Consider the following 56,983-nt stretch of genomic DNA (forward strand, 5'->3'; position numbering starts at 1 on the left):
ACGACGACGAATCCCTTGATGAGGACGCCGACGTGCCCGAAATGCTGCTTGTGCGGATGCCGGTTGGCACAGCCCGCGCATTTGCCAAGCGCACACGTGAGGTTGTGGGCGCCGGGCGTCCCGCGTGCCCGCTCTGCGGTTACCCCGTAGACGCCGACGGGCACGTCTGCACTTTGCCCGAGGCCTGATGCCGGCGCCTGACCTGGTGACGGCCGAACTGATGCTCACCGGGCGCATTACGACGGCGTCGAATGCCACCTTCCTGGGCAGCATTGGCGGCACAGCGGTTGTCTACAAGCCGATTGCCGGGGAGAAACCGCTCTGGGATTTTCCCGACGGCGTCCTTGCCCACCGGGAGGTTGCCGCCTACCTGGTCTCGGAGGTCCTCGGCTGGAACGTGGTGCCTCGCACCTGGTTGCGCGATGGTCCCTTCGGCGAAGGGATGGTGCAGCTGTGGCAGGAGACAGACCCCGACCAGATCGCGGTGGACCTCGTTGAAGCGGGCGACGTTCCCGGGGCCGGTTGGAAACAGGTCCTCGAGGGTCAGGATGAGAACGGACGATTGGTCGCCCTCATCCATGAGGACTCTCCGGCGCTCAGGCGCATAGCGGTGTTCGACGTCGTCGTAAACAATGCCGACCGTAAGGGGGACCACATCCTGGCCATGACGGACGGACACCGGCACGGAGTGGACCACGGGCTTACCTTTCACCGTGACCACAAGCTGCGCACCGTGCTGTGGGGGTGGCTGGGAGACGCCCTGACCGTCGAGGAACTTGAGGGCATCGACCGCGTCAGCGATGGACTGGACGGTGAGCTGGGCCGAAACCTGGCAGACCTGCTCAGCGCCGAAGAAGTCGCCTCGCTCGCGGCCCGCTGTGCCCGGTTGCGCTCGGCGGGTCGGTTCCCGGCTCCGAGCGGTGAGATGTCTGCGGTGCCCTGGCCGCTGTTCTAAGGGAATCACCGCTACGGCACCGCAGCATGCCGACGTAAGATGTCAGACCCTCCTTCAATAATGGGTACATGGCAAGCGAAGCGGTGGAAAAGGCTTTTGCGGCGATAGACGACGCAATTGCGATAATCCGCGCCGAGGTCGCTCTGCCCCATTGCGCGTCGGCGTCGGACACTGACCCTCTGGCGGCCGTTGCTGACGGATGCTTGGAGATCCTCGCCAAGAGCGCACGGGCCGAGGCCAAAATCGCGGCATTGAAGGCGGAGGCAGCCGCCACGTATGCGGACTCGGCGCGGTCGGCGGCGCCTCTGGACATGCCGGCCCAGGCCCAGGAAATGGCAATAGCGGCCGAGGTGGGCTGCGTACTGGCCATCGCCGACCGGGCCGCAGGCATGCTGCTGGAACAATCCCATGCGTTGGCCACGTCCCTACCTGCGACCCTGTCAGCCCTGCAGGCGGGAACTCTTTCGTGGCAACACGCCAAGGTGATGGTGGACGAAACCGCCACCCTCGACCGCGACGCAGCGGGGGCACTCGAAGCCCACTTCCTCGGGGATGATGCGGCCTCTCCTGCCCGCGGCTGTCCGGTCGGCGAGATGCCCGCCTTCAGGTTCCGGCGGAAGGCCAGGACCTGGCGCGAACGGCACCACCCGGAAAGCATCGAAAAGCGCCATGCCAAGGGCGTGCAGGACAGATGCCTGGAATACACCCCTGAGCAGGACGGGATGGCGCGGGTGTCTGCCTACCTGCCCGCGGACCAGGGGGCTGCGATCTGGAACCGCATTACCGCCATCGCCCGGGGCCTGCAGGGGCCCAACGAGACCCGGACGCTCACCCAGTTACGGGCAGACGTATTCGCGAGGGCAGCCCTGAGAAGCGCCACCGGCTGCATCCACTGCGGCAGCAGCGGCGGGGCTGAGGCGGGGGCAGCAGGTCTTGCCAATGTCCCCACACCCCGGGCTGAGGTCCTGGTCACCGTTCCTGTCTTCTCCCTGCTCGGTATGACTGAAGAGCCGGCGATGCTCGACGGGTTCGGACCCATCCCTGCCTCCATGGCACGGGATTTGGTGGCCAATGGAGCTGACTCGTTCCACAGGGTGCTCGTGGATCCACGGGATGGGGCGCCCTTGGAAATCGGCCGCACGAGTTACCGGATCACGAAGGCCATGCGGAACTGGCTCCGGATGCGTGACGGCAAGTGCCCGTTCCCCGGGTGCAGCAACCATTCGCTGGACAACGAGGCCGACCACCTCCTGGCCTGGCATCACGGCGGAACCACCGGGATCAGCAACCTGGGACAGCCCTGTCCACGGCACCACAGACTCAAACACGCCAGCGGCTGGAACCCGACACCAGCCACAAAGAATGAACCGCCCGGCTGGCTCTCCCCTTCGGGGCGGAAATACAAAAGCGAACACCAGGACTGGGAACCGCCACACTGGCCGCGTTCGCTCACGCCGGTAGCCGGAGAATTGCAACGACAACTGCCGTACCCGCCTATGCCCACCGCTCTGGGCGGCACCGTGGACTACCTTAAGGACCCGCGCTCTGCCGCAGAAGAATGCCTGCGCGCGTATCTCGATGCGAGATAGGCTGCCAAACGGAGCTGTCGTCCCCAGGGCCGCTCTCCGCCGCGCCGCTTCGGAATGGCCCTTGCAGGGTGCTGGGAACCACGCGACTTGTCCCAATGCACAAGGGACCCCGCACAAGCGTGCGGGGTCCCTTGTGTCAGGTCCGAAAGGTATTGCGGCGGGAACTAGAAGTCCCAGTCCTCGTCTTCAGTGTTCACGGCCTTGCCGATCACGTACGAAGAACCGGACCCGCTAAAGAAGTCGTGGTTTTCGTCCGCGTTCGGGGACAGGGCGGAGAGGATGGCCGGGTTCACGTCGGTGACGGACGCCGGGAACATCGCCTCGTAGCCCAGGTTCATGAGCGCCTTGTTGGCGTTGTAGTGCAGGAACTTCTTGACGTCCTCAGCCAGGCCCACGCCGTCGTACAGGTCGTGCGTGTACTGGACTTCGTTCTCGTACAGCTCGAACAGCAGCTCGAACGTGTAGTCCTTGATTTCCTGGCGCTTCTCCTCGGAAACCCTCTCCAGGCCCTTCTGGAACTTGTAGCCGATGTAGTAGCCGTGCACTGCCTCATCGCGGATGATCAGGCGGATCAGGTCGGCCGTGTTCGTGAGCTTGGCGCGTGAAGACCAGTACATGGGGAGGTAGAAGCCCGAGTAGAACAGGAAGCTCTCCAGCAGCGTGGAGGCCACCTTGCGCTTCAGGGGGTCATCGCCCTGGTAGTAGTCCATGACGATCTGCGCCTTCTTCTGAAGGTTCTCGTTCTCGGTGGACCAGCGGAACGCCTCGTCGATCTCCTTGGTGGAGGCCAGCGTGGAGAAGATGGAGGAGTAGCTCTTGGCGTGCACGGACTCCATGAACGCGATGTTCGTGTAGACGGCCTCCTCGTGGGGAGTCAGCGCATCCGGGATCAGGGAAACTGCGCCAACAGTTCCCTGGATGGTGTCCAGCAGGGTCAGGCCGGTAAACACCCGCATGGTGAGCTGCTGCTCGGCCGGCGTCAGGGTGTTCCAGGACTGGACGTCATTGGACAGCGGCACCTTCTCCGGCAGCCAGAAGTTGTTGACCAGTCGGTTCCAGACGTCCACGTCCTTGTCGTCCTGGATACGGTTCCAGTTGATGGCCTCGACGTGGCTAAGCAGCTTGACCTTCTCGGTCATGTCATCCCCTATGCGTTGGGTGGTTTTCTCTAAGTTAAAGCGTACGACGGCGGGCGGGCGCCCGCCGTCGTACCAGGAGTCAGCTGAAGCTACAGCATGCAGCTGACGCAGCCCTCAACCTCAGTCCCTTCCAGCGCGAGCTGGCGGAGACGGATGTAGTAGATGGTCTTGATGCCCTTCTTCCAGGCATAGATCTGGGCCTTGTTGATGTCGCGCGTGGTGGCCGTGTCCTTGAAGAACAGCGTCAGGGACAGGCCCTGGTCCACGTGCTGGGTGGCAGCGGCGTAGGTGTCGATGACCTTCTCATAGCCGATCTCGTACGCATCCTGGTAGTACTCCAGGTTGTCGTTCGTCAGGTACGGCGCCGGGTAGTACACGCGGCCCAGCTTGCCTTCCTTGCGGATCTCAATCTTGGACGCCACCGGGTGGATCGAGGAGGTGGAGTTGTTGATGTAGGAAATCGAGCCCGTCGGCGGAACAGCCTGCAGGTTTTGGTTGTAGATGCCGTGCTCCATGACCGAAGCCTTCAGCGCCAGCCAGTCAGCCTGCGTGGGGATGTGCACGTCCTTGAAGAGCTCTCGGACCTTCTCGGTCTGCGGCACCCACTCCTGCTCCGTGTACTTGTCGAAGAACTCGCCGGACGCGTACTTGGACTTCTCGAAGCCGCCGAAGGTCTGGCCGGTCTCGATGGCCAGCAGGTTGGAGGCACGGATGGCGTGGTACACCACCGAGTAGAAGTAGATGTTGGTGAAGTCCAGGCCCTCCTCGGAACCGTAGTGGACCCGCTCCCGCGCCAGGTAGCCGTGCAGGTTCATCTGGCCCAGGCCGATGGCGTGGCTCTGGTCGTTGCCCTTGGCGATGGACGGCACCGAAGTGATGTTGGACATGTCGGACACTGCCGAGAGCGAGCGGATGGCCGTCTCGATGGTCAGGCCGAAGTCCGGCGAGTCCATGGTCTTGGCGATGTTCAGCGAGCCCAGGTTGCAGGAAATGTCCTTGCCGGTGTCCGCATAGGAAAGGTCGTCGTTGTACGTGGTGGGCTGGGAAACCTGGAGGATCTCCGAGCACAGGTTGGACATGATGATCTTGCCGTCGATCGGGTTTTCCCGGTTCACGGTGTCCTCGAACATGATGTACGGGTAGCCGGACTCGAACTGGATCTCGGCGAGGGTCTGGAAGAACTCGCGGGCCTTGATCTTGGTCTTCTTGATCCGGGAGTCGTCCACCATCTCGTAGTACTTCTCGGTGACCGAGACGTCGGAGAACGGCATGCCGTAGACGCGCTCGACGTCGTACGGGGAGAACAGGTACATGTCCTCGTCCCGCTTGGCCAGCTCGAACGTGATGTCCGGGATGACCACACCGAGGGAGAGGGTCTTGATGCGGATCTTCTCGTCCGCGTTCTCGCGCTTGGTGTCCAGGAAGCGGTAGATGTCCGGGTGGTGCGCGTGCAGGTACACGGCGCCGGCACCCTGGCGGGCGCCGAGCTGGTTTGCGTAGGAGAAGCTGTCTTCGAGGAGCTTCATCACGGGGATGACGCCGGAGGACTGGTTCTCGATCTGCTTGATGGGCGCGCCCACTTCGCGGATGTTGGTCAGCGCGAACGCCACGCCGCCGCCGCGCTTGGACAGCTGCAGGGCGGAGTTGATGGACCGGCCGATCGATTCCATGTTGTCTTCGATGCGGAGCAGGAAGCAGGACACCAGCTCGCCGCGCTGCTTCTTGCCGGCGTTCAGGAACGTGGGGGTAGCCGGCTGGAAGCGGCCCTCGATGATCTCGTCCACCATCTGCAGGGCAAGCTGCTCGTTGCCGCGGGCCAGGTGCAGGGCAACCATGCAGACGCGGTCCTCGTAGCGTTCCAGGAAGCGCTTGCCGTCGAATGTCTTCAGCGTGTAGGACGTGTAGAACTTGAAGGCGCCCAGGAACGTCTCGAAGCGGAACTTCTTCTTGTACGCACGGTTGAACAGCTCACGGATGAAGTTCATCGTGTACTGGTCCAGCGTCTCGCGCTCGTAGTACTGGTTCTTCACCAGGTAGTCGAGCTTCTCCTCCAGGTCATGGAAGAACACCGTGTTGTTGTTAACGTGCTGCAGGAAGTACTGGTGGGCGGCCTCGCGGTCCGCCTCGAACTGGATCTCGCCGCTGGGACCGTACAGGTTCAGCATGGCGTTCAGCTCGTGGTAGCCCAGGCCCTTGTAGGCGGCGGGCATCTCGGGCTTCTGGGCCCTGGTTACTTCTGTGTCTGCGACAGTCGTGTCCAAAACGTATCCAATCCTTGGTTGACCCGGGTGACGTCTTCCGGCGTTCCCATAAGTTCGAATCTATAGAGGTGGGGTACCTTGCATTTGGCGGCGATGATATCCCCCGCCATGCAGTAGTTGTCCCCGAAGTTTGTGTTGCCGGCACCGATGACCCCGCGCAGGAGCTGCCTGTTCTGCGTGTTGTTCAGGAACCGGATTACCTGCTTGGGAACGGAGCCTTCTCCCCCGGTGCCGCCGTAGGTGGGCACCACCAGCACATACGGCTGGGTGGCGAGCAGGGGTGCGTCCTTGGCCAGGAGCGGAATACGGGCCGCATCGCGGCCCAGCTTCGAGACGAAGCGGCTGGTGTTCTCGGATGCCGACGAGAAGTAGATGAGCTGGCTCTCCGTAACAACGGACGGGACCGGCCCGGAGGATTCCACGCGCTGAGCCACGTGGAAATCCTGGACTGCTGGTGCTGCCGTGAGAGTCACCTCGGCTGGTTGTTGATTGCCGGCAGGGAAGGCCCTTAGGCCACGGAGGAAACGGCAGAGAGGGCCAGTTCCTCGATCTTGTCCGGGCGGAAGCCTGACCAGTGGTCCTGGTCCGTGACCACAACGGGGGCCTGCATGTAGCCCAGTGCCTTCAGGCGCTCGAGGGCTTCGGCGTCCTGGGAGATGTCAACGCTCTGGTACGTGATGCCCTTTTTGTCGAGAGCCCGGTAGGTGGCGTTGCACTGAACACAAGCAGGCTTGGTGTAAACCGTAACGGTCATGATTCCTGTCCCCTTTTCTGGAAAAACTTGCTCGTCCGGTGTTCCCGCCCAAGCTGTATGTAGATACTACATCTAGTGCAGACGCCTCTTCGGAACCCCAAGATGATGTATTACAAGTATGTCATTTAATGCACCGTTAATCCACAGGCAAGGCCCGTCAAAATGTCCGGAATCCCGCTGATTTTGCGGACGGAATCCACATGCTGTGGAGTACTTAGCCACATTTAACGCCCAGCGTGTCGTGGAAAAGACGGCGTGTCGCGCCTGGTGCGGGAGGGGTGCCAAGGGGGTCCGGAACACCGGAAAGGGGCCCCGAAGTGACCTTCGGAACCCCTTCTGGTGATGAAACGCACGACGACGGCCGCGCGCCGCCGTCGTGATCCCTCCTCCCTGCCGGGCAGTCGCTACAGCTGCGCCTCCCGGCGGTCCAGCACGATCTGCTGCACGTCCAGGTAGCCGGACTGGAATCCCGCCCGCGAGTAGCAGAGGTAGAACAGCCACATCCGCTGGAACACAGCGTCGAAGCCCAGCTCCCCCACCTCGCGGGACCGCTCCAGGAACCGTTCCTCCCACAACCGCAGGGTAGCGGCGTAGTGGTCCCCCATGCCCATCCGCTCCCGCACCCGCAGGGACGTGTGCTGCTGCGTCACGCCCTCGATGGCGCGGACGGACGGCAGGAACCCGCCCGGGAAGATGTACTTGTGCACCCACGTGTACGCGTTCCGGGTTGCCAGCATGCGCCCGTGCGGCATGGTGATCGCCTGGATGGCCACCTTGCCGCCGGGGGCCAGCACCCGGTCGATGGTCTGGAAGTAGATGGGCCAGTACTCGTAGCCCACCGCCTCGATCATTTCGACAGATACGACGGCGTCGTACTCGCCCTCCACCGCGCGGTAGTCCTGGAGGGCCACGGTCACGCTGTCCGCGTAGCCGGCCGCCGCGATGCGCTCCTGGGCGAGGGCCTGCTGTTCGCTGGACAGGGTGACGCTGTAGACGGTGGCGCCGCGGGCCGCTGCCCGGAGCGCCAGTTCACCCCAGCCGGTGCCGATCTCCAGGAGCCGGGTCCCGGCACCGACGCCAGCCTTATCCAGCAGCCTGTCGATCTTGGCCTGCTGCGCCCCGGCCAACTCCTCCCACCCCACCGAAACCAGCGGCCCCGCCGTGGGCGGAAACAGCGCCGACGAGTAGCTCATCGTGGAGTCGAGGAAGTTGGAGAACAGGTCATTGGACAGGTCGTAGTGCCGCGAGATGTTGCTGCGGGTATTCTGCTCGGCGTTCCTTTCCTGCCGCGGCGTGCGCGGCAGGTACAGCGAGCGCAGTTTCTGCAGCGGAGTGGGAATGAGGGTGTCCACCGACGCCGCGAAGACCTCGAGGACGCCGGCCAGGTCACTGGCTTCCCAGTCGCCGGCCATAAAGGATTCGCCCAGCCCGATCAGTCCGTTGTCGCCGATCCTCGCCTCGAATGCCTCCGGCCGCACCATGGTCATGACCGGCGCGTCCGGACCGCCCGTGCCCAGCACCGTGCCGTCGGGGTATTCAACGCGCAGCGGCAGCCTCTTGACGGCTCCCTTGAACAGGAGGCCTGCGGCCTTGCCGGCCACAACAGCCTTGGCGCCCGACGGCGGCCGGGCAACTTCCGGCCACACGTCCGGGTCGATGCTGGCGGGCGACGCCGGCACGCCGTTCGCGGTCCAGGCTTCGGCGTAGTGGGCTGGGACGTAGTGGGCTGGGGCTTTGCCACCGGCTGTGTCCCTGGCGGCAGTTGTTTCGTTGTCGTCCGTCATTGTCATTGAACTGCCTCCTGTGAGGGGTGGTGTGGTCGGGCGACGACGGGCAGGCGTCTTGCCCAGAGTGTAATGCCCTGCACCCGGATGAGTGCGGAAACGAGCAGCGGCGCGGCCGGCACCGCAGCCGCCGCGGCAAGGATGTTCCCGAGCGTGGCGGGCCGGCGGGTGCCGTCCATGCTGGCCACGAAGGGCCGGTGGCCCTCCCGCTCCAGCACAATGGACACCGCCAGCCGCTCCCCCGGGGCGGGCAGCTTCATCCGGTACTGCCCGCTGACGTCATTGAAAGGCGAAACATAGAACGCCTTGGGCACGGCGGCCCGGCCGGCCGCATCCGTCCGCAGCAGGTAGCAGTGGCGTTCCCCATAGGTGTTGTGGACCTCGGCCACCACGCACTCAAGCTCACCGCTGGTCCGGTAGCACCAGAACAGCGTCAGCGGGTTGAAAACGTAACCGAAAACCCTGGCGCTGGTCAGCATGTGGATGGCACCGCCGTCGGGCTCGATGCCCTGGGTGCGCAGGTATCGCTCCACGTTGCTGCGGATGCTGGCGGCCGGATCCCCAAGGTGGTCGCCGGCCTTGAACACGGCAAGCGGCCGGAGCAGGAACGGCAGCCGCGGGAGTTGGTCCACATCCACGAACCAGCTGTAATTGCGGTAGGTGAACGCGTTCTTCAGCGGTGTGCGCCGCACATGCGAGATGGATGTGCGGTAAATGGCTGGGACTGCGCTCATGCGGGCTCCGCCGCGGGCAGCAGTTTCCGTTCGCCGCCGTCCCGGGAGTCGAGCACATCGGCAGCCCGGGCAACGGGCCAGGAGCGGCCCAGGGCTTCGGCTGCCCGCACGCCGGAAAGCGCCCCGTCCTCGTGGAAGCCCCAGCCCAGGTAGGCGCCGGCGTAGGCGATCCGGTTGTCACTGAGGCCGGCGATTGCCTGCTGTGCCTGCAGCGATTCGGGCGTGTACTGAGGGTGCTCGTACACCATCCGCTCCAGGACCCGGTCATCCGCAATCAGCTCCGACTCCCCCAGGCTCACCAGGTAGGGCCTGCCGTCGGCAGGGCTGAGCCGCTGGAGGCGGGTGAGGTCGTAGCTGACCAGGACCTTGTCCGGCCGGGCTTCGCAGGAGGGCAGCCGGTAGTTCCAGGACGCCTTCGCGTTGCCGGCAGCCGGCAGGACGGCCGGATCCCGGTGGAACACTGTATGGTTCACCGAGTACGGCATCCCGCCCAGCGCCTCCTTCTCGGCGGGCGAGGCATCAGCCAGGAACCCGAGAGCCTGGGCTGGATGGGTGGCGATGACAAGGGCCTCGAAGTCCTCTACGCCGTGTTCCGTCATCACCTCGATACCCAGGGCGTGGCGCCGGACGGCAGTCACCGGGGTGTTGAGCCGGACATCGGGCAGTGTGGCGGCGAGTTTTTCGACATAACGGGCCGAGCCGCCGGTGACCGTCCGCCACTGCGGCGAGCCTTTGACGCCCAGCATGCCGTGGTGGCCCAGGAACGTGAAGAGGTATCGCGCGGGGTAGGCCAGCGCGGTGGTGGGGTCGCAGGACCATACTGCGCTGACCACCGGGGTCATGAAGTGGGAGATGAAGTATGGACTGAAGTTTTCGCGTTCCAGGAACTCGCCCAGGGTCGGCTCGGCTCCGGCAAGGTCGGGGCTGACAGCGGAAACGGGGGCCGTGCGCAGGAGTGCCCGGGCCTTCCGGTAGAAGCGGGTGACCTCGAGCAGCATCAGCAGGTACCGGCCGCGCAGGAGGCTGGAGGGACGGGCAATGATGCCGCGGCCGCCGTCGCGGGCTCCTGCATACTCCAACCCGCAGCCGTCGCACCGGACGGACATGCTCATTTCGGAGTCCTGCGTTTCCACGCCCAGTTCGGCGAACAGCCGCAGCAATGTGGGGTACGTCCGTTCATTGTGCACAATGAAGCCGGTATCGACGCCGAGGGAGGACCCGTCCGGCTGCGCCAGGTCATGCGTGTGCGCGTGCCCTCCCAGCCGTGAATCCGCTTCGAACAGCGTGACGTCGTCCTGCCGGTTGAGGACGTAGGCGGCAGTCAGGCCGGCGACGCCGCTGCCGATGACGGCCACCCGCCGTCGTCCGCCTCCGCTTACTGCTGGGTTAGGTGACAATGTATGCTCCTCTGCTGAACATTTGCCGCTTGGCTGGGTATGCAGAGGGCAATTCGGCACGATGTGCCCTGCGGATGGGTGTGATGGACGGCAGTTTTTTCGGCGCCTGCCGGCGGAGTACTGTGGGCGGGTGGTAAACCCGGTACACCTGAAGACCCTCCTGGAGGTCACCCGGCTCGGTTCATTCGCAGCCGCAGCGGCAACACTGGGCTACACGGCCTCGGCCGTTTCCCAGCAGATGTCCGCGCTGGAACGCGACACCGGCGTGGTCCTGTTCCAGCGCTCGGCGCGCAGGGTGGTCCCTACGGAAGCCGCCGTCGTCATGACCCGGCACGCCGCCAAGGTGCTGACCGACATTGAAGCCCTGATGGCTGCTGCCTCCAGGACGCAGGATTCGGCAAGCCAGGAACTGAGGCTGGGGATCTTTCCCAGCCTGGCCACGTACGTGCTGCCGCGGATTTTGAAGAACCCTTCATGGAAGAACCTGGGCATCGACTTGAAGGTGTCCGTGGCTGAACCCGGGCAGACCATCCAGGGGCTGCGCACCGGCGGAGAACTGGACCTCGCCGTGGTTTTCCAGGTGGGCCAAACGGGCTTCGCGTGGCCGAACACCATCAACCGGCAATGGATCGGCGACGACGACTTCCGGGTGGTGCTGCCCGCCGGATGGGGCTTCCGCTCCGACGCCAAGGTGGCCGCTGACCACCTCTCGGACATGCCGTGGATCATGCACCACCCGGGTACCAGCGACGCCATGGTGATTGAGCGGCTGTTCGCCGGGTGCAACCTGCATCCGCGGGTCGTGGCGCACAGTGACGATTTCCACGCGAGCCTGGAGATGGCGGCCGCCGGGCTGGGCGCGGCTTTGGTGCCGGAACTCGCCCTGCGGAACAAGCCGGCCGGCGTGGTGGTGCTGGACGTTCCTGAGATCCGGCTCGCCAGGAATGTTTTTGCGCTCCTGATCAACGAGCGGAAAACTGCCCGGGTCCAGCTGTTCGTGGACCTGCTGGCCGAGACGCTCGCCGGGATGCGCACTGCCGTGAATTAGGCCTGAACGCTGGAATGCTCCGCTGTTCGGGTCTATGTTGAAACTATGAGCAAGGTAGCGAGCCGGCACTTTGGAGAGATTGAGCTCAACCACGGCAGGGATCACTTCATCGCCGCGAAGCATGAACTGCGCGGCCATCCGCTGGAACTCGACCTGAACGTCACCGCCCACGACCACTTCGATGAGGCCGCCCTGCACAAGGTCGACTACCGCCTGCGGTTCCTGCCGGAGCTCGTGGACGAGGTCCGGGACATGATCGCGGAAGAACTGGAGCAGGAAGGCACCAGCCCGCAGGAGTACCTGCACTTCCACTGCAATGCCCTCAAGGACGAGCACCTGCAGAAGGTCTTTGGCATATCGGACCGCAGCCAGCTCACCAACGAGGTGTTTCTGAAGGCCCTGAAACTCGGCCATGTGGGCATCTACCCCGGCCAGCCTGAACGCTACTTCGTCCTGGACTTCACCCTGGGCGAGCATTTCACCGACGAGGTCCTGGTGGCCTCCGCCGACGAAGACGGCGTGGTGGACGACGAAATCGTGTGGGAGTCCTGAATCGAGTGCTCCGTACCTGCCGTTTTGAGCGTCCATAACGGCAGGTACGGAGCGCTCGATGTGGCCTTTGACCCTAGTGGCACCGCCTGCCCGGGCACAATATGGGAGCCATGCATGATGTCGGATCCGGAACGTGGCGCCTTGCTTCCTCACTGCTCCTCTCCGGGGTTGTGGTTTCGCTCCTGGCCGGCCTCCTTCATGCGGAGTCCCATGACGCGAATGACCATGTAGCCTCGTTCACCGCCTACGCGAACAGTGATATCTGGACCGCCGTCCACTTGGGCCAGTTTGCCGGGATGGCCTTGGTGTGCGCCGGGCTGGTGGCTTTGTGGTCCGCCATCGACCTTCGGCGGGGCGCATTGGGCTGGACCGCCCGCTTTGGGGCTCTTTCCGCCGCCCTCGCTGCGGCGCTTTATGCCGCGTTGCAGGCCGTGGATGGCGTAGCACTCAAACAGGCGGTGGACGCGTGGGCGGTCTCTGCGGAACCGGACAAGGCGGTGCGTTTCGCCACCGCCGAAGGGATCCGCTGGCTTGAATGGGGAATGCGCAGCTACCAGAGCTTCCTGCTGGGGGCTGCGCTGCTTCTGCTGGGCACCGTTGTTGCATCCCTGCGGCCGGTTTCGCGGTTCATCGGCTATTTGATGGTTCTGTCCGGGCTGGCGTACGTGGCGCAGGGCTGGATCATCGGCGAATTGGGCTTTGCAGCCACAAATTCGCAGCCCACGTTAACCGGGATCATCGCGGTCCTGGCCTGGTCAGTGTGGTTAGCCGTCAGCGCCTGGCGGATGAAGGAAACCGCTAAGGCAGGCTGAGCCCCGTTCGCTCGCAGGCTAAGGGTTGGCGCGGCAGGCCGCGCCAACCCCTAAATCTCTGCGGGCTCCTACGAAGCGGCTACTTGGCCGCTTCAAGCAGCTCCGCGCGGACCGCCTGGGTTGCCTTGACCAGGTTGCGCAGGGACTCTTCGGTCTCCGCGTAGCCGCGGGTCTTCAGGCCGCAGTCCGGGTTGACCCAGAGCTGGCGGGACGGAACGTGCTTGACCGCGGTGGCCAGCAGTTCGGTGACTTCGCCCTCGCCCGGTACGCGCGGCGAGTGGATGTCGTACACGCCCGGGCCCACGCCGCGGCCGAATCCGTGGGACTCGAGGTCGTGGACAACCTCCATGCGTGAGCGGGCAGCCTCGATGGACGTCACGTCCGCGTCGAGGCCGTCGATCGCGTCGATGATCACGCCGAACTCCGAGTAGCAGAGGTGGGTGTGGATCTGGGTGGCGTCTGCGGCGCCAGCGGTGGCGAGGCGGAAGGAGTCCACGGACCACTTCAAGTAGTCCGCGTGGTCCGCCTTGCGGAGCGGGAGGAGTTCGCGCAGTGCGGGTTCGTCCACCTGGATGACCTTGATGCCGGCAGCTTCGAGGTCGGCGATTTCGTCGCGCAGGGCAAGGCCAACCTGGTTTGCGGTCTCGCCCAGCGGCTGGTCTTCACGGACGAAGGACCAGGCCAGGATGGTGACCGGACCGGTGAGCATGCCCTTCATCGGCTTGCTGGTCAGCGACTGGGCGTACTTGGCCCACTCAACCGTGATGGGGGCGCTGCGGGTGACGTCGCCCCACAGGATGGAGGGACGGGTGCAGCGTGAGCCGTAGGACTGCACCCAGCCGTGGACGGTGACGTCGAAGCCCTCGAGGTTCTCGGCGAAGTACTGCACCATGTCGTTGCGCTCGGGCTCGCCGTGCACCAGGACGTCGTAGCCGAGCTCTTCCTGCAGCTCCACAACGCGCTTGATCTCGTCCTTCATGAGCTGCTCGTACTGCTCGTCCGTGAGGTCGCCCTTGTTGTTGCGGGCCCGGGCGGAGCGGATTTCGGAGGTCTGGGGGAAGGAGCCGATGGTGGTGGTCGGCAGCGGCGGCAGGTGCAGCGCCTCTTCCTGGGCTGCTTCGCGGACCGAGTACTCGGAGCGGGTGAAGTCGGCAGCGGTGAGGGCCCCGGTGCGGGCGCGGACGTCGGCGCGGCGGACGCCTTCGGCGGTGGCGCGGGAAGCGATGACGGCTGTTGCGTCGTCAATGGCGGCCTTGGCGGAGGCGGGCTCGGCCAGGTAGGACGCGAGGGTTTTGACCTCAACCGCCTTCTGGTCGGAGAACGCCAGCCAGCTGCGGAGCTGTTCGGAGAGCTGCGTCTCCTCGGCGACGTCATGCGGGACGTGCTGCGTGGAGGTGGAGGTGGAGACGGTGACCCTGCCTGCAGCTGCCTTCAGTGCGTCCAGCTTGGCGGCTGAAGCGGCGAGGTCATTGCGCCAGATGTTGTGGCCGTCAACGACGCCGGCAACCAGGGTCTTGTTGCCCAGGCCGGCGAGTGCCGCGGCAGAGGGGACGGCGCCCTTGAAGACGTCGATGTGCAGGGCATCGATGGTGGTGGCGGCGAGGGTGCCGAGCTGGCCGTCGAGCGGGCCGTACGGGGTGGAGACGAGGATTTGCGGGCGGTTGGCCGCGGCGGTGAGGACTTCGTAGGCGCGGGCAACGGCCGCTGCGATCTCGGCGGCAGGGGTGTCCTGGTCAACAACCAGCGCGGGCTCGTCGAGCTGGACCCAGCTGGCTCCGGCGGCGGCGAGCTTATCGAGCAGCTGGACGTAGACGGGCAGGATGTCCTCGAGGCGGGACAGCGGCGCGAAACCTGCCGGGGCGCCGTCGGACGCCTTGGACAGGAGCAGGTACGTAACCGGGCCAACGATGTACGGGCGGGTTTCGATCCCGTTGACCAGGGCGAATGCGAACTCGTCAACCTTCGCGGTGGAGGCCAGGCTGAACTCGGTCTCCGGACCGATTTCCGGCACCAGGTAGTGGTAGTTGGTGTCGAACCACTTGGTCATTTCCAGCGGCTGCTGGTCCTTGGTGCCGCGGGCCAGGGTGAAGTAACCGTCGATGTCCAGCTGCCCCTCACTGTTGAGGAGTTTGCCGAAGCGGGCCGGCACGGCGCCCAGGTGGGCGGTGGTGTCCAGGACCTGGTCGTAGTAGGAGAACGTGCCCGGCACGGCTGCGGCCTCCGTCAGGCCGAGATCCTGCAGGCGCTTGGCGATGCTCAGCTGGATGTCCTTGGCGGCGGCGTCCAGCGCGGCGGCGTCGATCTTGCCGGCCCAGTAGGCCTCCACGGCCTTCTTGAGCTCGCGGCGGCGGCCGATGCGCGGGTAGCCGAGCAGGGAAGCAGCGGGAAAGGGCGTGGTGGCGTTATTGAGTGCAGTCATGGGATTCTCCTGGGGAGTTGGAATGTGTGCGGACACGCCGTTGGCAGGCGTCCACAAAGAGGTGTTCAGCTAAAAGGCGTTTGCTGGAAAGGGGGTTTTGCGCTTTTGGCGGGTTCAGCTGGCGAGCTGGCCGGCCACGGCTTCGCTGCGGCTGGAACGGGTGCGCCGCGGGAGGGCCAGCTTGTCCAGCACGTCCAGGGCGCTTTGGTGTTCATTGAAGGTGTAGAGGTGGATGCCCGGCGCTCCGGCTTCCAGTGCCGCGTTGGCAAGGTCAACGGTGGCACTGACGCCGATCCGCATGCGCTCCAGGTCGCTGTCCGCCGCGGCCATGCGTTCCAGCAGTTCGGGAGCCGGCTCCACGCCGGTCAGCTCGCCAAGCCGCTTCAGGCGCCGGAGGCTGGTGAGCGGCATGACACCCGGGATGATCGGGATGGTGACCCCGGCCCGGCGTGCCCGGGTGAGGAGGTCCGCGTACTGCTCCGTGTGGAAAAAGACCTGTGTGATGGCAAAATCCGCGCCGGACCGCTGCTTGGCAAGCAGCACCTCGACGTCGTGCGCTTCGCTTGGTGACTCCGGGTGCCGGGTGGGGTAGGCAGCGACGCCAACGGCGATCTTCCCTGCGCAGAGCAGGGCGGAGCGGCGCTGTTCAACCCGGCGGATGAGTTCGATCAGGTCCTGGGCATAGCGGAGCGATCCGGCGGCAGGTTCGCCGCCGTCCTTGGGCAGGTCACCGCGGAGGGCAAGAATGCCGCGCACGCCGGTGTCCAGTAGTTCGCCGATGATTCCCGCCAGTTCCTGGGGCGTGTTGCCTACGCAGGTGAGGTGGGCCAGCGGCCGGAGCGTGGTTTCCAGCAGGAGGCGGTTGATGAGATCGACGGCGGTGTCCCGGTTGGAGCCGCTGGCACCGTAGGTGACGGAAACGTAGTCCGGTGCAGTAGTTTCCAGTTCCCGGATGGTGGTCCAGAGGGTTTCCGCGGCTGCCGGCGAACGGGGCGGGAACAGCTCGTAGGAAAGCGCCACCGGAGCGGCGTCGGAGAGATTCGGGTGCGTTTCAATAAGGCTTGGTGGCGACATTTGCGTCCTTGGCTTTGGGCCACTGACGGCTGCTGTCCGCAAGAACGGCGGCAGACCGGCAGTGAATTGAGTTTGGGGAACACGGAAGGACTCCACGAGGACGCAGCCGCGGCTGGTACGCCTGAAATGAAGTTCTCCGTGAGCAAATGTCAGGCCCACATGGGGGCACCCACACCCTCCACAGGGAGGATCGCTGACACGTTACCGGGGTAACTTGTATAAGACTCTATGAGTTGCAGGGCTGTGCGTTCAAGTTGGCCGCCGAATTAAGACGCAGTTTTACGGCTTGTTGAGGTTCTCTACGGAATTTTGTTCGCTTGCCTTGCCGTTACCAGGGGCGCCCGGGGCCAGGCGCATATTCTGCGTCCTCCAGGTATTCCTCCCGTTCGCGGCCGCTGTTGCGTTCGCGCTGCGCCTGCCGGGCGCTGTCTTCCAACTGCTGCAGCTGGCTCTGCTGCGGTGAATCCGGGCCCGCCTTCCCTGGATCGTTCTCTGCAGGCCCTGCTTCCGGTGCCTGGTTAGCTCCGGCGTCCGCAAGTTTTGACCGCAGGCGTGCTTCAGCTGCGGCCAGCCGGTCCCCCGCCCCGCCCGGAGGTTTACCGGAAAAGCATCCCTGCGGCGCCGCCTCCGCCACATCCAGGGCTTCTGCGTACAGGCCGGCCGCCGGCGCCGGTTCTCCTGCCTGCAGCTTCCCGTCGCCGAGCCGCTCGATGGCCAGGACCAGGTTCACCCGGATGACGCAGGCTTCGGCGGACGCGGACAGGGCGGGCGGGACAAGGTTCAGCGCCTCCTCGAACCGGAGGCGGGCCGAGGTGAAATTGCCGTCCAGGACGTCGGCGCCCCCGGCAGCAAAGGGCGCTTTGTGCGGTTCGATGATGTTTGCCAGCTGAAGTCCTCCCGCGGCTCCCCGGACAGATGCTGCGTCGGCGGATTCAAAGGCACTGGCTGCCCGGCCACCCAGCAAACCAAGGCTCAGCAGTTTGGCGGCAATGCACAAAACCAGGAACACCGGGACGGCAGACCACACGAGGAGGCGCCGCCGTCGGGCTGCCATGCTGCCTGCGTCGCGCTCGAGGGAAGTCACGTGGCCTCCGCCTTTCCATCACCGGAACGGGGCCCGGCGGTGGCCTGGACTACTGGGCGCCCGGCAGCCGGGCCCGGCGCAGCTGAAGCCGGGGCAGCTGGAGCCGGGGCAACCGGGGGCCGGGCGGGCGGCCGCAGTTCACGCAGCTGCCGAATAATCACCCTCGCTTCCCCCAACCCCAGCGCGAAGGCACCGGCCGCGAGGACCCAGTACAGCTCTGTCCGCGCCGGCAAGGACCCGTCACCGCCCGCGTGATCAAGCTGGCCCCGGAATTCGGGCGCGGCAGGGCGGGCATCCTGCATCATCGGCGCAACAGGGTCACCGGCAGACCGGTGGACATACGGAACCCCCAGCTGCCCCGCAACCTGCCGCAGCCGGCCTTCATCAATCCTGGACAATGCATCCCCGGGCAGCGCCCCTCCCCCGGCACCGCCGCTGCTGTCCTGGACATACGGCGCTCCCTCGCCTGCCGCGGAACCTCCGCCGTAATCCTGTCCAGTGTTCTCGCGCATCCTTCCGCCGCCCGCCGTGCCGTAACCCAGCACCGCTCCCCCGGCCACCAGGCCATTCTCGAGGTCCATGGTTTCCGGTTCCTTCGCGCTGGTATGCTCGCCGTCGCCGAAGTAGTACACAAGCCGGGGCCGCTCGGGGTGGCTTTGCCGGGCAGCGGTCAGGCGTTCGGCCAGCACCTTCCGCGCAGCCGTGATGCTGCTCCCTTTGGCATAGGCCGTGACCTGCGGCTCAAGCACGGACGTTATGGTTTCCAGCGCCAGGGTATCGGTGGTCAGCGGCATCCGGACATGGGCTTTGGTGTCAAAGGTGATGACGGAAAAGCGGGCACCGGGCAGCTCTTCTGCGACCGCCGCGATGTCCCTCCGCACTCCCGCCATCCTGGGTTCCGCGTTGCCGTAGTCTTCCGCCACCATGCTGGTGGTGGTGTCCACGACGAAGAACACGTTGAGGTCGGCGGTGGCTGCCTGGGCCGTGCCGCCGGGCAGCCCGGGGCGCAGCGCGGCGCCGAGGAGGAGCAGTACCAGCACGGTTCGGCGCAGCCAGGGACGGATGCTGACTCGCGCACCGCGGTACCCGGCTGCCCGTGCAGCAGTCGACGCTCCCCGGTAAAGCCGCCAACCCAGGAAAGCCAAGGCCGCCACAGCGACGGGAAGCAGCAGCCACCAGGAAAGGACCGGTTGCAGGGTCATGGCCGCAACCGCCAACTGGCGAGCACCAGGACCAGGCCGGAGAGGAGGGCCGCGGAAAGAGGCAGGCTCGGCTCATCCCAGGCAACCGCCCGCGGTGCGCCCTGGAGGGCCGCCTTTTCCGTTTCCTCGACGCCCCGCACAACGCCCTGCACCGCCTCCGGGTTGTCCAGGGCGTAGTAGGCGCCGCCCGTGGATTCCGCGGCGGCCCGCAGCTGCGCCCCGGGCTGGTCCCGGCCCGTGCCGTAGTCCAGGTCACCCGGGTTCAGTGCATACACGCGTACTGCCCTGTCCTTGGCAAGCGCCGCCGCTTCCCCAAGGGTCATGATGGGGTCGCCGGAGAGGAAATTGTCCGTGGCCAGGACCAATGACCGCGAGCGCGATGGCGGGCCGGCGTCCGCGCCGGGATTCGGGTTGTTTCCGGACTGGTCCGTCCTGCGCGGGAAGCTGTTGAGGCAGGACGCCAGGCCGTCACCGATCAGGGATGAGCCCCTGCCGCTCCACGTCCCGTCCAGGAACCCGGAACTGCCGGGTTTCCCGTTGAAGGCGTCCCGGGCAAGCTTCAGCTGCTCCTGCGCGTAGCCGTAGTCGTCGGTCAGCGGAAAGACCTGGATGGCCGTGCTGTCGAAGATTGTCAGGCCGATGCGTTCGCCCTCGAATTCGGTGGCCAGGGCGGCGAATACGTCCACCACGGCGGCGTCGGCGCTGCTCATGGAACCGGACGCATCAAGGCACAGCATGATGTCGCGGTTGTGCTGTTCAGGCCGGATCGTGGTTACTTCCAGAGGCCGGGCGGCCGCCACCGCCGTGGAAACCAGCAGGGACGCGCAGGCCAGCGCGGCCACGGCCAGCCAGCGGCGGTGCCGCCGCAGCCCTGCCTGGTATTCCGGCAGCAGGGTGAGCCTGTCCGCATGGGCCACCGGCCGGCGTCGTGCGTTGGCGTTCCTGTCTGGCCGAAGGGCCGCCCACGCGGCGGCACCGGCCGCCACCGCCGCCAGCGGAAGCAGCCACCACCACATCAGTTCCATGCCTGCACCGCCCTGCGTGCCGCGGCCGCCGAACCTGCCACGGAGGGAAGCGGCCCGGGACCGAACTCGGCCGGGTAGAGCTGCCCGACGGCGGACGCGGCCGCGGGCAAGGGATGTTTCGCGAGGTCCGCGTGGGTCATGCGGAGGGCATCCACCCCGGTGGCATCGCGGACGAATTTCCTCAGCAGGAGGCTGATTTCCTGGTGGGAGTCCCGGATGCTCCGTTTTCCCGAGGCGGCGTCCCGTTCCACGTCATCGATCCGCTGCAGGTACGCCGCCTTGAGTTCCGCGAGATCCGTCAGCTGGGCAGGGCGCTGGCGGGCCTCCGCGCCGCGTGGCGTGCGGGTGGCGGCAAACACGACGGCGTACCACGCGGCCACGAGAACCAGCAGTCCCACGCCGGCCCATCCCCACACGGGGGCATACTGCAACGGTCCGTAAAACTCCGGTTCAGCCTGCACGGCGGTGCCTTTCGAGGAGGGCGAACAGGGCGGTCATCACGCCCCCGGTTCCAGCCACTTCGCCTTCCGTGATTCCAGCCTGGCGAAGCATGGCCCTGCGCCCGGCGTCCCGTTCAGCCACGGTGTTGGCGTAGGCTGCGGCAACTGCCGGGTCCTTGGCAAGGTGCGCAATGAGGGGGTAGGAGCCGGCGACGCTGTACGAATCAGGCAGGACCTGGTCCGGCCGGTGGAGGGGGTCCTCAGGGGCCAGCCCTGCGTCCCGGACCGTGAGCCAGAGGATCTCGTGCTGCGCCCGGAGCCGGCGCAGCAGTTGCCCGGCGGCCGGGCTGGCCGCCACTTCATCGGCGACGACGAACAGCAGGTCGCGCCCCTTCACGGTGCGCGCCACATGGTCCAGCTGGTCCTCGATCCTGCTGGGCGCAGCGTCCAGCCTTGCCGCCGAGTCGACCTGCCGCAGGAGGCGTTCCAGGTGGGCTTCTCCGGCTTTGGCAGGCAGCGACGTTGTGCCGGCGGAATCGCCGCACACCAGTCCCACCACGTCGCCATGCCGGTGGGCCAGGTACCCCATGACCCCCAGCGCCATCACGGCGATGTCCTTCTTCGTTTCCCCGCTGTAGGCTTCCGCTGCCATGTTGCGGCCGGTGTCGGTGACCAGGATGACGCTCTGCCGGCGGACCGCCACGTACCGCTTGATCAGCGGCGAGCCGTGGCGGGCCGATGCCTTCCAGTCGATGTCGCGTACCTCGTCGCCGGGAATGTAGGCGCGGAGGTCGTCAAAGTCCAGGCTGCGGCCGCGGAACACCGAGCCGTATTCGCCGTCGAGCAGGCCGCGGGCCTTGCGGTGCGCGAAGATGGCCATGGTTGACTTCACCCGCTGGAGGAGGCTGGTCACGCTGGCCTAGGGGGTCTGGACGGCAGCGACGACGGCGTCAATCACCGTTTCCACCTGCACTTGTTCCGCCACGGCGTCGAAGTTCAGGATCAGGCGGTGGCGGAGGACCCGGTGGGCCAGCGTCTTTACGTCCTCGGGGATGACGTGGTCCCTGCCGTTCAGCAGGGCAACGGCCCGCGCAGCCTGGCTGAAGGCGATGCTGGCACGGGGGCTGGCCCCGAATTCGATGTAGCCGGCCAGCCGCGGGTCGATGTACTGCCCGGCGTTGCGGGTGACGAAGACCAGCCCCACGATGTAGTTGATGACCGCCGGGTCCATGTAGACGCGGCGGACGAGTTCCTGGACCTCGGTGACGGCATCCAGCGAGGCTGCGGCCGGGGGCGCCTGTTCAGGGGTGTACACCCCTGCATCAATGCGGCGGATGATCTCCGCCTCCTCCGCCGGGGAGGGATAGTCCAGCACGTCCTTGAGCATGAAACGGTCCATCTGCGCTTCCGGCAACCGGTACGTGCCCTCCTGCTCGATGGGGTTCTGGGTGGCCAGGACAAGGAAGGGCGAGGGCAGCCGGTATTCCTGGCCGCCGATGGAGGTCTGGCGTTCCTGCATCGCCTCGAGCATGGCGCTCTGCGTTTTGGCACTGGAACGGTTGATCTCGTCCAGGAGCACTATGTTGGCGTGCACCGGTCCCAGCTGGGTGATGAAGGTTCCCTTGGCGGCGTCGTAGATCTGCGTGCCCACGATGTCGCTGGGCAACAGGTCCGGGGTGCACTGGATCCGGCGGAACTCTGCGCTGACTGCCTCCGCCACGGTCTGCGCGGCGGTGGTCTTGGCAAGCCCGGGGACGCTTTCCAGGAGGATGTGCCCGCCGGTCAGCAGGCCAACCAGCAGGGATTCCCGCAGCCTGGCCTGCCCCACCACCTTGGCCTCGAAGCTCCTGGCGATGTTCGCCACAACCTGCTGCGCCCTGGCCAGTTCCGCCGGTTCAATTCTTGCGGACGCGCTGGTTGAAAGCACTCGGACTCCCCCTGGTTGCTGAACTGGGCATGGCGGCCGGACCGGCTGCACTCCGCCGCCATCCTATCCAAGAACGCGGCCGTGCTCTTGGGCAAGGGGGACCCCTCCCCATCAGGGGAACCCAGGTCTATCCTTTTGACATGAGCGAGCTTCCAGCCAGTTACAAGGAGTTTCTCGCCGACAAAAGCGAGATGTTCATCAGCACCGTCAGGCCTGTCCTGCTGCAGTCCGCGGCGGACAAGCTGCATGGGGTCCGGGTCACGTACAACCCTGGATCCACCGGCCACCAGGCCCACCTGGATGAAAGCCTGCCGTACGGGGTGGTTTTCGAGGATATCGACTGACTCCGCCGTCGGCGGAAGATCGCGCCAGGAGCCGGCATGGCACGCCGCAGAGCTGCAGCCGTTGCCGGCCTGGCCTTCATTCTTGGCTGCCTGACCGTGGTGGCGGCCTGCCAGCCCGGAACGCCTCCGCCCGCCGTCGAACAGCCTTCTTCGGCACCTTCTGGACATCCTTCCGAGCACCCGGCAGCCACAGCGCCCGCCCGGCTGCGGGTCACCGCGGCCGGTGACTATTCCTCAGGCAGGGAGGCTGCCGGCGTGCTGGCCCGGATCGGCGCCATTAAGCCGGACGCCCACTTCGCGCTTGGCGACCTCTCCTACAGTTCCCCTGGAGAGGAACAGCGCTGGTGTGACCTTGTGGCGTCCCACACGGGTGCCGGCTTTCCGTTTGAACTCGTGGCAGGAAACCACGAAAGCAACGGCAGGGACGGCTACATCGACGACTTCGCGGCGTGCCTGCCAAACCGGCTGCCCGGCATGGTGGGCGCGTACGGCCGCCAATACTACGTGGACGTCCCCCAGCAGGACCCGGTGGCAAGGTTTCATCATGGTCTCCCCGGGCATCCCCTTCCGGGATGGAACGTGGGACTACTCGGCCGGCAGTGCACGGTACAACTGGACCGCGGCGGCCATCGACGGTGCCAGGTCTGCGTCCATCCCCTGGGTGGTGGTGGGAATGCACACCGTCTGCCTGTCCCTTGGGGTGTACGGCTGCCAGGCCGGGTCCGCGCTGACCGACCTGATGGTCAGCAAGGGCGTTGACCTGGTGTTGAACGGCCACGAACACCTGTACCAGCGCACCAAGCAACTGTCCACCGGAAACGGCTGCGCCGCGATCAACCCCGGTGCCTACAACGCCGAGTGCGTGCGCAGGGACGGCAACAACTTGTCCAAGGGCGCGGGAACTGTCTTCGTCACGGTGGGTACCGGCGGGGTGCCCCTGAGGAGGGTACACACTGATGATCCTGAGGCACCCTATTTCGCCGCGTACTCGGGCCAGAATGCCACGCCGAGCCACGGGCTGCTGGACCTGCGGTTTACCGGGACTTCGCTGGCAGGACGTTTTGTGGCCACCGCCGGCAGTTTCCAGGATGCCTTCACCATCACCGGCGGCAAGTGACCCGGAACGGTACTGCCCGCCACCCCGGCCACAGTGACGTAGCCCGGCTATCCCCTGACGGCTCCGGACAGGGCAAAGGAATTGCCGGCGCCCCTGGCCACAATGACGTAAAGAGCCAGCACCGGCAGTGAATACAGGATGGAGAACGCAGCCAACTGGCCGTAGGCCACGGCCCCGTGCTGGCCGAAGAAACTGAAGATGGACACCGCCGCCGGCTGCCGTGCCTCGGACAGGAGCAGCACAAACGGCACAAAGAAGTTCCCCCAGGCCTGGATGAACACAAAGACGAACACCACGCCCAGCCCCTGCTTCATCAGCGGCAGCACAATGGTCCGGAGCGCAGCCATCCTGGTTGCGCCGTCCACCCAGGCAGCCTCTTCCAGCGACGCCGGCACGCCGTCCATGAAGTTCTTGGTCATCCAGATGGCCATGGGCAGGGTGGTGGTGGCCATAAAGAGGATGGTGGCGGGCATCGAGTCGAGCAGCTCGAACTGGACGAAGAGCCCGTACACCGGGACCATGATGGCGGTGATGGGCAGGCACGTTCCGAACAGGACGGTGTACATGAACGGCCGGTTGAACCGGGACTGGTAGCGGGACAGCGGATAGGCGGCCAGCACCGCTGCAACCAGTGTCACGGCGGCCGTCCCCCCGGACAACACCAGGCTGTTCCACAGTGGCAGGAGGAGCAGTTCCGGCGTCAGGACGGCGGCGAAGTTGGCCAGGCCGACGGCGGGCGGCAACCTCAGTTCATGGCCGGCTTCGGCATCGAGGGACGCCAGGATGAGCCAGAGCAGGGGCAGCAGGAAGCTGGCGCCGATCAGGAGCAGCACCAGGTCAGCCGGAGTCCTGCCGGCCCGGCGCCGTTGCGGCCCTGGAGTGCCAACCGGACGCGTGCGGGCCGTCTTGGCGGGGGCGCTCATGGCTTCCGTTCGCGGAGCAGCCGGATGTACGCCAGGCCGAAGATGGCGCCAATGAGGATGAGCACAGAGGCCACCGCAGTCCCATAGCCAATGTCACCGAACTTGAACGCCTCCTGGTAGGCGAGGACAGGGAGCGTGGTGCTCGCGTTGGCCGGTCCGCCCGCCGTCATCACCCACACCAGCGTGAACACCGCGAGCGTCTGCAGCGTGATCAGCATCAGGTTGGTGGTGATGCTTCCGCGGATCATCGGCAGCGTGATGAAGGCGAGCCGCTGCCAGCCGCGCGCACCGTCCATCTGGGCCGCCTCTGTCACCTCAGCCGGAACGTCGTTCAGCGCCGCCCGGTACACCAGCATGGAAAAGGCGGTCCCACGCCACACGTTGGCAAGCGTCACGGCCACCATGGGAAAGGCGTAGAGCCAGTCCGCCCGGCCCAGCCCCAGGCGCCCCAACAGCTGGTTCAGCGTCCCGTCGCCGCTGAAAAAGGCGTAGGCGGCGAAGGCTGCCACTATTTCGGGAAGCACCCAGGCCGCCACCACCGTGGTGCCGACGGCGGCGGACACTGCTGGCCGGGCCCGCCGCATCAGCACGGCCAGGGCCAGTCCCAGCAGGTTCTGGCCGAGTACCGCAGAACCTCCCACAAACATAACGGTGAGGAAAAGGGACAGCGGGAACACCGGGTCCGTAAGCAGCCGGCCATAGTTCTCCAGCCCCACCCATGAAGGGTTGCGGGCGCTGCGCCCGGTCAGTCCGGCGTTGGTCAGCGAGGCGTGGAACGCCCAGAGCACGGGTCCGGCAAGGAAGACGAGAAGGAGCAGAACAGCAGGAAGGACCGGCAGGTACCGCAACAGTTGCCGTGCCGTGGAAGGGAGCTGCAATGGGCTACTTCCGGACGGTCTTGTCGCCGCCCACGATCCCGGCCACTGCGGCGTCGTAGTCCGCAGCTGCCTCTTCCGGTGACCTGTTGCCGGTGATGACGGCTTCGGTGGCCTCCTGGACGGCCGCTGAAATCCGGGGGTAGTCAGCGGTGGCCGGGCGGTACCGGGTCACCGAAACAAGCTTGGATACGTCCCTGACGAACGGATTCGCGTCAAGGTACTGCTGCTCGGCAGCCACGTCCTGCCGGACGGCAATCTGTGAGCTTTCCACGGTGAAGGCCAGCGAATTCTTCTTGTTCAGCGCGGTGGTGAGGAAGCTGAAAGCCAGGTCCGGCTCCTTCGTCCCCGCCCCTAGTGCCAGGGTCCAGCCGCCGGACATGCTCACGGCCCCGGGTGCCTGGCCGTTCTGGGTGGGGAAGGGGGCGACAGCGATGTCCTGCTCGTAGCCGGGCCATTCGTAGGATCCGCCATCCTGCCAGAACGACGGCGCATAGGAGCCTTCCACGGTTGCGCCGAGTTTGCCGTCCGGGAACCATTCACCGAAGACCTTTTTCCAGACATTCGCGTCCAGGGCCTCAGCCGGGGACACCGCCAGCTGCTCTTCGTACAGCGTTTCAAGGAAAGCCAGTGAGTCCCGGAAGCCGGCGGAACCAACCACCCATTTCCCCGCCTCTTCGTCGTACAGGGCGGACCCCGTCCCGTACAGCAGCTCGTAGAAGCTTTGCATGACGGTGCCCTCGCCCGTGCCCTTGCCCGCGTACATGTTGAACGGGGTGACGGTGGGGTCGTTGGCCTTGATTTTCCGGGCGGTGTCCAGGATGTCCTGCCAGCTCCGCGGCTGCCAGGGAAGGCTGATTCCGGCCTTTTCCAGGACCTTCCGGTTGTACCAGATGGCACGGGTGTCCGTGCCCAACGGCACTGCGTACGTCCCGCCGTCGTCCGCACGCCCTGCCGCCTTGGCGCCGTCGTCGAACCTGTCCCAGTCCGCCCAGCCCGCAAGGTGGCTGTCCAGCTTCAGGAGGTAGCCGGCGTCCACGTCCGAGCGGACCTTGAACGTGTCCTCATAGAACACGTCCGGCGCCGTGGACGGCGACCGCAAGGCCAGCGCGAGTTTGGTGCCGTAGTCGTCGTCGTTGCCCTGGATGGGCTGCAGCTCCACCTTGACGCCCTGGTTCGCCGCCTCGAACTCCTGCTTGGCGGCCTGGAGCATGGTATCCAGGGCGGTGAAGGAATCGGTCTTCTGGTAGGCCACCTTCAGGGTCTTGGAAGCGCCCGCAGAATCACCCGGATTGCACGCCGCCAGGACAATCATTGCCGAAGCGATGAGGGACATGGTCTTCACTGACTGGCGACGCATGGTGCTCCATTCGGTCAATGGCTGCGGTCCCCTTTGTCAGCGGGCCCCAGCCGCGGCAATAAGCAAATGCTAGATGGACGCCCCGGCCCAAACAAGGCGGTGCGCCCGGCACACCCGTCAGCTCTCCAGCAGGAGCCGCTGGGCCCGGGGAGCCAGCGTGTGTTCCAGGACCAGCGAGGCCGCGCCGATGGCTCCGACGTCATCGCCTACCCCGGTCCCCACCACCTCGATGGGATGGATCAGCCGCGTGTCGCTGTTGGCATCGAGCAGGGCAGGAATCTTCTCGAGGTAGCGGCCGGCCAGGCGGCTCCAGAAGGGCCCGCCGAACACCACGCGCTCAACGTCGAGCGTGTTGGTGACCACCGATGCTGCACGCGCCACCCGCACTGCGGACTTGTCGATGATGGCAAGGGCCTGTTCGTTTCCCTCGTCCGCGAGGTCGCACAGCCGGGAAAAGCTTTGCTGGATTTCCGCGCCGCTGTTCCCCGACCGCGTGCCGTCCAGGATGCCGGCGGCCTCCGCTTCGGCCACCAGGACCTGCGGGATGCAGGTGGATTTCACGCAGCCGCGCAGGCCGCAGTCACAAGGGGGACCATCCGGGTCCACCACAATGTGGCCGATCTCGCCGGCATTTCCGGAGGTTCCCCGGACAACCTCGTCATTGAGCACAATGCCGCAGCCGATGCCCGTGCCCATGTACATAAAGATGAAGCTGCCGGAGCCGCTGGGGCCGCCGGCCCACGTTTCCGCGACGGCGGCGCTGGTGACGTCCTTGTCCACCAGGACCGAATAGCCGGTGGCTTCGGAAAGGGCGCTGCGCAGTTCCACCCGGTCCCAGCCGGGGAGCAGCGGCGGGTCCACCACGGTGCCGTTGTCCAGGTCGATGGGGCCGGGGGCCGCGAGCCCAAGTCCGGCGATCCTCTCCCGGTCCACGCCGGAGTCCTCCACGAGCTTGGCGATCTCCTCGGCAATGGTGGAAATGACCGCGGATGGATCGTTGCCGCCGGGAGTTTTGATCCTCGAGTGTCGTACCACCGCGCCCACCAGGTCCAGGACCACGAAGGTGGTGACAGCGGGGTCGAGGTGGACTCCCAAAGCGAACACGCCGCCGGGGTTGAGCCGCAGGATGGTGCGCGGCTTGCCGGGACCGCTGCCTTCCTTGCCGGCCTCCACGATGAGGTGCTGGTCAAGGAGGCGCCGGGAGATGTTGGAGATGGTCTGGGGCGAAAGGCCCACGATCTGGGCGAGTTCCACGCGGCTCAGCCCGCCGGAGGACCTGCGGATGGCGTCCAGGATCACCGTAAGGTTGAAGTCCCCCATTTTGGGCAGGTTGGTTCCGCGCCTCGGTGAGGATTGGCGGATCTCAGTCACGGCGTCCCCTAAACGTCTTTGGCCACGTACTTGTGGTGATGCTTGAATCGTACGTTACGCGTGGTCACAGACCCATAGGCGGGCGCGACGGCGCGGCGCGGCAAGGTGCGTTCCCCACCGGGGCACGGCTGAGGACGCGCCGGTTCCGGCTGGTCCGTCGCCAGTTACGCATCCGTGCTTATCCCGAGTGTCCGTCTTCATCAGTCGCCGCGCCGCGTGCTCACGGTCACCGTGAACTTGGGGTTCCTGCCTTTCACGGCGGTAGGCCCAACGTGCCGCTCCAACGCGGGCAGGTAGGGCAGGTGGCGGTTGAAGACCGTCCACAGCTCGCCCTCGGGCGCGAGTACCCGGCCCGCTGCCTCAATCATCTTCAGGCCTGCTCCGGCATGGACCCCGGCGCCAACATGGAACGGCGGGTTGAGCAGCACCAGGTCCACGCTGCCCGGGGCAAGGGTGCTGAGGGCGTCATCCTGCAGGACGGTGATGCGGCCGCCCAGCCCGTTGGCCTCTGCCGTTGCCCGCGCGGAGGCCACCGCGGCGGCGGACTGGTCAGTGGCCGTCACCGCCGCCCCCGGGTGCTGCCGGGCGTACATGGCGGCGAGGATTCCCGTACCGCAGCCGAGGTCGACGGCGTGCCGGGCCGGCTTCATGGATGGCAGGAACGTCAGGAGGAACCTGGTGCCGATGTCCAGTTTGGTGCCGGCGAACACTGCCCCATGGGCAGCCACGTGGAGGTCAAGCTCGGCCAGGTGTTCGACGGCGGGATAGCGTTCCGTTTCCGCGTCCCCTTTCGGCCCGCCAGCCAGGACCACGCGGGACTTCTGCCTGGCGAGCTGCGGCTGGACGGAGGAGAAGTGGCGTTCCAGCACGGCGTTCATGCCGAGGGACATGTGCTTGACCCGCCCGCCCGCCAGGAGCTGTACGTCCGGCGCGGCGTACCGGGCGACGGCGGCGGTGATCTCGTCCAGCTCGGCGAGCGTTTTGGGCAGCTGCAGCAGTACTGCCTGCGCGCCGGCCAGGAGTTCCGGGCCGAGCGGCAGCTGCCTGAAGCCCGGGTCCCCGTCCGTGCCGCCTGGCGGCGGCACCGCCAGCATGTCCGGCAGCAGTCCGGCGATGTGCAGTGCGGCTGCATTGAGCTGCAGGGCCCGCTCCCCCGTGATCAGGTCCTGGTGCACGCGCACGGAGCCCGGGCTGAGCGTGGCGAGGGCGCCGAGCGCCAGGGCGCCGTACCGGTCTCCGATGACGGCCACCGCGCTTCCTGCGGGCACCAGGCCTCCGGCCGTCTCCAGCAGGAGACGGTCCGTGGCGTCCCACGCTTGCAGGTTGGGTGCTTCCACATCCGGCCTGCGCCGGAGTGCCGAGAAGAGGTCGCCAAGACTGTTTGATGCCAAGTGTTCCAGCTGCTTTCCGTTGTGCCTGGATTTAAGGACATTTGCCGGTGCTGCCCCTGACCCGCGGCCGCTCATCCCCAACTTACCGGGGCCGGGGCGGGGGTGATTCCCGGCAGTTTCAAGATGGCCGCCACGGCGGCGCGTCCCGCCCGGTTGGCGCCGATAGTGGACGACGACGGGCCGTAGCCCACCAGATGGACGCGCGGTTCGGCTGCCACCTGGGTTCCGTCCATCATGATTCCGCCGCCGGGTCCCCTGAGGTGCAACGGTGCGAGATGCTCGAGTTCCGCACGGAAGCCGGTGGCCCACAGGATCACGTCCGCCGGCAGGAAGCCCCCATCGGCGAGCCTGACGCCGTCGGGCTCTATGGAGGTGAACATCGGCTGCCGGTTGAGCGCTCCCCTTGCGGCCGCCGCCTTGAGGGCCGGGGTCCGCATCAGTCCCGTCACGGATACCACGCTCTGCGGCGGCAACCCCTTGCGGACCCGCTCCTCAACCAGGGCAACGGCGTCGTGGCCTGCCTTGGCGTCGAACTCTTCGTCCCGCCACACCGGCTCCCGGCGGGTGAACCAGCTGGTGGTGGTGACGCGGGAGATCTCATCGAGGAGGCCCACGGCCGAGATGCCGCCGCCGACAACAATCACGTGGCGGCCGGCGAACTCCTCCGCGGAAACATAGTCGGCCACGTGCAGCTGCTGCCCGCGGAACGTCGACTGTCCCGGATAGATGGGCCAAAAGGGGCGGGTCCAGGTGCCGGTGGCATTGATGACGGCCTTGGCTATCCAGTCCCCGGCAGACGTGCCGACCCTCAGCAGGCCCGCGGGGTCCGTGTCTTCACGCAGGACCGACTGCACCTTTACCGGCCGCCGGACGGACAGACCCAGGTCCTGCTCATAGCCGCCGAAGTAGCGGGCCAGGAATTCCGAACTGGGCTCGCGCGGGTCCACAGCCGGCTTTGCCATGCCGGGAAGATCGCTGATGCCATTGACGGTAGCCATCCGCAGGCTCTTCCAGCGGTGCCGCCACGCGCCTCCCGGGCCGTCCTCGGCGTCGAGCATGACATAGTCAACGCCGCGGCGCTGAAGGTGGTAGGCGGCGGAGAGCCCGGCCTGGCCCGCGCCGATGACGACGACGTCGGTTCGGGCAGAATTCACTCCCCAATGATAGTCGCGCGCGGTGTTCGGGCCTTAGTGTTGGCCCATGGAGACGGGACGAGCACCATGACAACAGGTACCGGGAATGCAGCGCGGCTCGCCAAGGCCCTGGCAGTAGTACTTGGCACTGAAGAAATACCCCTGCGCCTTCGCGCGTGGGACGGTTCCGAGGCAGGACCGGCTGGAGCGCCTGTCCTGGAGTTCCGATCCCGCCGGGCGCTGCGCCGGATCCTGTGGTCCCCGGGCCAGCTCGGCCTGAGCCGGGCCTACGTGGCTGGCGAGATTGACTCCCCGGGGGACATTTTCGCTGCGTTCGCCGCCCTGAGCTCAGCGGGAAAATTCGCGGAGCCCGGGCCGTTCCGGCCGCTGACCGCCGGTGAGCTCTGGACGCTCCTTCGCACCGCCGTCCGGCTTGGCGCCCTGGGCCCGAACCCGGCGCCACCGCCGGAGGAGGCGAAGGTGGCCCGGAAAGGACGCGTGCACTCGCGCCGCCGCGACTCCGCAGCCATCTCGCATCATTACGACGTAGGCAACGATTTCTACGCCCTGGTGCTGGGACCGTCCATGGTCTACTCCTGCGCAGTGTGGCCCGAAGGCAGCTATGACCCGGCGCAGCCGGATGCGGGCGGCCGGCTCGCCGCCGGCCTGGACGCCGCACAGGAGGCCAAGCTGGACCTGGTGTGCCGCAAGCTGGGCCTCCGGCCGGGCATGCGGGTGTTGGATGTTGGCTGTGGCTGGGGCAGTTTTGCCCTGCACGCGGCCGGGAAGTACGGCGCAACCGTAGTGGGCGTAACACTCTCCACGGAGCAGGCGATCTTCGCGCGGAAAAGGGCCGCCGACGCCGGACTGACGGAACGGGTGGACATCCGGGTCCAGGATTACCGGGACGTCCGGGATGGTCCTTTCGACGCCATCAGTTCCATCGGGATGTCCGAGCATGTGGGGCGGGAGCAGACCCCCGCATACGCCGCTGCCTTGTTCGGCCTGCTCCGGCCGGGCGGGCGGCTGCTCAACCACGCCATCTCATGGAATGCCGGCCGTACCAAGGCCGATCCGGATTCCTTCATCCCCCGCTACGTGTTTCCGGACGGGGAGATGATCAGCCTTGGCGAGATGGTTTCCGCCCTGGAGGCAGCCCGCTTCGAGGTCCTGGATGTAGAGGCGCTGCGGCGCCATTATGCGTTGACCCTGCGGGCATGGGTCAGCAGGCTCGAGGCGAACTGGGACCAGGCTGCAAAGCTCAGCGGCCTCGGAAGGGCCCGGGTCTGGCGCCTGTACATGGCTTCCAGCGCCCTGGGCTTCGAAGGCGGGCTGACGGGCGTTAACCAGGTCCTGGTCCAGCGGCCGGGCGGGGACGAACCGCCGTTGCGCCGCACAGCCTGGCTCTGACTGCCTGCACTCAAAGCAAAAGGGACGATCCCGTGGGGATCGTCCCTTTTGTCGTACCAGTGGAGCTGAGGGGACTCGAACCCCTGACCCCCTGCATGCCATGCAGGTGCGCTACCAGCTGCGCCACAGCCCCGGACTTTGCCGCTTCCGGTTCACCACCTCGAAGCAACCTGTTCAGCTTAGTGCACTTTCGCCGCTCGCGCCAATCGGGGCAGGAATCATCGGCGGCTCGCCGGCTTCCGGATTTGGCACGGCGGAAAACAAAAAATCCGCCGGAATCTAAGCGATTCCGGCGGATTGTCCGGTGGAGCTGAGGGGACTCGAACCCCTGACCCCCTGCATGCCATGCAGGTGCGCTACCAGCTGCGCCACAGCCCCGAACTATTGCTGCTCCTTCAAGCTTTTCGGCTTTCCCCGAAGCAACTCAAATATCTTAGAACAGCAATTCCGAAAATTCCAAATCGGGCATATTCCGCGTGGTTCCGCGGATTTACTCCCTTTCGGACGCAGCAACGGCCTTCGCGGAAGTGTCGTCCCCGAGCTGCAGGTCAACCACCGGGCAGTCCTTCCAGAGGCGCTCCAGGGCGTAGAAAACGCGGTCTTCCTCGTGCTGGACATGAATCACGATGTCCGAGTAGTCGAGCAGCACCCAGCGGCCGCCGGAACGGCCTTCCCGGCGGACAGGACGCAGGTCCTGCTTGGCAAGCTCTTCCTCGATCCCGTCCACAATGGCGTTGACCTGCCGCTCGCTGGGAGCCGAGGCAATGAGGAAGACGTCGGCCAGGGCAAGACGCTCGCTCACGTCCAGGGCAACAATGTCCTGCGCGATCTTGTCCGCGGCTGCCTTGGCGGCGGCGCGGGCTATGGTGATGGATGATTCTGATGCAGTCACGTGACTCCTTGTTGGGTGAAAACTCTAAGTGGCGTAAGGCAGCTCAGCGGGACATGCCGCTGATGATGAGGATGATGCCCGAGACCAGGGCCACGATGCCGAACGCCAGGATGCAGAACTGCAGGATCCTGTTGCGCTGCGCACGGGCAAGTCCGGCCGTGGCAGCGTCCAGGGGTTCCAGGCCGTAGGCCGACTTGGCGGGAATCCGCGGCAGGTCCTCGAAGAGGTCCTCCGCCTGGTTCTCGTCTGTCAGCACGGGCCGCGGGCGGGCGGCTGCCCGCGCCGCGGCTTCCGCCCTGGCAATGACGTGGGAGCGGCCAGATCCGGCATCTGCCGCGGCCGGACGCTGGGGCCCCGAGGGGCGCCGTTTCCTGGTTCCGGGCGCCGTAACCTTGGACCCCGGGCGGGTGGTGACCGGGACGTGCGAGGTGGCCGGCGGCTTCATCACCGGCCGGTCGATGCCGGGAACCTGCACAAACTCCAGCGGCGTGACCATGGCCAGGTTGCTGGCCGTCGATGGCGCCGGACGCTGGCCTGCCGTGCCGGCCTGGTCCCGGTTGCCGGGTTCCCGTGCCGGGTTGGGGGCGGGATCCTTCGACGGGGGAAGCGGGGCTGCGGCCTGCTCAGCCAGCTTCTGCTTGGCGAGGGCTCGGCGGTTCAGGATGGCCGCGCGTTCTGCCAGGGCGATCTGCTCGGCGAGGATCTCGGGGTCGACCGCTTCCGGGTCAAGGGAGGCGATGTGCTCCATCTTGGCGATCTGGTTCTTGGCCTGCTCCGCGAGCAGTGCCCGCGCCGCCAGGGCCTGCTCCACCGTCATGCCCTCGGGGGCTGTGGAAGCTGGCTTAGCGGTGGAGGGGCTCTTCTTGCCGCCCTGCGCAGGCCGCTCCCCCGCAGTCCGGGCGGCGTCCCCCGATACCGGAGCAGCCGCATCCGTGTGGACGGATGCCGGCGGCACAATGGGATTGGCCGCCGTCAGAGCCTGTTCCTTGAGCTGCTGCAGGCGCAGCTGCCGCCGCGTGGGCGGCCCTCCCGCGGAGAGCTGGCCCTCTTTTTCCTCAAGTTCCTTGATGGTGCGCAGGGCTGCGCGGTCGCGCGCCCGGATCTGGGAGGAACGTTGGGTGGAGGTCTGCTCGGGCGCAGCAGCAGCGGTCCCGCGGGCCGGCGGGGCGTCAGCCGGCGGGTTCGTGGCAGGGGAAAGCTGCTCCGTGCCCGCGGGCACAGGCTGTTGGGCATCCCTGGCCTGCCGGAGTTCCCGGCGGCTGCGAATGGGGGGCTGTTCCTGACTCATTGAGAACTCATTCGGTACTGGCTGGTTCACGTGCTTGGGAAGTTGGGATACTGCCGGCCTCCACGGCCTCCGCGTACAGGCCGTACTTGGCGATGTACTGGACAACGCCGTCCGGCACCAGGTACCAGACAGGGTGGTTCGCCGCCACGCGCGTGCGGCAGTCCGTCGAGGAGATGGCCATGGCCGGGACCTCAAGGAGGCTCACGTCAGTGCGTCCCATGCCATCGAGGACATGGCCGGGCCTGGTGACCCCCACAAAATGGGCGAGCGACCACAGTTCGTCGATGTCCTTCCAGGACAGGATCTGCGCCAGGGCGTCCGCTCCAGTGATGAAGAACAGATCGGCATCCGGCCGCTGGGCGCGGAGATCCCGGAGGGTGTCGATGGTGTAGGTGGGACCTGGCCGTTCAATGTCCACCCTGCTCACAGTAAAGCGCGGGTTGGAGGCCGTCGCGATGACTGTCATGAGGTAGCGGTGCTCGGGCTCGCTGACGTGCTTGTGGGACTTCTGCCACGGCTGGCCGGTAGGGACGAAGACCACCTCGTCCAGGTCGAATTCCGCCGCCACCTCGCTGGCTGCGACCAGGTGGCCGTGATGGATGGGATCGAACGTCCCGCCCATCACGCCAAGCCGCAGCCTGCCGGTGGCACCCGAGCGGTGCAGAGCGCGGGAAATGTTAGTGGCCCTGCCCGTGATCGTGCTTGTTGGGGTGCTGGCGGTGCGGGTCCGCGTGCTCCTCGGTTGCTGTGTGGCGGTTGCCCAGGTTGGAGTAGGACAGGGTGATGAACATCAGCACCAGCAGGAGGGCGAACATAACCACCCCGAACACCCACGGCTCAGCCCACAGCGGCGCGAGTTCGTGTTCTCCGCCTTCGGCGACGGTCGTGGCAATCTGCTGGAACAGCATTTTCTCCCCTTGGGCTCAAACGATTGTGGCAGCGGAAAGCTCCGCCGTTTCTGGCTTCTGGTCTATGTTACCGTGCGCTACCCGCGCACCTGGCCCTCGCCCTGCACAATCCACTTCGTGGTGGTCAGCTCGGTCAGTCCCATAGGCCCCCGCGCATGCAGCTTTTGGGTGGAGATGCCCACCTCGGCGCCGAGGCCAAGCTCCCCGCCGTCGGTGAACCGGGTGGAGGCATTCACAATGACGGCGGCCGAATCCACCTCGGCGATGAACCGCTCGGCGTTCGCCAGGTCGTTCGTGAGGATCGCCTCCGTGTGGCCCGTGGACCAGGTGCGGATGTGCTGCACGGCCTGGTCCAGGCTGTCCACCATGCCAACCGCGAGGTCCAGGTCCATGTACTCGGTGCCCCAGTCCTCATCGGTGGCCGGTTCGGACTCAATGGAGGCAGGCAGGGCGGCGCGGACCCGCTCGTCGGCGTGCAGCCGGACGCCTGCCTGGCGAAGCGCAGCCGCGACGGCGGGGAGAACGGAAGATCCGGAGTGGACCAGGAGCGTCTCCACAGTGTTGCAGACACTGGGCCGCTGGGTCTTGGCGTTGAGGAGGATCTCCACTGCCATGTCCTCGCTCGCCGATTCGTCGATGAAGATGTGCACGTTTCCTTCACCGGTCTCGATCACGGGCACGGCGGAGTTGAGGACAACGGTCTGGATCAGCTCACGGCCGCCGCGGGGAATCAGCACGTCCACCCTGCCGCGTGCCTTCATCAGGACGTTGGCACCTGCGCGGCCGTACTGGTCGACTGTCTGGACGGCGTCGGCAGGCAGGCCCACGGATTCCAGTGCTTCGCGGAGTACCCGTACCAGCACCTCGTTGGTGGCCTGGGCGGCAGTGCCGCCGCGCAGGATCACGGCGTTGCCGCTCTTGAGTGCCAGCCCTGCGATGTCCACCGTGACATTCGGGCGTGCTTCGTAGATAGCCGCCACCACGCCCATGGGGACGTTGACCTGGCGGAGGCGGAGGCCGTTGGGAAGCGTCTGCCCGCGGACCACGTTTCCGACGGGATCGGGGAGGTTGGCCAGGTTCTCCAAAGCCGCCACAAGGCCCGAGATGCGGGTCTCCGTGAGGGTGAGGCGGTCCAGCATGGCAGCGGAGGTGCCGTTGGCCTTTCCTGCTTCCACGTCCATGGCATTGGCCGTGAGAATGGCCTCGCTGTTCTCCCGCAGGGCTGCCCCGATGGTGCGGAGGGCACGGTCCTTCCAGGCACGGTTTGCCATGGCCATCCGGCGTGCGGCGTGGCGGGAGCGGTCTGCGATGGCGTGCACTGCTGCCTCCACATCGCCGGAAGACAGCGGAGAGCCACCCGGCACCTGCGCCACGGATGAAGTATCCGGCTGCGCCTTGGCGGCAGCAGTATCTCCGGGATTTTCAGCAGTCTTGTGGATCAGGGCCTCAGTCATGTACCAAGTTTAGGCGAGCGGGAAGCTCAGACCAGCACCAGGTCGTCAACGTGAACAACTTCGCGGTCGTAGCCGCTGCCCAGCTCCTCACCAAGGTCCCTGGTGGACCGGCCCAGCATCCGGGGCAGTTCGGCGGATGAATAGTTGACCAGTCCCCGCGCCACCACGGTGCCGTCGGCGGCTGCTATTTCGACGGCGTCGCCCGCTTCGAAGTCACCGTGGACGGCGGAGATGCCGGCGGGGAGCAGCGAAGTGCGGTGGTGCCGCACAGCCTTGACGGCGCCGTCGTCCAGCACAAGCCGCCCCTGGACGGAGGCGACGTGCGCCAGCCACAGGAGGCGGACGGGCTTGCGGGCACCGTTGACAGTGAACCAGGTGCCCACGTCCTCGCCGTTAAGGGCCGCGGCGGCGTTGGGGGTGGAAGTGACAAGGGCATGGATGCCGGAACCGGCTGCCATGGTGGCCGCCTCCACTTTTGTCAGCATTCCGCCGGTGCCCACGCCTGCCTTGCCGGCCTTGCCGATGGAGACGCCGTCAAGATCGGCGGGGCCCTCAACCAGCGGAATCCGCTTTGCCCCAAAGGCGGGCGGGCCGTCGTAGAGCGAGTCGACGTCGGACAGCAGCACGAGGGCGTCGGCCCGGACCAGGTGGGCCACCAGGGCAGCGAGCCGGTCGTTGTCGCCGAAACGGATTTCGTGCGTGGCCACGGTGTCATTTTCATTGACCACCGGAACCACGCCCAGGTTGAGCAGCCGGTTCAGGGCACGGAAGGCGTTGGTGTGCTGGCTGCGGCGCATCAGGTCCTCTGCGGTGAGCAGCACCTGGCTGACCGTCACGCCGTGGGCCCCGAAGGCCTGGGTGTAGCGGGCCATCAGGAGTCCCTGGCCCACGCTGGCCGCTGCCTGCTGGGTGGCGAGGTCCCGGGGGCGCTTGGCAAGGCCCAGCGGCGCCAGGCCGGCCGCGATGGCACCGGAGGAGACCAGGATGATCTCGGTGCCGGTGTTGCGTTTGGCAGCCAGCGCGTTGGCAAGGGCCGTCAGCGCCTCTTCGGAGATGCCGCCCTTGATGCTGGTAAGGGAAGACGAACCCACCTTCACCACGATCCGGCGGGCGTTGGCGAGCAGGCTCCTGTCCACGGACCGCGTCACGGGTACCGCAGCCGCGGCACTAGAACTCATCGCCTGCGTCCAGTCCACTCTCCTTGAGCGGCTTGGCCACGCGCCGGCTGCTGACGGACTCGGTCCAGATGCCGGCCTTGCGCTCTGCCTCGAGCTCGGCACGGGCGGCAGCCCTGGCATCCTTGCGCTCCTGCTGTTCTTCGCGCTTCTGTCCGCGGGTGGGCCGGTCACCGATGTCGGCAAAGCGGACGTCGGTGCCGCGGGGTGAGGCCAGCAGTTCTGCGCCTGCCATCATGGTGGGCTCCCAGTCGAAGACGACGCCGTCGTCCTCGCCAATGACAACTGTGTCGCCGGGCTTCGCGCCCTGCTTGAACAGTTCAGTTTCGACGCCGAGCTTGGCCAGGCGGTCGGCAAGGTAGCCGATGGCTTCCTCGTTGGTGAAGTCGGTCTGCTTGACCCAGCGGACGGGCTTCTCGCCGAGGACGCGGAACAGCGGTTCGAGGCCCTTTTCCTCGCGGCGGATCCTGAACCCGGCTTCGTTGACGGCGCGGGGCTTGAGGACGACGGGCTGGACCTTGGGCGGGGCTGCAGCAACGGCGTCGCGGGCGGCCTGGACGATTTCGGCCATGGCGAAGCCCAGCTGGCGGAGGCCCTCGTGGCTTGTTGCCGAGATTTCAAAGACCCGGTAGCCGCGGGATTCCAGTTCGGGGCGGACGAACTCGGCCATGTCCTTGCCGTCGGGAAGGTCCACCTTGTTCAGTGCCACGAGGCGGGGGCGGTGGTTCAGCGGAACCACTTCACCGTCCTGGCCCGCGTAGCTCATGTCCACGGCGTACTTTTCCAGTTCGGCCTCGATGACCGCAAGGTCCGAAAGGGGGTCCCGGTCTGCCTCGAGCGTGCCGCAGTCCAGGACGTGCACCAGGGCGGCGCAGCGCTCCACGTGGCGGAGGAAGTGGTGTCCCAGGCCCTTGCCTTCACTGGCACCCTCGATGAGGCCCGGGACGTCGGCGATGGTGAAGCGGACATCCCCGGCCTGGACTACGCCAAGGTTGGGGACCAGGGTGGTGAACGGGTAGTCGGCGATCTTGGGCCGCGCCGCGGACATCGCGGCGATCAGGCTGGACTTGCCGGCGGACGGGAAACCCACCAGGGCAATGTCCGCGATGGACTTCAGTTCCAGCACAATGTCGCTGGATTCGCCCTCGATGCCGAGCAACGCGAACCCCGGAGCGCGGCGTTTCTGGGAGGAGAGCGCGGCGTTGCCGAGGCCGCCGATGCCCCCGGCCGCCGCAACGTACTCGGTACCTTCGCCCACGAGGTCCGCGAGGACCGTGCCGTCCTTGGACTTGACCACGGTGCCGTCCGGGACGGGAAGGATCAGTGTTTCGCCGTTCTTGCCGCCGCGCCAGTCGCCCATGCCGGGCCCGCCGTTGGTGGCGTGCCGGTGGGGCGCGTGGTGGTAGTCAAGGAGCGTGGTGGTCTGGTGGTCCACGCGGAGGATGACGTCGCCGCCGTTGCCGCCGTTGCCGCCGTCGGGACCACCCAACGGCTTGAACTTCTCGCGGTGGACGGAGACGCACCCGTGGCCGCCGGTACCGCCGGATACGTGCAGTACTACCCGGTCTACAAAGCTGGCCACGTGGATCTCCTCAGTGCTGTTTCCTGGACGCCCAAGGGCGCCAAGACGATTGTAATGCGGTTAAAAGAACAGTGGAGCGGACCATATGGCCCGCTCCACCGCTTCAGAACTTGTTGTTACTCTGCAGCTGCAGCAGCAACGATGTTGACGACGCGACGACCGCGGCGGGTGCCGAATTCAACGGCGCCCGGGGTCAGGGCGAACAGGGTGTCGTCGCCGCCGCGGCCAACGCCGGCGCCCGGGTGGAAGTGGGTGCCGCGCTGGCGGACGATGATCTCGCCTGCGGAAACTACCTGGCCGCCGAAGCGCTTGACGCCGAGGTACTGTGCGTTGGAGTCACGACCGTTGCGAGTGGAGCTCGCGCCCTTTTTATGTGCCATCTGAAATGCCTGCCTCTAAATTCTGGGGAATCTGCTGAAAAACCTGAACAGTAACGGAAGGTTACTTGATACCAGTGATCTTGACCTTGGTCAGTTCCTGGCGGTGACCCTGGCGCTTCTTGTAACCGGTCTTGTTCTTGAACTTCTGGATGACAATCTTAGGACCACGGAGGTCCTGGAGGATTTCAGCCGTAACGGTTACCTTGGCCAGGTCAGCAGCGGCCGAGGTGACCTTGTCACCGTCAACCAGGAGCAGTGCGGGCAGCTGAATGGTGCTGCCAGCTCCACCGGCGACGCGGTTCAGGGTAACGAAGTCTCCAACGGAAACCTTCTCTTGGCGGCCGCCTGCGCGGACAATCGCGTACACCACTTGGGAACTCACTTCTCTCGACGTTTATTACAAATTTGCGTGCGGAACCTGGCTCAATTCTTGGCTGGGCTCTCGCTGTGCCTCAACGCCGTGGGGTCATAACCCAAGTGTTGGCGTAAGCACCGAAGATCTAGAATACGCTAATTTTGCCTTCGGCCGCAAATGAGGCTGGTTCCGGCGGGTTGTCTGTGATAGGTACCACAGGACATTCCCTACTGCCGGACCGCGCCCCACCATAGTACCGGCGCGGCAGCTGTCCGGCCGTCACGAATGAAGGCGCGGCGCGTCGAAAAATTCAACTTCCAGGCGGCAGGAGTGCCTGAACGCCGTGGCCATGGCGGCCTTTTCATGGTCGGCAGCCGCGCGCCCTGCCCGGTCCACGATGGCAACGGCCGTCCGAGTTGCCTCGGCAAAGCCTTCATCGGCGTAGGTGCGGAGCCAGTCGGCGTAGGGGTGGCCGGCTGGTTCGCCGGCCGCCATGAACCTGGCGTGCAGCGTTTTGCCGGCCTCGGCATACAGCCAGAAGCAGGGCAGGACCGCTGCCGCCAGCACGGCATAGCTGCCCGACGCCGATGCCGCCAGCAGGTGGTCCACGTAGGACTTTGTCACGGGCCCCGGTTCGGACTGGACCTCGCGGGATGCCAGCCAGGAGCGGTGCAGTTCGGATTCGACTTCCAGGCACTGCTGGGCGGAGCGTGCCCAGAAGAGCTGTTCCGCTTCGGTCGGGGCGAGGGCGCTGGCGCGCGCAAGCACCCGTGAATAGCCGTTGAGGTAGATGGCGTCCTGGGCCAGATAGTAGGCGAACTGGTCCTCGGCCAGGCCACCGGAGGCAAGGTCCTCGATGAACGCCAGGGCATAGATGGCTTCCAGGTGCTTCTCCGCTTCAGTCCGCAGTTGCCCGGCGAAGCTTCCCTCGGCCGGCGCCTGCAGGTGGTGGAAATGGTGGACGGGCCCGTTGCCTGATCCCACGGCCAGCCGGCCCGATGTTTCCAGCGCACCCGCCAGCCAGGGCTTGACCTCTCGGAGGGCGGCCTCCCAGTCCCCCAGCCGCGGCTTGACGGTGGCCATGGCCGAGGAGAGCGAACAGCCGGTGCCGTGGCTGTTCCGCGTTGCCACCCGCTTCCCCTGAACCACCACCACTTCCTGGCTCAGCCTGCCGCTGGTATCGACCAGGGCATCGGGGCACTGGTCCCCCGCCAGGTGGCCGCCCTTTACCAGCACGGTTGCCCCTGTGGCTGCGGAGAGCCGGCGGCCCTGTTCCACCGCACCTTCCCAGCTCTCCTGCACAGGCCCGCCAACCAGCATGGCAAGCTCTGCCAGGTTGGGGGTGATGAGGTGGGCCAGGGGCAACAGGTCGCGGAGGGCCGCCTCTGCAGACTCCTGGAGGAGCCGGTCGCCGCTGGTGGCCACCATGACCGGGTCAAGGACCACGACGCCGGGACGCACCTTTTCGAGCCATGCCCGGACAGCGTGGACCACGGCGGCGTCGCCCAGCATGCCGATCTTCACGGCATCGATGCTGATGTCATCGCTGATTGCGTCGAGTTGCTGGGTGAGGAAGGCCACCGGCGGAACGTGGACGGCACGCACTCCGCAGGTGTTCTGCGCGGTAAGTGCCGTAATGACGGCCATCCCGTAGCCTCCGTGTGCAGCGATGCTCTTCAGGTCTGCCTGGATGCCGGCGCCGCCGGAAGGGTCAGAGCCGGCGATGGACAGGACCCGGGGTACCTCCCGGCCCGGACCCGGCTGGGCGGCAGGACGGGTTTCGGGAGCTTCCTGCAGGATGGCAGTGGGCATTGCAAGGGTGGTGGACAAGAGACATCCCTTCGCCGGTGCTAACCGGACAGGTTCAACGGGTGTGGATCTCAGCCGGCCCTCTGCGCGGCACCCCGTGTCGATTCACCAGCCTAGCTTTTTTGCCGTGCGGAGGGTGAAGGTGACGCGGCGGCGTTTACAGGCTTAAATACCGGATGCCCGGCCGTCCACGGGTGGTGGGCGGCCGGGCATCCGGGCGTTTCGTGTGCAGTGGCTTAGAGCTCCGAAGCGGGAACCCCAACACCCAGGATGATGGGCTCCTCCGCGGGCTTGCCGTTGCCTTGCCCGGTGGCACCTGCCTGGTCGGCTTCCGGCGCTTTTGCAGAATGTGAGTGCCCTGCCGCCGCAGCGGGGACATTCTCGCGGTGCTGGACGGAGGTCTCGTTGGCCGCACCCTGGGCACGGCTGGCGCTGCGGTTGCGGCGTGCCCGGCGCGGGCGGGACTGTTCCAGGGTGTGGTCGGAATAGTCCTTCTCCGGCACGGCAGGGGCAGCCTGGGGCTGCTCAGGCCCGGCCTGTGGAACAACCGCCTGCGGAGCCTCGGCCTGCGCAGCCCGGACCTGCTCCGGTTCCCGCTGCTCCAGTTCCTGCTCCCGCCGTCCGGGCTGCTCAGCCTTTTCTTCGGCAGCAGGCTCACCAAGGTGGGCGAAGGCTTCGGCGAGCCGGTCAAGCGTCAGGGCCGGCTTCGGCTGCTGCTCCTCCGCGTGCTCCACGAAGGGCAGGGCAACTTTCTCCCCGCCAAAGGTGAGGACGGCAGCGGGCCTGGAGGCGTCGCCGTCGTGCTTCTCCGGCTCTGCCGGCGCCGCGGGCTGGGCCTGCGGAGCCTGCCTTGCCGCGGCTACCTCGTCGTCGTGCAGGTGGGCGGCGTGTGCTGCCGCAGCGATGTTGGCCAGGGCAAGCCTGGTGGCTTCCGCCTTGGCGTGCCGCTCGGCGTCCGTGGGGTCGGGGTGGACGGTGTGCACGTGGACGGCTGCCGCGGGAGCAGCGTCCACCTGCTGGCCGCCGCGGCCGCGGCGCCGTTTCCGGTCAGGACGGACGCCGGGCTGGGTGCTGTCCCCACGCTGGGCCTCGGTGCGGTGGCTTTCGTTCCGGACGTCCGGGCGGGAGTCCGAGCGCTGCACATGGTGCTCCGCGGCCACAATATTGGCCCGGCGGTGCTCCACGGGGTCATCGTGGGTCACTACGCCGCGGCCGGCGCAGGCCTCGCACTGCTCGCCAAAGACTTCAAGGAGCCCGGTGCCCATCCGCTTGCGGGTCATCTGCACCAGGCCAAGGGACGTGACTTCGGCAACCTGGTGCTTGGTGCGGTCGCGGCCCAGGCACTCCACCATACGGCGGAGCACGAGGTCGCGGTTGGACTCGAGGACCATGTCGATGAAGTCGATGACGATGATGCCGCCGATGTCCCGCAGGCGGAGCTGGCGGACCACTTCCTCCGCGGCTTCCAGGTTGTTCTTGGTCACGGTCTCTTCGAGGTTGCCGCCGCTGCCGGTGAACTTGCCGGTGTTGACGTCCACCACGGTCATGGCCTCGGTGCGGTCAATCACCAGCGAGCCGCCGGAGGGCAGGAAGACCTTCCGTTCCAGTGCCTTGTGGATCTGTTCGTCGATCCGCCATGCGCTGAAGATGTCCTGGTCCTTGGTCCACTTCTCGAGGCGCCCCACCAGATCCGGGGCAACATACGTGACGTAGGCCTCGATGGTGTCCCAGGCTTCCTCGCCGGAGACGATCAGCTTGGAGAAGTCCTCGTTGAAGACGTCGCGGACCACCTTAATGGTGAGGTCCGGTTCGCCGTAGAGCAGCTCCGGGGCGAGGATCTTGGTGGACTTCGACTGGCTTTCGATGCCCTCCCACTGGGCCCGCAGCCGGTTGATGTCGTGGGTGAGCTCTTCCTCGGAGGCGCCTTCCGCGGCGGTCCGGACAATAACGCCGGCCTGCTCCGGGAGGCGGTCCTTGAGGATCCGCTTGAGGCGGTTGCGTTCGACGTCGGGCAGCTTGCGGGAGATGCCGGTCATGGAACCGCCGGGAACGAAGACCAGGTAGCGGCCCGGCAGTGAGATCTGGCTGGTCAGGCGCGCGCCCTTGTGGCCCACGGGGTCCTTGGTGACCTGGACCAGGACGGTATCGCCGGACTTGAGCGCGTTTTCAATGCGGCGCTGCTTGCCCTCAAGGTTCACGGCTTCCCAGTTGACTTCACCTGCGTACAGGACGGCGTTGCGGCCCCGTCCGATGTCCACGAACGCGGCTTCCATGGACGGCAGTACGTTCTGGACCTTGCCCAGGTAGACGTTGCCGATCAGGGAATCCTGCTGGGTCTTGGACACGAAGTGCTCGGCCAGGACGCCGTCTTCCAAAACGGCGATCTGGATTCTGTCATCGCGCTGGCGCACGATCATTTGCCGGTCCACGGACTCGCGGCGGGCCAGGAACTCGGCTTCGGTGATGACAGTGCGGCGGCGGCCGGTGTCGCGTGATTCGCGGCGGCGCTGCTTCTTGGCTTCCAGGCGGGTGGAGCCCTTGACGGACGTGACGCGGTTGTTCACTGCCGGTTCGCTCACGGCGCGGGGTGCGCGGACGCGGGTCACCGTGTTGGGGGGATCGTCGTCTCCCCCGCCCGTCAGTTCCAGGTCCTGGTCGCCACGGCGGCGGCGGCGACGACGGCGGGACGTCACGCCCTCGTCGGCCTGTCCTGCGGATTCCTCGTCAGCGTCGTCGGCAGCATCGTTTTCGGCTTCAGGGCTTTCGGCGTCTTCGCCGTCCCGCTCACCGGTCCTGCTGCGGCCGCGGCGGCCGCGGCCACGGCGCCTCCGGCGGTTGCCGGCGTCGTCTGAATCGTCCTCGGTGTCCTCTTCTTCAACTTCTTCCGTGGCGGCAGGCGCGGGCCGCACAACGGCGCTGAGATCAGGGGCCTGGAACAGGACCGAGGTGGCGGAACCGGGTTCCATAAAGAGGGAGCCGAAGGGGCTGGCCGGGGCGGGAGCAGCGGCAGGCCCGGCTTCGGACGCGGCAGGCCCGGCTTCCGACTTCACAGCAGCACGAACCTGGCCCTGCGCGGGAGCGGCAGCATCCACCTCGCCCTGGGCAGGAGTGCCGGGGTCCTGCGCGGTTGCGGGTGCCGGAGCGGCAGGCTCCGGTGCGTCCGTCGCGGGTACGGTTGCCGGTTCAGCAACGGCTGGTGCGGCATCTCCGTCAGCAGGTGCGGCTTCAGCGGGGGCGGCCTCTGGCGCCGTCCCGGACTCTTCCGCCGCGGCCTCCACCGCCGGGGCGGAGGTCTTGCGGGTGGCAACCCGCCGGCGTCGAACAGGTTTTGCATCCTCCTCAGCGGCCGCTGAAGGCGCGCCGGCTGACGCAGCCTGCGCGCCGGCGTCGTCACTGGCAACGGCCGGGGCGGCTGCTTCCTCGGCGAAGGCCGGAAGCGGCTCGGCAGCCTCGACCTTCTTCCTGGAACGGCTCCGGCGGACGGGTGCCTTCGCCTCGGCGGCGTCAGTACCCGCAGGCACGTCCTGCGTGGCGGAACCGGCACTGGCGTCTGCCGGCACGGAGCCAGCGGCGGTGATGCCTGCTTCGGCGGTCAGGGCGTCCCCGGCTTTGGGAGCGGCCTTTCGCCTGGTCCTTGTGGCCTTCTTCGGCTCGCCCTCGGCACCCGTGCCCGCTGCTTCATCATTAACGGCTAAAACTTGTTCATTATCCATATGTGGCAACACTCCTGCCCCTGACGTACCGCCACATCCGGCACCCATTGGGGCACATATTGTCAAAACCCGCAGGCGTTGACAGAAGTCAAGTGGATACCCCCAGGTTCGCACCGGCAGTGGGGTGCGGCAGCCCGTGGGGGCCGGCAGGATGTTCAAAAACCCGTTGTTCCACGTGCCACAACCAGGTGCCGCCCAATGGAGTTGCGGGAGGCTGGATCAACAAACCCAAAACCTGCGCTGCTCGTCATTGGCGGTCTTGTGAACAAGCCACCGGACCGGAGTCCGAATGTGGATCGGGTTCCAGCCACGTTCATTCTCTCACACCCGGACTATTCCACGGCGGAAGCTGCACCACCTGTTCCCCTTCCTGAAGGGTCTTGCCAGCCGCCGGCGTTACAATCGGGCAAGGAGCACCCGATGAAAAGGACGCCTTGCCAATGCCCAGCATTTCCCCCCTCAGCGGCACCCACGCGCCGGAACGGACTGTGGACCCGGACACCAGTGCGGCCGGAGCCCTCCCGCCCATGACCCGCAATCGGCCCCTCGGCTGGCTGTTGGTCATTACCGGCGTGGTCGGCTGGCTGGCCTCCGGAACGTTGGTCCTGGAGAAACTGGAAGTCCTCAAGGACCCCAACCACACCACTGTGTGCGACGTGAACCCGTGGATCTCCTGCGGCCAGGTGATGCAGACGTGGCAAAGCTCGCTGTTTGGCTTCCCCAACATGTTCATCGGCATCGTGGCGTTCGCGATCACCATAACGGTGGGAATGGCGCTGCTTGCGGGTGCCAATTTCGCCCGGTGGTACTGGCTGGGCCTGCAGGCCGGCGTCACGCTGGGCTTTGCGTTTGTGGTGTGGCTGTGGTCCCAGGCGCTGTACGCCATCCACATCCTGTGCCCGTTCTGCATGATTGTCTGGGCGGCGATGATTCCGCTGTTCGTGTGGGTGACCATCCGGAACATCAGCACCGGCGTGATCCCGGTGCCCGCCAAGGCCGCGCGCATCCTGGGCGACTCCGGCTGGATCATCACGGCACTGCTCTATGTGGCCGTCATCGCCACCATCTTCTTCGCCTTCATCCAGGTTTTCGCCGGAACGTCAGGGTTCTAGGTCCGCGCCAGTCCACAAGGATGACAAATAAGGCCGATGTTCACGAAGAACATCGGCCTTACCTGTCATCTCGGGAAGGTTGGCGGGGTCAGCCCTGGAACCAGATCTTGATCTCGCGCTCGGCGGAATCCGTGGAGTCGGAACCGTGCACCAGGTTCTGCTGGACCTTCAAGCCCCAGTCGCGGCCGAAGTCGCCGCGGATGGTGCCGGGGGCTGCCGTGGTGGGGTCGGTGGTGCCCGCCAGGGACCGGAAGCCCTCGATGACCCGGTGGCCCTCGAAGATGGCTGCAACAACGGGGCCGCTGAGCATGAATTCCACCAGGGGCTCGTAGAAGGGTTTGCCCACATGCTCCTCATAGTGCTGCTCCAGGAGTTCGCGCGAGGCGTCAACCTTCTTGAGTTCGGCCAAGGTGTAGCCCTTGGCTTCGATCCGGGCCAGGATGGCGCCGGTGAGGTTACGGGCGACGCCGTCGGGCTTGATCAGGACGAGGGTGCGCTCAGTGGTCACAACTGCTCCAATGCGTTGGGATGGGTTTCGGGGACAAGTCTACGGGGCCAAGGCCGAACGGCTTCGGTCAGGGGGACTGCGGCTGCTGCCCCGGCCCCGACGCCGGCCCCGCCGCCTGGTCCGGGTGGGCGGCTTCCCACTCCGCCTGCTCGCGGGCGCGCTCCCCGGCCTCGCGGTCCAGCCGGATTCCGGTGCGGATGCCGTACCACCAGGCCGCTGCGAACAGGGTGCCCACCAGGAACATGGCGGGCTCGATGATGCCGGTGAGAATCAGGACGAGCTGCAGGATCCAGCCCAGCCCGATGCCCCAGGGCCGGGTGAGGAAGGCGCAGGCCACAATCATCACAACGCTGAGCCCGATCCCCACCCCCAGGATGAGGGCCGGCGGAAATTCCCCGCGCCGCAGCCCGAACACTGCCAGGGTGGCGAAGAACATAACGAATGCTTCCAGCAGCAGCACGGTGGATGCAAACATCACCTTCGTGGAGCGGCGCTTCTTAGGCATGCCCGGGCGCCATTCACGCTGCGCTTTGGTCAGCTTGGCCACTCAGGCCTCCGTCTTTCCGAGCAGGATCCGGGCCTCGGCCACCAGGGTGATGGAGCCCGTTACCAGGACTCCCCCGGACAGGTCGTCGTTTGCTTCGGCGCGTTCCACCGCCCATTCCAGTGCGTCGTCGAGCTTTTCTGCGATGTGCACGTTGTCCTCGCCGAAACCGAGCTCAACCGCGAGTTCGGCCAGTTCCGCTGCGGGCACTGCGCGCGGGGAGTTCGACTGGGTGAAGCAGAACTCCTCCGCCATCCCGCCGAGCGACTCCTTGAGCTGCCGGAGGATCTCCTCGGCGTCCTTTTCCTTCAGCACGCCAACTACCGGAACCAGCCTGGTGAAGGTGAAGGCTTCCTGGAGGGCGGCAGCGGACGCCTTGATGCCGTCCGGGTTGTGTGCAGCGTCCACAATGATGGTGGGCGCGGTACGCACCACTTCAAGCCGGCCCGGCGACGTCACGTTGGCGAAGCCTTCCTGCAGCACCTCGAAGTCGAGTTCCTTTTCGCCCCCGAAGAACGCCTCAAGGGCGGCCACAGCCACCGCAGCGTTCTGCGCCTGGTGGGCGCCGTGCAGCGGTACCAGCAGTTCCGGGTAGCGCCCGGCGATGCCCTGGATGCTCACAACCTGCCCGCCCACCGCCACGGCCCGGGACTCCACGCCGCATTCCACGCCTTCGAAGCGGAACGGCACGCCCACCTCCTTGGCCTTCTCCAGCAGGACCTGCGCCGCGTCAAGGGGCTGGGCGGCGCTGATGAGGTAGCCGCCCGGCTTGATGATGCCGGCCTTTTCGTAGGCGATGTCCTCCGTGGTGTCACCCAGGAGGTCGGTGTGGTCCAGGGAAATGGGCGTGATAACGGAGACCTGCCCGTCGCCCACGTTGGTGGCATCGGTGATGCCGCCCAGGCCCACTTCGATGACGGCCACGTTCACCGGCTGGTCCGCGAAGATCGCGAAGCCCAGGATGGTGAGGCATTCGAAGTAGGTGAGCCGGGGCTGGCCCTCGGCCTCAAGCTCCGAGTCCACGATCTCCAGGTAGGGCCGGATTTCGTCCCAGATCCGGACGAAGGTCTCGTCGGAAACCGGGTGGCCGTCGATGCTGATCCGCTCCGTGACCTTGGACAGGTGCGGGCTGGTGTACCGTCCGGTGCTGAGGCCATGGGCCCGCAGCACGGATTCGATCATGCGGGCGGTGGAGGTCTTGCCGTTGGTGCCGGTGACGTGGATGATCGGGAACGCCTTGTTGGGCTCCCCCAGAACGTCCATGGCGCGGAACAGCGGCGCGAGGCGCGGCTCCATCTTGTTTTCCGGCGCCCGGCCCAGCAGTTCGGCGTAGACGCTCTCTACGGAAAATTCGTCAGTCATGGATCAGGCCTCCACTTTTTCGACGGCTACAGCCGGCTCGGCGGCGTCCGAGGGTTCTGCCGCCAGGTCCACGGTAAGGGTCTCGCCCTTGACCAGGTCGGCGTTGGCGAGCAGGGCGTCGACGACGTTCTGCCGGGCAGTCACCGTGGTCCGGATCCGGTCGCTGACGTTCAGTCCGGCGTCCTTGCGGGCCTGCTGGATGGCGCGGACCATGTCGCGGGCCAGTCCCTCGGCTTCCAGTTCGGGGGTGACCTCGGTGTTCAGGACCACGAAGCCGCCGCCGGGAAGGACTGCGGCAGCACGTGAACCGGCGCCGTCCGCGGACTCCGCCACCACGGTCTCCAGCGTGTACTCCTGCGGCTCGAGCTCGAGGCCGCCGGCGGTGACCACCCCGGCTTCGCTGATTGACCAGTCACCGGACTTTGAGCCCTTGATGGCCTGCTGGACGTTCTTGCCCAGCCGCGGGCCGGCGGCCCGGGCGTTGACCACGAGCTTCTGCTCGATGCCGAACTCCTCCGGGGACGCGGCTTCGGCGTCGAGCAGGCGGACCGAGCGCAGGTTCAGTTCATCGGCGACGACGCCGGCGAAGCCTCCCAGCGCATCCGCACCGGGTGCCACAACCGTGAGCTCCTGCAGCGGGAGGCGCACGCGCAGGTTCGCTGCCTTGCGCAGCGAGGAGCCGGTGGAGCAGATCTGCTGCACGCGGTCCATCGCCTCCACCAGTCCCGGGTTGGCCGGGAACAGGTTGGCGTCCGGCCAGTCAGCCAGGTGCACGGAGCGGCCGCCCGTGAGGCCGCGCCAGATCTCCTCGGAAACCAGCGGCAGCAGGGACGCAGCCACGCGGGCCACCGTTTCCAGCGCGGTGTAGAGCGCGTCGAACGCGTCAACGCTCTCGTCGAAGAACCGCTGCCGGCTGCGGCGCACGTACCAGTTGGTGAGCATGTCCAGGTAGCTGCGGAGGGCATCGCAGGCACCGGAGATGTCGTACTCGTCCAGGCGTTCCGTCATGGTGCCCACCAGTTCGCCGGTGTTGGCGAGCAGGTACTGGTCCAGCGTGTCTGCATAGCCGTCATAGCGCAGCTTCGCGTCATACCCGGCCGCTGTACCGTCAACTACGTTGGAGGCGTTCGTGTACAGCGTGAAGAAGCTGTACACGTTCCACAACGGCAGGATGACCTGCCGGACGCCGTCGCGGATTCCCTGCTCGGTGACCACAAGGTTGCCGCCGCGGAGGATGGGGCTGGACATCAGGAACCAGCGCATCGCGTCCGAGCCGTCACGGTCCAGGACCTCGGAGACGTCGGGGTAGTTCCGCAGGCTCTTGGACATCTTCTGCCCGTCCGAGCCAAGCACGATGCCATGGCTGATGACGTTGCGGAACGCCGGACGGTCGAACAGGGCCGTGGAGAGGATGTGCAGCATGTAGAACCAGCCGCGGGTCTGGCCGATGTACTCCACGATGAAGTCGGCAGGGTTGTGGGTGTCGAACCACGCCTCGTTCTGGAAGGGGTAGTGCACCTGGCCGTAAGGCATGGAACCGGAGTCGAACCAGACGTCCAGCACGTCCTCCACGCGGCGCATCACGGACTGGCCCTCTTCGGGGGTCCGGGGATCGTCCGGGTTGGGCCGGGTCAGTTCGTCGATGAACGGGCGGTGCAGGTCCACCTGGCCGTCCTTGTTCAGCGGCAGCCGGCCGAAGTCGGCCTCGATCTCCGCGAGCGAACCATACACATCCGTGCGGGGGTACTCGGGATCGCTGGACTGCCACACGGGGATGGGGCTGCCCCAGTAACGGTTCCGGCTGATGGACCAGTCACGGGCGTTTTCCAGCCACTTGCCGAACTGGCCGTCCTTGACGTTGCCCGGGATCCAGTTGATTTCCTGGTTCAGCTCGGACATGCGGTCCTTGAACTTGGTGACTTCCACGTACCAGGAGGACACGGCGCGATAAATCAGCGGGTTGCGGCAGCGCCAGCAGTGCGGGTAGCTGTGCTCATAGCTGGCCTGGCGGACCAGCCGTCCTTGGGCGCGCAGCACCTGCGTGATGGGCTTGTTGGCCTCGAATACCTGCAGGCCCACGATGTCGTGCAGGTCGCCGTGCTTGAACAGCGGCAGGAACTTGGCGCCTTCGTCCACGGAGAGGATCACCGGGATGCCGGCCTCCTCGCACACCTTCTGGTCGTCCTCGCCGTAGGCGGGGGCCTGGTGGACGATGCCGGTGCCGTCGGTGGTGGTGACGTAGTCGGCAGCCAGGAACCGCCAGGCGTTTTCCATGCCGTACTTTTCGTTGTCTGCGAAGTCCTGCCACAGCGGCTGGTACTCCAGGCCTTCAAGTTCCGCGCCGGTGTGGGTGGACACCACGGCGGCCTGCGCGGCCTCGAAATCGTCGTAGCCGAGGTCCTTGGCGTAGCTGCCCACCAGGTCGGCCGCCAGGAGGAAGCTTCCCGTGACAGGCGCCTCCGGGGACGCAGCCTTGATGCCGTTGGGGCCGGCCGGCAGCACGGCGTAGGTGATGGAAGGCCCGACGGCGAGCGCCGCGTTGGTGGGCAGCGTCCAGGGCGTCGTGGTCCAGGCGAGGGCCTGGACGCCGGCCAGCTGGCGCGACAGCTCGGATTTGCCCGCGGTGATGGGGAAGGTCACCGTGACGGTCTGGTCCTGGCGGTTCTTGTACACGTCGTCGTCCATGCGCAGCTCATGGTTGGACAGCGGCGTTTCGTCTTTCCAGCAGTACGGCAGGACCCGGTAGCCGTTGTAGGTGAGGCCTTTTTCGTGCAGCTGCTTGAACGCCCAGAGGACGGACTCCATGTACTCCACGTTGAGGGTCTTGTAGTCGTTGTCGAAGTCCACCCAGCGTGCCTGGCGGGTGACGTAGTTGCGCCATTCGTCGGCGTACTTCATCACGGAGGCGCGGCATGCGTCGTTGAACTTGTCGATGCCCATGGCTTCGATCTGCGTCTTGTCCGTCATGCCCAGCTGCTTCATGGCTTCAAGTTCGGCGGGCAGCCCGTGGGTGTCCCAGCCGAAGCGGCGCTCCACGCGCTTGCCGCGCTGGGTCTGGTAGCGGCCCACCAGGTCCTTGGCGTATCCCGTCAGCAGGTGGCCGTAGTGCGGCAGTCCGTTGGCGAAGGGAGGGCCGTCATAGAAGACGAACTCGTTGCTGCCGGGCTGGCCGCCGGGGGCGTCCGCACTGCGCTGGTCGATGCTGGCCTGGAAGGTGCCGTCCTGGTCCCAGTACTTCAGGATGCGCTCTTCGATCTCCGGAAACTTCACGGAGGCGGAAACACCGGCACCGCCGGTGGACGACGCGCTGGCAGAAGTGGAGGCTGAGGCCTTGGGGTAATACGTCATGTCGACATCCTGGGTTGAGCTTGGCGAACTGCCGGCTTGCGCCGTGTTGTTCCGTTCAGGATGCGAGGACGGTTTGCCATGTTGTCCGCCGGACTCCATGCTTACCGCGGTACCACCTCACTTACCGGCGTTGCGCGTTCCCCGGAAGGAACAGGCGCCGCGACGGCCGCTCATTGACTGCTGTGACGGGCTTACCCGTCCGGTTCTACTGGCGCGGACGCGACGTATCAGTTCAATACGCCAGTCCGCGTGTTCTTCCGGAAGCTCACCGGTGATTGCCGGGTCATAGCCATCTCCGAGTCTACTATCGCCGCCGGTGCATCGCCATTCCGGCACCCTGGCCGGCGCGCAGCCCTGCTGCGCAATAGCGGCTCGGTGCCTAGACTCAAGCACATGGCCAATTCTGCACGGCTTCGGGCGGCTTTGCGCCCCGGCAGGGCTTACACATGGCTCTGGTTCCTCCTTACCGTGCCGCTGGTGGGCCTGTCGGTTCTCCGGGCCATCCCGGCGGTGTGGCCGTTGCGCGGCATCCAGCTGCTCGCCTTCACCCCGTGGCTGGCGGCGCCGGCCGCGGCGGCCCTCCTGCTGGCCCTGCTGGGACGGAACCGCTGGCATGCTGCTGTCAGCTCGGCGCTGCTGGCCTGCCTGGCCTTCTGGCTCTTCCCGCTCCCGGCAGGCAAGCGGGTACCCGGTGACGGGCCGACAGTGGAGCTAAGGGTAATGACCTTCAACTCGAAGCTCGGCCAGGCCGACGCCCGCACGGTTGTCCGCCTGGTCCGGGAGAACCGGATCGATGTCCTTGCCGTCCAGGAGCACTCCCAGGCGTTCCAGGAGCGCCTCGCTGCCGAAGGCCTGGCCGCGCTACTGCCGGAAAGCGTGACGGATCCCGCCGATAACGCCGGCGGCAGCGCCGTGTACTCGCGGTTCCCCCTTGAGGAAACCGGGCGGGTTGGCGGCACTGCTTTCCGGATGCCCATCCTACGGATTACCGTCACGTCGCAGGGCAGGGCCGGGGTGCTGGAAGTGACCAATGTCCATACCCGGGCACCGGTGGAGCACATGGCAGGGCAGTGGCGCGGTGACCTGGCCGCCGTTGGAAGGGTGGCCGCCGGCGGCGGGAGCAGGCTCTTCATCGGAGACTTCAACGCCACCTACGATCACGCCGAGTTCCGCAGCCTCCTGCGCGGCGGGGATGGTCAGGGACTTGTGGACGTGGGCGTTGCGGCCGGCGCACGGCTGGTGCCCACCTGGCCCATGGACGGGCAGCTGCTGCCCGGCGTCACCATCGACCACGTTGTGACGAGCCCGGACATATGGAGTTCCAGCTACGCGGTGCACCGGGTGGACGGAAGCGACCATGCGGCGATCACGGCGGTCCTGGACGTCCCCGCCCGCTGATCCCCGGAGCCCGGCCCGCCGGCGGGCCGGGCCACCGCGGTCAGTTCTTGCGGATCAGTTTGTAGTTTGCGGCCTGGGCCACGGGGCGGATCACAATCTGGTCCAGGTTCACGTGGTGCGGAGCAGTCACCGCGTAGCGGACCACATCAGCTACGTCGCCGGCCGTGAGCGGCTTTTCGACCCCCTGGTAGACCTTGTCAGCGGCCTGCCGGTCCCCGAGCCGGTTCACAGCGAACTCCTCGGTCTGGACCAGCCCGGGCGCCACCTCGATCACGCGGACATTGTGCTCGGCCTCTTCCAGGCGGAGCGCCCCCGTCATGGCGTGCTGGGCGAATTTCGCCGCGTTGTAGCCGCCCCCGCCCTCATAGGCCGCCAGCCCCGCGGTCGAGGTGAGGTTGAGCACCGTCCCTTCGCCGTTGGCACGCAGCATCGGCAGGAACGCCCGCGTGAGTTTCATGGTGCCCAGCACGTTGACCCGATACATCCAGTCCCAGTCCTCGGTGTTGGCTGAAGCGATGGTGTCGGCACCCCTGGCACCGCCTGCGATGTTGATCAGCGTGTCGATGCCGCCCGCTTCGGCCACCTGCGCCACAAGCCGGGACACGTCGTCGTCCTCCGAAATGTCAGCGGGGACGGCGACAGCACCCGTTTCCTCCGCCAACGCGGCGAGGCGGTCTGCGCGGCGCGCCACGGCAAATACGGTCCACCCGTCCGCCGCGAGGGCGCGGACGGTGGCCTCCCCGATTCCGCTGCTTGCGCCGGTCACCACTGCTGCTTTTTTCTGTGAAACGTCAGTCATGGCACCACCCTAGCGGGGGCCACCGAACGGCCGCCTCCTGATGAGTCGCCGGGTGAACCGCGGCCCGGGCGGGCGCCTCAGGGACGCGGGGCGGGTGGACGCGGCGGGACATGAAACAATTGGCAGATGGCTGAAGACAAACAGGGTACAGACACGCCCACCACCGCCCCCATCAACGTTCCGGACAAGCCGGCCCTCGAGGGCCTCGAAGCTGCCCTCACGCAGCGCTGGCTGGCCGAGGGAACCTACAAGTTCCGCAGGGAGACAACCCGGGACCAGGTCTACTCGATCGACACTCCCCCGCCCACCGCTTCCGGTTCACTGCACGTGGGGCACATGTTCTCCTACACGCAGACTGACGTGCTGGCGCGCTACCAGCGCATGACCGGCAAAAACGTCTTCTACCCGATGGGCTGGGACGACAACGGCCTGCCCACCGAACGCCGGGTGCAGAACTTCTACGGGGTCCGCTGCGACCCCTCCATCCCGTACAACCCTGACTACCGGCCGCCGGCGCAGCCTGCCAAGAACCAGCGGGACTTCGACGTCGTCTCCCGCCGGAACTTCATCGAGCTCTGTGAAGAGCTGGCGGTGGAGGACGAGAAGGTCTTCGAGAACCTGTTCCAGACACTCGGCCTGTCCGTCGACTGGGAGCTGACCTACCGCACCATCGACGACAACTCGCGGGCGGTCTCGCAGCGCGCGTTCCTGGCGAACCTGGCGGCGGGCGACGCCTACATGGCGGAGGCACCCACCCTTTGGGACGTAACGTTCCGTACCGCGGTGGCCCAGGCCGAACTCGAAGACCGCGAAGTCCCCGGAGCGTACTACCGCTACCCGTTCTTCACCGAGGACGGGCAGAAGATCCACATCGAGACCACCCGACCCGAACTGCTGGCCGCCTGTGCCGCGCTGGTGGCAAATCCCGACGACGAACGGTACCAGCCGCTGTTCGGCAAGAAGGTCACGTCCCCCCTCTTCGGCGTCGAGGTTGAGGTCAAGGCCCATCCGCTCGCCAAGGCGGACAAAGGGTCCGGCATCGCGATGGTGTGTACGTTCGGTGACCTGACCGACGTCACCTGGTGGCGCGAACTGCAGCTGCCCACCCGCGCCATTGTTGGCCGGGACGGCCGGATCGTCAGCGAGGCTCCGGAGTGGATCACCACGGACATCGGCCGTGAAGCCTTCGCCGCGATTGCCGGCAAGACGGTCTTCAGCGCCAAGGAAGAGGTGGTGAAACTCCTCGCCGCCGCTGACCTGCTCGAGGGCGAGCCCAAGAAGATCATGCACCCCGTGAACTTCTACGAAAAAGGCGACAAGCCCCTGGAAGTGGTGACGTCCCGCCAGTGGTACATCCGCAACGGCGGCCGCGATGAGGACCGCCGGGAGCGGCTTATTGCCCGGGGTCGGGAGATCGACTTCCACCCTGCCTTTATGCGTTCCCGCTACGAGAACTGGATTTCGGGACTCAATGGTGACTGGCTGGTGTCCCGCCAGCGTTTCTTCGGCGTGCCCATCCCGGTCTGGTACCCGCTGGATGCTGACGGCAACCCGGACTACGACTCCCCCATCGTGCCCTCCGACGAGCAGTTGCCCGTGGACCCGGCGGCGGACGCTGCGCCCGGCTTCGATGAAGGCCAGCGCGATGTTCCCGGGGGCTTCACCGGTGACGCGGACATCCTGGACACCTGGGCCACCTCCTCTTTGACGCCCAAGATCGTGGGCGGCTGGAAGCGCGACGAAGACCTCTTCGCCAAGGTGTTCCCCTTCGACGTCCGGCCCCAGGGCCACGACATCATCCGGACCTGGCTGTTCTCTTCGGTGGTGCGCGCCGACGCTTTGGAAAACAGCGCGCCGTGGAAGCACGCCGCCATCTCCGGCTGGATCCTGGACCCGGACCGCAAGAAGATGTCCAAGTCCAAGGGCAACGTGGTGGTGCCCACCGACGTGCTGGAGGAATACGGCTCGGACGCCGTCCGGTATTGGGCCGCCTCCGCCAAGCTCGGGGCCGACACCGCCTATGAAATTGCGCAGATGAAGATCGGCCGCCGCTTGGCAATCAAGCTGCTGAACGCCTCCAAGTTCGTCCTGAACCTGGGCGCCACTGAGGACTCGGTGCTTTCGGAAGACCTCTCCGTGCTCAGCAATCCGCTGGACCGGGCGGTCCTGGCACAGCTCGCCGACGTTGTGGCCCAGTCCACGAAGGCCTTCGAGAACTACGACTACGCACGGGCGC

At 66.4% G+C, this 56,983-nt stretch carries 50 protein-coding genes, 2 tRNA genes and 1 riboswitch (2 of these 53 only partly in view); of the genes, 12 read left to right on the forward strand and 40 right to left on the reverse strand.

The annotated features are described in order from the left end of the window. The 3 genes from KTR40_RS10475 to KTR40_RS10485 form a co-directional block, all read left to right on the forward strand. Positions 1 to 188, forward strand: the end of a protein-coding gene (locus tag KTR40_RS10475) for a DUF3090 domain-containing protein (protein WP_228403623.1). It extends 364 nt beyond the left edge of the window; only the last 188 of its 552 coding nucleotides appear in the window; its start codon lies off the left edge, out of view; its stop codon occupies positions 186 to 188. Continuing rightward, positions 188 to 955 (forward strand): SCO1664 family protein, encoded by a 768-nt coding sequence (locus tag KTR40_RS10480; protein ID WP_228403625.1) that lies wholly within the window; start codon positions 188 to 190, stop codon positions 953 to 955. The genes KTR40_RS10475 and KTR40_RS10480 overlap by 1 nt, the downstream gene beginning before the upstream one ends. A 68-nt stretch (positions 956 to 1,023) precedes the next feature. Next, positions 1,024 to 2,544, forward strand: a complete 1,521-nt coding sequence (locus tag KTR40_RS10485; protein WP_228403627.1) for an HNH endonuclease signature motif containing protein — start codon at positions 1,024 to 1,026, stop codon at positions 2,542 to 2,544. Between the two features lie 164 nt (positions 2,545 to 2,708). On the opposite strand, the gene nrdF is transcribed toward KTR40_RS10485, so the two are convergent. From nrdF to KTR40_RS10520, 7 genes are all read right to left on the reverse strand, one after another. Beyond that, positions 2,709 to 3,683: a class 1b ribonucleoside-diphosphate reductase subunit beta gene (gene nrdF, locus KTR40_RS10490; RefSeq protein WP_056079660.1), complete on the reverse strand. Its 975-nt coding sequence runs from the start codon at positions 3,681 to 3,683 to the stop codon at positions 2,709 to 2,711. Between the two features lie 89 nt (positions 3,684 to 3,772). Then, positions 3,773 to 5,893: a class 1b ribonucleoside-diphosphate reductase subunit alpha gene (gene nrdE / locus KTR40_RS10495; protein ID WP_228406103.1), complete on the reverse strand. Its 2,121-nt coding sequence runs from the start codon at positions 5,891 to 5,893 to the stop codon at positions 3,773 to 3,775. Between the two features lie 20 nt (positions 5,894 to 5,913). Further along, entirely contained in the window at positions 5,914 to 6,378 is a 465-nt protein-coding gene (gene nrdI, locus KTR40_RS10500) for a class Ib ribonucleoside-diphosphate reductase assembly flavoprotein NrdI (RefSeq protein ID WP_228403628.1), read from the reverse strand. Between the two features lie 74 nt (positions 6,379 to 6,452). Continuing rightward, entirely contained in the window at positions 6,453 to 6,698 is a 246-nt protein-coding gene (gene nrdH / locus KTR40_RS10505; RefSeq protein ID WP_013601222.1) for a glutaredoxin-like protein NrdH, read from the reverse strand. Positions 6,699 to 7,102: 404 nt separating this feature from the next. Continuing rightward, positions 7,103 to 8,488 (reverse strand): class I SAM-dependent methyltransferase, encoded by a 1,386-nt coding sequence (locus tag KTR40_RS10510; protein WP_228403630.1) that lies wholly within the window; start codon positions 8,486 to 8,488, stop codon positions 7,103 to 7,105. Continuing rightward, on the reverse strand, positions 8,485 to 9,216 hold the full coding sequence (locus tag KTR40_RS10515; protein WP_139029423.1) for a DUF1365 domain-containing protein: 732 nt from the start codon (positions 9,214 to 9,216) through the stop codon (positions 8,485 to 8,487). Before KTR40_RS10515 ends, KTR40_RS10510 begins: the two co-directional genes overlap by 4 nt. Beyond that, positions 9,213 to 10,613 (reverse strand): NAD(P)/FAD-dependent oxidoreductase, encoded by a 1,401-nt coding sequence (locus tag KTR40_RS10520; protein ID WP_228403632.1) that lies wholly within the window; start codon positions 10,611 to 10,613, stop codon positions 9,213 to 9,215. The genes KTR40_RS10515 and KTR40_RS10520 overlap by 4 nt, the downstream gene beginning before the upstream one ends. Before the next feature lie 130 nt (positions 10,614 to 10,743). Between KTR40_RS10520 and KTR40_RS10525 the strand changes: the two genes are divergently transcribed. From KTR40_RS10525 to KTR40_RS10535, 3 genes are all read left to right on the forward strand, one after another. Continuing rightward, a complete protein-coding gene (locus KTR40_RS10525) occupies positions 10,744 to 11,661 on the forward strand; it encodes a LysR family transcriptional regulator (protein WP_139029425.1) in 918 nt (305 codons plus the stop codon). Positions 11,662 to 11,706: 45 nt separating this feature from the next. Then, positions 11,707 to 12,213 (forward strand): DUF2004 domain-containing protein, encoded by a 507-nt coding sequence (locus KTR40_RS10530; RefSeq protein WP_104998188.1) that lies wholly within the window; start codon positions 11,707 to 11,709, stop codon positions 12,211 to 12,213. Positions 12,214 to 12,323: 110 nt separating this feature from the next. Next, the gene (locus KTR40_RS10535) at positions 12,324 to 13,025 is read left to right on the forward strand and encodes a hypothetical protein (protein WP_228403634.1); all 702 of its coding nucleotides are present in this window, start codon (positions 12,324 to 12,326) and stop codon (positions 13,023 to 13,025) included. A gap of 79 nt (positions 13,026 to 13,104) precedes the next feature. On the opposite strand, the gene metE is transcribed toward KTR40_RS10535, so the two are convergent. The 8 genes from metE to KTR40_RS10575 all read right to left on the reverse strand — a co-directional run bounded on the left by metE (position 13,105) and on the right by KTR40_RS10575 (position 22,196). Further along, entirely contained in the window at positions 13,105 to 15,444 is a 2,340-nt protein-coding gene (gene metE / locus KTR40_RS10540) for a 5-methyltetrahydropteroyltriglutamate--homocysteine S-methyltransferase (protein ID WP_228403636.1), read from the reverse strand. A 114-nt stretch (positions 15,445 to 15,558) separates the two neighbouring features. Further along, positions 15,559 to 16,518 (reverse strand): methylenetetrahydrofolate reductase, encoded by a 960-nt coding sequence (locus KTR40_RS10545; protein ID WP_139029428.1) that lies wholly within the window; start codon positions 16,516 to 16,518, stop codon positions 15,559 to 15,561. Positions 16,519 to 16,846: 328 nt separating this feature from the next. After that, positions 16,847 to 17,602, reverse strand: coding sequence for a hypothetical protein (locus KTR40_RS10550; RefSeq protein WP_228403638.1), 756 nt, complete (start codon positions 17,600 to 17,602; stop codon positions 16,847 to 16,849). Next, entirely contained in the window at positions 17,599 to 18,804 is a 1,206-nt protein-coding gene (locus tag KTR40_RS10555) for a VWA domain-containing protein (protein WP_228403639.1), read from the reverse strand. Before KTR40_RS10555 ends, KTR40_RS10550 begins: the two co-directional genes overlap by 4 nt. Beyond that, complete coding sequence (locus KTR40_RS10560; RefSeq protein WP_228403641.1) at positions 18,801 to 19,829, reverse strand: VWA domain-containing protein; 1,029 nt, start codon at positions 19,827 to 19,829, stop codon at positions 18,801 to 18,803. The genes KTR40_RS10555 and KTR40_RS10560 overlap by 4 nt, the downstream gene beginning before the upstream one ends. After that, positions 19,820 to 20,290 carry a hypothetical protein gene (locus tag KTR40_RS10565; RefSeq protein WP_228403643.1) on the reverse strand — a complete coding sequence of 157 codons (471 nt, stop codon included), beginning with the start codon at positions 20,288 to 20,290 and terminating at the stop codon, positions 19,820 to 19,822. The genes KTR40_RS10560 and KTR40_RS10565 overlap by 10 nt, the downstream gene beginning before the upstream one ends. After that, on the reverse strand, positions 20,280 to 21,182 hold the full coding sequence (locus KTR40_RS10570; protein WP_228403645.1) for a DUF58 domain-containing protein: 903 nt from the start codon (positions 21,180 to 21,182) through the stop codon (positions 20,280 to 20,282). Before KTR40_RS10570 ends, KTR40_RS10565 begins: the two co-directional genes overlap by 11 nt. 6 nt (positions 21,183 to 21,188) lie before the next feature. Further along, positions 21,189 to 22,196 carry a MoxR family ATPase gene (locus KTR40_RS10575; RefSeq protein WP_228403647.1) on the reverse strand — a complete coding sequence of 336 codons (1,008 nt, stop codon included), beginning with the start codon at positions 22,194 to 22,196 and terminating at the stop codon, positions 21,189 to 21,191. A 140-nt stretch (positions 22,197 to 22,336) separates the two neighbouring features. On the opposite strand from KTR40_RS10575, the gene KTR40_RS10580 reads away from it, so the two are divergent. Further along, positions 22,337 to 22,540 carry a hypothetical protein gene (locus tag KTR40_RS10580; protein ID WP_104999755.1) on the forward strand — a complete coding sequence of 68 codons (204 nt, stop codon included), beginning with the start codon at positions 22,337 to 22,339 and terminating at the stop codon, positions 22,538 to 22,540. 234 nt (positions 22,541 to 22,774) lie between these two features. Here the strand turns inward: KTR40_RS10580 and KTR40_RS10585 are convergent, their stop codons facing one another. Then, a complete protein-coding gene (locus KTR40_RS10585) occupies positions 22,775 to 23,083 on the reverse strand; it encodes a hypothetical protein (protein WP_228403649.1) in 309 nt (102 codons plus the stop codon). Position 23,084: 1 nt separating this feature from the next. Here KTR40_RS10585 and KTR40_RS10590 point away from each other — a divergent pair, with 1 nt between their 5' ends. Beyond that, positions 23,085 to 23,657, forward strand: a complete 573-nt coding sequence (locus KTR40_RS10590; RefSeq protein ID WP_228403651.1) for a hypothetical protein — start codon at positions 23,085 to 23,087, stop codon at positions 23,655 to 23,657. 47 nt (positions 23,658 to 23,704) lie between these two features. On the opposite strand, the gene KTR40_RS10595 is transcribed toward KTR40_RS10590, so the two are convergent. From KTR40_RS10595 to KTR40_RS10620, 6 genes are all read right to left on the reverse strand, one after another. Further along, positions 23,705 to 24,580, reverse strand: a complete 876-nt coding sequence (locus tag KTR40_RS10595; RefSeq protein WP_228403653.1) for a carbohydrate ABC transporter permease — start codon at positions 24,578 to 24,580, stop codon at positions 23,705 to 23,707. Next, a complete protein-coding gene (locus tag KTR40_RS10600) occupies positions 24,577 to 25,458 on the reverse strand; it encodes a carbohydrate ABC transporter permease (protein ID WP_139029435.1) in 882 nt (293 codons plus the stop codon). The genes KTR40_RS10595 and KTR40_RS10600 overlap by 4 nt, the downstream gene beginning before the upstream one ends. Positions 25,459 to 25,462: 4 nt before the next feature. After that, complete coding sequence (locus KTR40_RS10605) at positions 25,463 to 26,815, reverse strand: extracellular solute-binding protein (protein ID WP_139029480.1); 1,353 nt, start codon at positions 26,813 to 26,815, stop codon at positions 25,463 to 25,465. 117 nt (positions 26,816 to 26,932) lie between these two features. Further along, on the reverse strand, positions 26,933 to 28,135 hold the full coding sequence (locus KTR40_RS10610; RefSeq protein WP_228406104.1) for an ROK family transcriptional regulator: 1,203 nt from the start codon (positions 28,133 to 28,135) through the stop codon (positions 26,933 to 26,935). Positions 28,136 to 28,386: 251 nt separating this feature from the next. Then, the gene (locus KTR40_RS10615; RefSeq protein ID WP_228403654.1) at positions 28,387 to 29,577 is read right to left on the reverse strand and encodes a methyltransferase; all 1,191 of its coding nucleotides are present in this window, start codon (positions 29,575 to 29,577) and stop codon (positions 28,387 to 28,389) included. Between the two features lie 71 nt (positions 29,578 to 29,648). Then, the gene (locus tag KTR40_RS10620) at positions 29,649 to 30,731 is read right to left on the reverse strand and encodes an FAD-dependent oxidoreductase (protein ID WP_228403656.1); all 1,083 of its coding nucleotides are present in this window, start codon (positions 30,729 to 30,731) and stop codon (positions 29,649 to 29,651) included. A 66-nt stretch (positions 30,732 to 30,797) separates the two neighbouring features. Here KTR40_RS10620 and KTR40_RS10625 point away from each other — a divergent pair, with 66 nt between their 5' ends. Then, positions 30,798 to 32,120 (forward strand): cyclopropane-fatty-acyl-phospholipid synthase family protein, encoded by a 1,323-nt coding sequence (locus KTR40_RS10625; RefSeq protein ID WP_228403658.1) that lies wholly within the window; start codon positions 30,798 to 30,800, stop codon positions 32,118 to 32,120. A 60-nt stretch (positions 32,121 to 32,180) separates the two neighbouring features. Here the strand turns inward: KTR40_RS10625 and KTR40_RS10630 are convergent. The 13 genes from KTR40_RS10630 to KTR40_RS10690 form a co-directional block, all read right to left on the reverse strand. Beyond that, positions 32,181 to 32,253, reverse strand: a tRNA-Ala gene (locus KTR40_RS10630). Between the two features lie 172 nt (positions 32,254 to 32,425). After that, positions 32,426 to 32,498: transfer RNA gene (locus tag KTR40_RS10635), tRNA-Ala, on the reverse strand. 112 nt (positions 32,499 to 32,610) lie between these two features. Continuing rightward, positions 32,611 to 33,012 carry a ribosome silencing factor gene (gene rsfS, locus KTR40_RS10640; RefSeq protein ID WP_139029440.1) on the reverse strand — a complete coding sequence of 134 codons (402 nt, stop codon included), beginning with the start codon at positions 33,010 to 33,012 and terminating at the stop codon, positions 32,611 to 32,613. Between the two features lie 43 nt (positions 33,013 to 33,055). Then, positions 33,056 to 34,300 carry a hypothetical protein gene (locus KTR40_RS10645; protein ID WP_228403660.1) on the reverse strand — a complete coding sequence of 415 codons (1,245 nt, stop codon included), beginning with the start codon at positions 34,298 to 34,300 and terminating at the stop codon, positions 33,056 to 33,058. Between the two features lie 7 nt (positions 34,301 to 34,307). After that, positions 34,308 to 34,922 (reverse strand): nicotinate-nucleotide adenylyltransferase, encoded by a 615-nt coding sequence (nadD, locus tag KTR40_RS10650; RefSeq protein WP_240793683.1) that lies wholly within the window; start codon positions 34,920 to 34,922, stop codon positions 34,308 to 34,310. A 55-nt stretch (positions 34,923 to 34,977) separates the two neighbouring features. Then, entirely contained in the window at positions 34,978 to 35,208 is a 231-nt protein-coding gene (locus tag KTR40_RS10655; RefSeq protein ID WP_139029443.1) for a hypothetical protein, read from the reverse strand. A gap of 77 nt (positions 35,209 to 35,285) precedes the next feature. Further along, entirely contained in the window at positions 35,286 to 36,662 is a 1,377-nt protein-coding gene (locus tag KTR40_RS10660) for a glutamate-5-semialdehyde dehydrogenase (protein WP_228403662.1), read from the reverse strand. A 26-nt stretch (positions 36,663 to 36,688) separates the two neighbouring features. Beyond that, positions 36,689 to 37,840 carry a glutamate 5-kinase gene (gene proB, locus KTR40_RS10665; protein WP_228403664.1) on the reverse strand — a complete coding sequence of 384 codons (1,152 nt, stop codon included), beginning with the start codon at positions 37,838 to 37,840 and terminating at the stop codon, positions 36,689 to 36,691. After that, complete coding sequence (gene obgE / locus KTR40_RS10670) at positions 37,830 to 39,419, reverse strand: GTPase ObgE (RefSeq protein ID WP_228403666.1); 1,590 nt, start codon at positions 39,417 to 39,419, stop codon at positions 37,830 to 37,832. Before obgE ends, proB begins: the two co-directional genes overlap by 11 nt. 116 nt (positions 39,420 to 39,535) lie before the next feature. Further along, positions 39,536 to 39,799 carry a 50S ribosomal protein L27 gene (gene rpmA, locus KTR40_RS10675; RefSeq protein WP_009372867.1) on the reverse strand — a complete coding sequence of 88 codons (264 nt, stop codon included), beginning with the start codon at positions 39,797 to 39,799 and terminating at the stop codon, positions 39,536 to 39,538. Between the two features lie 61 nt (positions 39,800 to 39,860). Next, entirely contained in the window at positions 39,861 to 40,169 is a 309-nt protein-coding gene (rplU, locus tag KTR40_RS10680) for a 50S ribosomal protein L21 (RefSeq protein WP_066276623.1), read from the reverse strand. 264 nt (positions 40,170 to 40,433) lie between these two features. Then, the gene (thiD, locus tag KTR40_RS10685) at positions 40,434 to 41,966 is read right to left on the reverse strand and encodes a bifunctional hydroxymethylpyrimidine kinase/phosphomethylpyrimidine kinase (RefSeq protein WP_228406105.1); all 1,533 of its coding nucleotides are present in this window, start codon (positions 41,964 to 41,966) and stop codon (positions 40,434 to 40,436) included. Between the two features lie 7 nt (positions 41,967 to 41,973). Continuing rightward, positions 41,974 to 42,071: riboswitch (TPP riboswitch) on the reverse strand. 128 nt (positions 42,072 to 42,199) lie between these two features. Further along, entirely contained in the window at positions 42,200 to 45,676 is a 3,477-nt protein-coding gene (locus tag KTR40_RS10690) for an Rne/Rng family ribonuclease (protein ID WP_228403668.1), read from the reverse strand. Positions 45,677 to 46,116: 440 nt separating this feature from the next. On the opposite strand from KTR40_RS10690, the gene KTR40_RS10695 reads away from it, so the two are divergent. Further along, entirely contained in the window at positions 46,117 to 46,788 is a 672-nt protein-coding gene (locus KTR40_RS10695; RefSeq protein WP_139029448.1) for a vitamin K epoxide reductase family protein, read from the forward strand. 88 nt (positions 46,789 to 46,876) lie between these two features. Here the strand turns inward: KTR40_RS10695 and ndk are convergent, their stop codons facing one another. From ndk to ileS, 4 genes are all read right to left on the reverse strand, one after another. Next, positions 46,877 to 47,296: a nucleoside-diphosphate kinase gene (gene ndk, locus KTR40_RS10700; RefSeq protein ID WP_228403670.1), complete on the reverse strand. Its 420-nt coding sequence runs from the start codon at positions 47,294 to 47,296 to the stop codon at positions 46,877 to 46,879. A 67-nt stretch (positions 47,297 to 47,363) separates the two neighbouring features. Beyond that, positions 47,364 to 47,843, reverse strand: coding sequence for a DUF4233 domain-containing protein (locus KTR40_RS10705; protein WP_228403672.1), 480 nt, complete (start codon positions 47,841 to 47,843; stop codon positions 47,364 to 47,366). Next, on the reverse strand, positions 47,844 to 49,202 hold the full coding sequence (locus KTR40_RS10710) for a folylpolyglutamate synthase/dihydrofolate synthase family protein (RefSeq protein ID WP_228403673.1): 1,359 nt from the start codon (positions 49,200 to 49,202) through the stop codon (positions 47,844 to 47,846). A 3-nt stretch (positions 49,203 to 49,205) separates the two neighbouring features. Next, positions 49,206 to 52,550 carry an isoleucine--tRNA ligase gene (gene ileS / locus KTR40_RS10715; RefSeq protein ID WP_228403676.1) on the reverse strand — a complete coding sequence of 1,115 codons (3,345 nt, stop codon included), beginning with the start codon at positions 52,548 to 52,550 and terminating at the stop codon, positions 49,206 to 49,208. Positions 52,551 to 52,943: 393 nt separating this feature from the next. On the opposite strand from ileS, the gene KTR40_RS10720 reads away from it, so the two are divergent. Next, positions 52,944 to 53,948 carry an endonuclease/exonuclease/phosphatase family protein gene (locus tag KTR40_RS10720; protein WP_228403678.1) on the forward strand — a complete coding sequence of 335 codons (1,005 nt, stop codon included), beginning with the start codon at positions 52,944 to 52,946 and terminating at the stop codon, positions 53,946 to 53,948. Between the two features lie 40 nt (positions 53,949 to 53,988). On the opposite strand, the gene KTR40_RS10725 is transcribed toward KTR40_RS10720, so the two are convergent. Next, positions 53,989 to 54,747: an SDR family oxidoreductase gene (locus KTR40_RS10725; RefSeq protein ID WP_228403679.1), complete on the reverse strand. Its 759-nt coding sequence runs from the start codon at positions 54,745 to 54,747 to the stop codon at positions 53,989 to 53,991. 126 nt (positions 54,748 to 54,873) lie between these two features. Between KTR40_RS10725 and valS the strand changes: the two genes are divergently transcribed. Further along, positions 54,874 to 56,983, forward strand: the 5' portion of a protein-coding gene (valS, locus tag KTR40_RS10730) for a valine--tRNA ligase (protein ID WP_228403681.1). It continues 512 nt past the right edge of the window; the window shows 2,110 of its 2,622 coding nt (coding positions 1-2,110); it begins with the start codon at positions 54,874 to 54,876; its stop codon lies off the right edge, out of view.

The organism is Pseudarthrobacter sp. L1SW, from assembly GCF_020809045.1.
Taxonomy (GTDB): domain Bacteria; phylum Actinomycetota; class Actinomycetes; order Actinomycetales; family Micrococcaceae; genus Arthrobacter.

What these genes read in the sequence shown, in the direction of transcription:
- KTR40_RS10480 (WP_228403625.1), top strand. Translation starts at nt 188, where the DNA reads ATGCCGGCGCCTGACCTGGTGACGGCCGAACTGATGCTCACCGGGCGC.
- KTR40_RS10485 (WP_228403627.1), top strand. Translation starts at nt 1,024, where the DNA reads ATGGCAAGCGAAGCGGTGGAAAAGGCTTTTGCGGCGATAGACGACGCA.
- nrdF (WP_056079660.1), bottom strand. Translation starts at nt 3,683, where the DNA reads ATGACCGAGAAGGTCAAGCTGCTTAGCCACGTCGAGGCCATCAACTGG.
- nrdE (WP_228406103.1), bottom strand. Translation starts at nt 5,893, where the DNA reads ATGCCCGCCGCCTACAAGGGCCTGGGCTACCACGAGCTGAACGCCATG.
- nrdH (WP_013601222.1), bottom strand. Translation starts at nt 6,698, where the DNA reads ATGACCGTTACGGTTTACACCAAGCCTGCTTGTGTTCAGTGCAACGCC.
- KTR40_RS10510 (WP_228403630.1), bottom strand. Translation starts at nt 8,488, where the DNA reads ATGACAATGACGGACGACAACGAAACAACTGCCGCCAGGGACACAGCC.
- KTR40_RS10515 (WP_139029423.1), bottom strand. Translation starts at nt 9,216, where the DNA reads ATGAGCGCAGTCCCAGCCATTTACCGCACATCCATCTCGCATGTGCGG.
- KTR40_RS10530 (WP_104998188.1), top strand. Translation starts at nt 11,707, where the DNA reads ATGAGCAAGGTAGCGAGCCGGCACTTTGGAGAGATTGAGCTCAACCAC.
- KTR40_RS10535 (WP_228403634.1), top strand. Translation starts at nt 12,324, where the DNA reads ATGCATGATGTCGGATCCGGAACGTGGCGCCTTGCTTCCTCACTGCTC.
- metE (WP_228403636.1), bottom strand. Translation starts at nt 15,444, where the DNA reads ATGACTGCACTCAATAACGCCACCACGCCCTTTCCCGCTGCTTCCCTG.
- KTR40_RS10545 (WP_139029428.1), bottom strand. Translation starts at nt 16,518, where the DNA reads ATGTCGCCACCAAGCCTTATTGAAACGCACCCGAATCTCTCCGACGCC.
- KTR40_RS10555 (WP_228403639.1), bottom strand. Translation starts at nt 18,804, where the DNA reads ATGACCCTGCAACCGGTCCTTTCCTGGTGGCTGCTGCTTCCCGTCGCT.
- KTR40_RS10560 (WP_228403641.1), bottom strand. Translation starts at nt 19,829, where the DNA reads ATGGAACTGATGTGGTGGTGGCTGCTTCCGCTGGCGGCGGTGGCGGCC.
- KTR40_RS10580 (WP_104999755.1), top strand. Translation starts at nt 22,337, where the DNA reads ATGAGCGAGCTTCCAGCCAGTTACAAGGAGTTTCTCGCCGACAAAAGC.
- KTR40_RS10585 (WP_228403649.1), bottom strand. Translation starts at nt 23,083, where the DNA reads ATGAAACCTTGCCACCGGGTCCTGCTGGGGGACGTCCACGTAGTATTG.
- KTR40_RS10590 (WP_228403651.1), top strand. Translation starts at nt 23,085, where the DNA reads ATGGTCTCCCCGGGCATCCCCTTCCGGGATGGAACGTGGGACTACTCG.
- KTR40_RS10595 (WP_228403653.1), bottom strand. Translation starts at nt 24,580, where the DNA reads ATGAGCGCCCCCGCCAAGACGGCCCGCACGCGTCCGGTTGGCACTCCA.
- KTR40_RS10605 (WP_139029480.1), bottom strand. Translation starts at nt 26,815, where the DNA reads ATGCGTCGCCAGTCAGTGAAGACCATGTCCCTCATCGCTTCGGCAATG.
- KTR40_RS10610 (WP_228406104.1), bottom strand. Translation starts at nt 28,135, where the DNA reads ATGGGGGACTTCAACCTTACGGTGATCCTGGACGCCATCCGCAGGTCC.
- KTR40_RS10625 (WP_228403658.1), top strand. Translation starts at nt 30,798, where the DNA reads ATGACAACAGGTACCGGGAATGCAGCGCGGCTCGCCAAGGCCCTGGCA.
- KTR40_RS10645 (WP_228403660.1), bottom strand. Translation starts at nt 34,300, where the DNA reads ATGAGTCAGGAACAGCCCCCCATTCGCAGCCGCCGGGAACTCCGGCAG.
- nadD (WP_240793683.1), bottom strand. Translation starts at nt 34,922, where the DNA reads ATGGGCGGGACGTTCGATCCCATCCATCACGGCCACCTGGTCGCAGCC.
- KTR40_RS10655 (WP_139029443.1), bottom strand. Translation starts at nt 35,208, where the DNA reads ATGCTGTTCCAGCAGATTGCCACGACCGTCGCCGAAGGCGGAGAACAC.
- KTR40_RS10660 (WP_228403662.1), bottom strand. Translation starts at nt 36,662, where the DNA reads ATGACTGAGGCCCTGATCCACAAGACTGCTGAAAATCCCGGAGATACT.
- proB (WP_228403664.1), bottom strand. Translation starts at nt 37,840, where the DNA reads ATGAGTTCTAGTGCCGCGGCTGCGGTACCCGTGACGCGGTCCGTGGAC.
- rpmA (WP_009372867.1), bottom strand. Translation starts at nt 39,799, where the DNA reads ATGGCACATAAAAAGGGCGCGAGCTCCACTCGCAACGGTCGTGACTCC.
- thiD (WP_228406105.1), bottom strand. Translation starts at nt 41,966, where the DNA reads ATGCCCACTGCCATCCTGCAGGAAGCTCCCGAAACCCGTCCTGCCGCC.
- KTR40_RS10690 (WP_228403668.1), bottom strand. Translation starts at nt 45,676, where the DNA reads ATGGATAATGAACAAGTTTTAGCCGTTAATGATGAAGCAGCGGGCACG.
- KTR40_RS10695 (WP_139029448.1), top strand. Translation starts at nt 46,117, where the DNA reads ATGCCCAGCATTTCCCCCCTCAGCGGCACCCACGCGCCGGAACGGACT.
- KTR40_RS10710 (WP_228403673.1), bottom strand. Translation starts at nt 49,202, where the DNA reads ATGACTGACGAATTTTCCGTAGAGAGCGTCTACGCCGAACTGCTGGGC.
- ileS (WP_228403676.1), bottom strand. Translation starts at nt 52,550, where the DNA reads ATGACGTATTACCCCAAGGCCTCAGCCTCCACTTCTGCCAGCGCGTCG.
- KTR40_RS10720 (WP_228403678.1), top strand. Translation starts at nt 52,944, where the DNA reads ATGGCCAATTCTGCACGGCTTCGGGCGGCTTTGCGCCCCGGCAGGGCT.
- KTR40_RS10725 (WP_228403679.1), bottom strand. Translation starts at nt 54,747, where the DNA reads ATGACTGACGTTTCACAGAAAAAAGCAGCAGTGGTGACCGGCGCAAGC.